At 56.8% G+C, this 57,671-nt stretch carries 59 protein-coding genes and 1 pseudogene (2 of these 60 cut by a window edge); 52 read left to right on the forward strand and 8 right to left on the reverse strand.

The window, feature by feature from the left end; all coding sequences use genetic code 11:
* From GH722_15830 to GH722_15970, 29 genes and pseudogenes are all read left to right on the forward strand, one after another.
* A protein-coding gene (locus GH722_15830) for a succinate dehydrogenase/fumarate reductase iron-sulfur subunit (protein MRG73239.1) crosses the window boundary here: on the forward strand, positions 1-74 show its final stretch. 634 nt of this gene lie to the left of the window's left edge; the window shows 74 of its 708 coding nt (coding positions 635-708); its start codon lies beyond the left edge, outside the window; it ends in the stop codon at positions 72-74.
* Complete coding sequence (locus tag GH722_15835; GenBank protein ID MRG73240.1) at positions 71-403, forward strand: succinate dehydrogenase; 333 nt, start codon at positions 71-73, stop codon at positions 401-403. Before GH722_15830 ends, GH722_15835 begins: the two co-directional genes overlap by 4 nt.
* Entirely contained in the window at positions 400-741 is a 342-nt protein-coding gene (locus GH722_15840; GenBank protein MRG73241.1) for a succinate dehydrogenase, read from the forward strand. The genes GH722_15835 and GH722_15840 overlap by 4 nt, the downstream gene beginning before the upstream one ends.
* 4 nt (positions 742-745) lie before the next feature.
* The gene (locus GH722_15845; GenBank protein ID MRG73242.1) at positions 746-2,515 is read left to right on the forward strand and encodes an FAD-dependent oxidoreductase; all 1,770 of its coding nucleotides are present in this window, start codon (positions 746-748) and stop codon (positions 2,513-2,515) included.
* 20 nt (positions 2,516-2,535) lie between these two features.
* The gene (locus tag GH722_15850) at positions 2,536-3,501 is read left to right on the forward strand and encodes a fumarate hydratase (GenBank protein ID MRG73243.1); all 966 of its coding nucleotides are present in this window, start codon (positions 2,536-2,538) and stop codon (positions 3,499-3,501) included.
* Positions 3,462-4,142 (forward strand): fumarate hydratase, encoded by a 681-nt coding sequence (locus GH722_15855; protein ID MRG73244.1) that lies wholly within the window; start codon positions 3,462-3,464, stop codon positions 4,140-4,142. The genes GH722_15850 and GH722_15855 overlap by 40 nt, the downstream gene beginning before the upstream one ends.
* Positions 4,143-4,332: 190 nt before the next feature.
* Complete coding sequence (locus GH722_15860; protein MRG73245.1) at positions 4,333-4,953, forward strand: glutathione S-transferase; 621 nt, start codon at positions 4,333-4,335, stop codon at positions 4,951-4,953.
* A 327-nt stretch (positions 4,954-5,280) separates the two neighbouring features.
* Entirely contained in the window at positions 5,281-5,646 is a 366-nt protein-coding gene (locus GH722_15865) for an NADH-quinone oxidoreductase subunit A (GenBank protein MRG73246.1), read from the forward strand.
* Positions 5,616-6,191 (forward strand): NADH-quinone oxidoreductase subunit B, encoded by a 576-nt coding sequence (locus GH722_15870; protein ID MRG73247.1) that lies wholly within the window; start codon positions 5,616-5,618, stop codon positions 6,189-6,191. The genes GH722_15865 and GH722_15870 overlap by 31 nt, the downstream gene beginning before the upstream one ends.
* Positions 6,192-6,213: 22 nt before the next feature.
* Positions 6,214-6,837, forward strand: coding sequence for an NADH-quinone oxidoreductase subunit C (locus GH722_15875; GenBank protein ID MRG73248.1), 624 nt, complete (start codon positions 6,214-6,216; stop codon positions 6,835-6,837).
* Positions 6,837-8,024: an NADH-quinone oxidoreductase subunit D gene (locus tag GH722_15880; protein MRG73249.1), complete on the forward strand. Its 1,188-nt coding sequence runs from the start codon at positions 6,837-6,839 to the stop codon at positions 8,022-8,024. Before GH722_15875 ends, GH722_15880 begins: the two co-directional genes overlap by 1 nt.
* Complete coding sequence (gene nuoE, locus GH722_15885; GenBank protein MRG73250.1) at positions 8,021-8,641, forward strand: NADH-quinone oxidoreductase subunit NuoE; 621 nt, start codon at positions 8,021-8,023, stop codon at positions 8,639-8,641. Before GH722_15880 ends, nuoE begins: the two co-directional genes overlap by 4 nt.
* Positions 8,641-9,927 carry an NADH-quinone oxidoreductase subunit NuoF gene (nuoF, locus tag GH722_15890; protein ID MRG73251.1) on the forward strand — a complete coding sequence of 429 codons (1,287 nt, stop codon included), beginning with the start codon at positions 8,641-8,643 and terminating at the stop codon, positions 9,925-9,927. Before nuoE ends, nuoF begins: the two co-directional genes overlap by 1 nt.
* 3 nt (positions 9,928-9,930) lie before the next feature.
* A complete protein-coding gene (locus GH722_15895; protein MRG73252.1) occupies positions 9,931-10,116 on the forward strand; it encodes a hypothetical protein in 186 nt (61 codons plus the stop codon).
* Positions 10,117-10,141: 25 nt separating this feature from the next.
* Positions 10,142-10,327 (forward strand): annotated as a pseudogene (locus tag GH722_15900) (hypothetical protein).
* Between the two features lie 86 nt (positions 10,328-10,413).
* On the forward strand, positions 10,414-12,495 hold the full coding sequence (locus GH722_15905; GenBank protein MRG73253.1) for an NADH-quinone oxidoreductase subunit G: 2,082 nt from the start codon (positions 10,414-10,416) through the stop codon (positions 12,493-12,495).
* Complete coding sequence (nuoH, locus tag GH722_15910) at positions 12,495-13,547, forward strand: NADH-quinone oxidoreductase subunit NuoH (protein MRG73254.1); 1,053 nt, start codon at positions 12,495-12,497, stop codon at positions 13,545-13,547. Before GH722_15905 ends, nuoH begins: the two co-directional genes overlap by 1 nt.
* A gap of 26 nt (positions 13,548-13,573) precedes the next feature.
* A complete protein-coding gene (gene nuoI, locus GH722_15915; GenBank protein ID MRG73255.1) occupies positions 13,574-14,062 on the forward strand; it encodes an NADH-quinone oxidoreductase subunit NuoI in 489 nt (162 codons plus the stop codon).
* Positions 14,063-14,134: 72 nt separating this feature from the next.
* Positions 14,135-14,740 (forward strand): NADH-quinone oxidoreductase subunit J, encoded by a 606-nt coding sequence (locus GH722_15920; protein MRG73256.1) that lies wholly within the window; start codon positions 14,135-14,137, stop codon positions 14,738-14,740.
* A 3-nt stretch (positions 14,741-14,743) separates the two neighbouring features.
* Entirely contained in the window at positions 14,744-15,052 is a 309-nt protein-coding gene (gene nuoK / locus GH722_15925) for an NADH-quinone oxidoreductase subunit NuoK (GenBank protein ID MRG73257.1), read from the forward strand.
* 5 nt (positions 15,053-15,057) lie between these two features.
* The gene (nuoL, locus tag GH722_15930; GenBank protein MRG73258.1) at positions 15,058-17,055 is read left to right on the forward strand and encodes an NADH-quinone oxidoreductase subunit L; all 1,998 of its coding nucleotides are present in this window, start codon (positions 15,058-15,060) and stop codon (positions 17,053-17,055) included.
* Positions 17,056-17,061: 6 nt separating this feature from the next.
* Positions 17,062-18,582, forward strand: a complete 1,521-nt coding sequence (locus GH722_15935) for an NADH-quinone oxidoreductase subunit M (protein ID MRG73259.1) — start codon at positions 17,062-17,064, stop codon at positions 18,580-18,582.
* A 12-nt stretch (positions 18,583-18,594) separates the two neighbouring features.
* Positions 18,595-20,034: an NADH-quinone oxidoreductase subunit NuoN gene (gene nuoN, locus GH722_15940; protein MRG73260.1), complete on the forward strand. Its 1,440-nt coding sequence runs from the start codon at positions 18,595-18,597 to the stop codon at positions 20,032-20,034.
* 12 nt (positions 20,035-20,046) lie between these two features.
* The gene (locus tag GH722_15945) at positions 20,047-20,829 is read left to right on the forward strand and encodes a biotin--[acetyl-CoA-carboxylase] ligase (protein MRG73261.1); all 783 of its coding nucleotides are present in this window, start codon (positions 20,047-20,049) and stop codon (positions 20,827-20,829) included.
* A complete protein-coding gene (locus GH722_15950) occupies positions 20,813-21,592 on the forward strand; it encodes a type III pantothenate kinase (protein ID MRG73262.1) in 780 nt (259 codons plus the stop codon). The genes GH722_15945 and GH722_15950 overlap by 17 nt, the downstream gene beginning before the upstream one ends.
* Positions 21,585-23,237 (forward strand): RNase J family beta-CASP ribonuclease, encoded by a 1,653-nt coding sequence (locus tag GH722_15955; GenBank protein ID MRG73263.1) that lies wholly within the window; start codon positions 21,585-21,587, stop codon positions 23,235-23,237. The genes GH722_15950 and GH722_15955 overlap by 8 nt, the downstream gene beginning before the upstream one ends.
* 46 nt (positions 23,238-23,283) lie before the next feature.
* On the forward strand, positions 23,284-23,688 hold the full coding sequence (gene mce, locus GH722_15960; protein ID MRG73264.1) for a methylmalonyl-CoA epimerase: 405 nt from the start codon (positions 23,284-23,286) through the stop codon (positions 23,686-23,688).
* Positions 23,688-23,924 (forward strand): DUF1467 family protein, encoded by a 237-nt coding sequence (locus GH722_15965; GenBank protein ID MRG73265.1) that lies wholly within the window; start codon positions 23,688-23,690, stop codon positions 23,922-23,924. Before mce ends, GH722_15965 begins: the two co-directional genes overlap by 1 nt.
* 60 nt (positions 23,925-23,984) lie before the next feature.
* Positions 23,985-24,176 carry a hypothetical protein gene (locus tag GH722_15970; GenBank protein MRG73266.1) on the forward strand — a complete coding sequence of 64 codons (192 nt, stop codon included), beginning with the start codon at positions 23,985-23,987 and terminating at the stop codon, positions 24,174-24,176.
* Between the two features lie 243 nt (positions 24,177-24,419).
* Here GH722_15970 and GH722_15975 read toward each other — a convergent pair whose 3' ends face one another.
* Positions 24,420-25,658 carry a hypothetical protein gene (locus GH722_15975; GenBank protein ID MRG73267.1) on the reverse strand — a complete coding sequence of 413 codons (1,239 nt, stop codon included), beginning with the start codon at positions 25,656-25,658 and terminating at the stop codon, positions 24,420-24,422.
* Between the two features lie 156 nt (positions 25,659-25,814).
* On the opposite strand from GH722_15975, the gene GH722_15980 reads away from it, so the two are divergent.
* The 21 genes from GH722_15980 to gloA all read left to right on the forward strand — a co-directional run bounded on the left by GH722_15980 (position 25,815) and on the right by gloA (position 48,124).
* The gene (locus GH722_15980) at positions 25,815-26,240 is read left to right on the forward strand and encodes a hypothetical protein (GenBank protein MRG73268.1); all 426 of its coding nucleotides are present in this window, start codon (positions 25,815-25,817) and stop codon (positions 26,238-26,240) included.
* 80 nt (positions 26,241-26,320) lie between these two features.
* Positions 26,321-27,640 (forward strand): proline--tRNA ligase, encoded by a 1,320-nt coding sequence (locus tag GH722_15985; GenBank protein MRG73269.1) that lies wholly within the window; start codon positions 26,321-26,323, stop codon positions 27,638-27,640.
* 1 nt (position 27,641) lies between these two features.
* Positions 27,642-28,889, forward strand: coding sequence for a lipoprotein-releasing ABC transporter permease subunit (locus tag GH722_15990; GenBank protein ID MRG73270.1), 1,248 nt, complete (start codon positions 27,642-27,644; stop codon positions 28,887-28,889).
* Positions 28,882-29,562: an ATP-binding cassette domain-containing protein gene (locus GH722_15995; GenBank protein ID MRG73271.1), complete on the forward strand. Its 681-nt coding sequence runs from the start codon at positions 28,882-28,884 to the stop codon at positions 29,560-29,562. The genes GH722_15990 and GH722_15995 overlap by 8 nt, the downstream gene beginning before the upstream one ends.
* A gap of 133 nt (positions 29,563-29,695) precedes the next feature.
* Positions 29,696-33,178, forward strand: coding sequence for a DNA polymerase III subunit alpha (dnaE, locus tag GH722_16000; protein MRG73272.1), 3,483 nt, complete (start codon positions 29,696-29,698; stop codon positions 33,176-33,178).
* A gap of 167 nt (positions 33,179-33,345) precedes the next feature.
* Positions 33,346-34,191 (forward strand): 30S ribosomal protein S2, encoded by an 846-nt coding sequence (gene rpsB, locus GH722_16005; GenBank protein ID MRG73273.1) that lies wholly within the window; start codon positions 33,346-33,348, stop codon positions 34,189-34,191.
* A 69-nt stretch (positions 34,192-34,260) separates the two neighbouring features.
* Positions 34,261-35,187 carry an elongation factor Ts gene (locus tag GH722_16010; protein ID MRG73274.1) on the forward strand — a complete coding sequence of 309 codons (927 nt, stop codon included), beginning with the start codon at positions 34,261-34,263 and terminating at the stop codon, positions 35,185-35,187.
* Between the two features lie 139 nt (positions 35,188-35,326).
* On the forward strand, positions 35,327-36,064 hold the full coding sequence (locus GH722_16015; protein MRG73275.1) for a UMP kinase: 738 nt from the start codon (positions 35,327-35,329) through the stop codon (positions 36,062-36,064).
* Positions 36,057-36,620, forward strand: a complete 564-nt coding sequence (locus GH722_16020) for a ribosome recycling factor (GenBank protein ID MRG73276.1) — start codon at positions 36,057-36,059, stop codon at positions 36,618-36,620. Before GH722_16015 ends, GH722_16020 begins: the two co-directional genes overlap by 8 nt.
* A gap of 6 nt (positions 36,621-36,626) precedes the next feature.
* Complete coding sequence (locus GH722_16025) at positions 36,627-37,364, forward strand: isoprenyl transferase (GenBank protein ID MRG73277.1); 738 nt, start codon at positions 36,627-36,629, stop codon at positions 37,362-37,364.
* On the forward strand, positions 37,319-38,203 hold the full coding sequence (locus GH722_16030; protein ID MRG73278.1) for a phosphatidate cytidylyltransferase: 885 nt from the start codon (positions 37,319-37,321) through the stop codon (positions 38,201-38,203). The genes GH722_16025 and GH722_16030 overlap by 46 nt, the downstream gene beginning before the upstream one ends.
* Positions 38,204-38,215: 12 nt before the next feature.
* Positions 38,216-39,409, forward strand: coding sequence for a 1-deoxy-D-xylulose-5-phosphate reductoisomerase (locus GH722_16035; protein MRG73279.1), 1,194 nt, complete (start codon positions 38,216-38,218; stop codon positions 39,407-39,409).
* Between the two features lie 14 nt (positions 39,410-39,423).
* Complete coding sequence (gene rseP / locus GH722_16040; GenBank protein MRG73280.1) at positions 39,424-40,509, forward strand: RIP metalloprotease RseP; 1,086 nt, start codon at positions 39,424-39,426, stop codon at positions 40,507-40,509.
* A gap of 43 nt (positions 40,510-40,552) precedes the next feature.
* On the forward strand, positions 40,553-42,844 hold the full coding sequence (gene bamA / locus GH722_16045; GenBank protein ID MRG73281.1) for an outer membrane protein assembly factor BamA: 2,292 nt from the start codon (positions 40,553-40,555) through the stop codon (positions 42,842-42,844).
* Positions 42,844-43,401 (forward strand): hypothetical protein, encoded by a 558-nt coding sequence (locus tag GH722_16050; protein ID MRG73282.1) that lies wholly within the window; start codon positions 42,844-42,846, stop codon positions 43,399-43,401. Before bamA ends, GH722_16050 begins: the two co-directional genes overlap by 1 nt.
* A gap of 7 nt (positions 43,402-43,408) precedes the next feature.
* Entirely contained in the window at positions 43,409-44,428 is a 1,020-nt protein-coding gene (lpxD, locus tag GH722_16055; protein ID MRG73283.1) for a UDP-3-O-(3-hydroxymyristoyl)glucosamine N-acyltransferase, read from the forward strand.
* Positions 44,392-44,901 (forward strand): 3-hydroxyacyl-ACP dehydratase FabZ, encoded by a 510-nt coding sequence (gene fabZ, locus GH722_16060; GenBank protein ID MRG73284.1) that lies wholly within the window; start codon positions 44,392-44,394, stop codon positions 44,899-44,901. The genes lpxD and fabZ overlap by 37 nt, the downstream gene beginning before the upstream one ends.
* A gap of 1 nt (position 44,902) precedes the next feature.
* Entirely contained in the window at positions 44,903-45,700 is a 798-nt protein-coding gene (gene lpxA / locus GH722_16065; protein ID MRG73285.1) for an acyl-ACP--UDP-N-acetylglucosamine O-acyltransferase, read from the forward strand.
* Entirely contained in the window at positions 45,693-46,508 is an 816-nt protein-coding gene (locus GH722_16070; GenBank protein ID MRG73286.1) for a DUF1009 domain-containing protein, read from the forward strand. Before lpxA ends, GH722_16070 begins: the two co-directional genes overlap by 8 nt.
* A gap of 3 nt (positions 46,509-46,511) precedes the next feature.
* Positions 46,512-47,687: a lipid-A-disaccharide synthase gene (lpxB, locus tag GH722_16075; protein ID MRG73287.1), complete on the forward strand. Its 1,176-nt coding sequence runs from the start codon at positions 46,512-46,514 to the stop codon at positions 47,685-47,687.
* A gap of 20 nt (positions 47,688-47,707) precedes the next feature.
* Positions 47,708-48,124, forward strand: a complete 417-nt coding sequence (gene gloA, locus GH722_16080; GenBank protein ID MRG73288.1) for a lactoylglutathione lyase — start codon at positions 47,708-47,710, stop codon at positions 48,122-48,124.
* A 91-nt stretch (positions 48,125-48,215) separates the two neighbouring features.
* Here the strand turns inward: gloA and gltA are convergent, their stop codons facing one another.
* The gene (gene gltA, locus GH722_16085) at positions 48,216-49,526 is read right to left on the reverse strand and encodes a citrate (Si)-synthase (GenBank protein ID MRG73289.1); all 1,311 of its coding nucleotides are present in this window, start codon (positions 49,524-49,526) and stop codon (positions 48,216-48,218) included.
* 29 nt (positions 49,527-49,555) lie between these two features.
* Positions 49,556-50,971 (reverse strand): glutamate--tRNA ligase, encoded by a 1,416-nt coding sequence (locus GH722_16090; GenBank protein MRG73290.1) that lies wholly within the window; start codon positions 50,969-50,971, stop codon positions 49,556-49,558.
* Between the two features lie 169 nt (positions 50,972-51,140).
* On the opposite strand from GH722_16090, the gene GH722_16095 reads away from it, so the two are divergent.
* On the forward strand, positions 51,141-53,186 hold the full coding sequence (locus tag GH722_16095; protein MRG73291.1) for a hypothetical protein: 2,046 nt from the start codon (positions 51,141-51,143) through the stop codon (positions 53,184-53,186).
* Here the strand turns inward: GH722_16095 and lexA are convergent.
* From lexA to trpD, 5 genes are all read right to left on the reverse strand, one after another.
* Positions 53,180-53,881, reverse strand: coding sequence for a transcriptional repressor LexA (gene lexA, locus GH722_16100; GenBank protein ID MRG73292.1), 702 nt, complete (start codon positions 53,879-53,881; stop codon positions 53,180-53,182). The genes GH722_16095 and lexA overlap by 7 nt on opposite strands.
* Before the next feature lie 152 nt (positions 53,882-54,033).
* Positions 54,034-55,245, reverse strand: coding sequence for a molybdopterin molybdenumtransferase MoeA (locus GH722_16105; protein MRG73293.1), 1,212 nt, complete (start codon positions 55,243-55,245; stop codon positions 54,034-54,036).
* A complete protein-coding gene (gene moaC, locus GH722_16110) occupies positions 55,242-55,718 on the reverse strand; it encodes a cyclic pyranopterin monophosphate synthase MoaC (GenBank protein MRG73294.1) in 477 nt (158 codons plus the stop codon). Before moaC ends, GH722_16105 begins: the two co-directional genes overlap by 4 nt.
* The gene (gene trpC / locus GH722_16115) at positions 55,715-56,527 is read right to left on the reverse strand and encodes an indole-3-glycerol phosphate synthase TrpC (GenBank protein ID MRG73295.1); all 813 of its coding nucleotides are present in this window, start codon (positions 56,525-56,527) and stop codon (positions 55,715-55,717) included. The genes moaC and trpC overlap by 4 nt, the downstream gene beginning before the upstream one ends.
* A 4-nt stretch (positions 56,528-56,531) precedes the next feature.
* Positions 56,532-57,560, reverse strand: a complete 1,029-nt coding sequence (trpD, locus tag GH722_16120) for an anthranilate phosphoribosyltransferase (protein MRG73296.1) — start codon at positions 57,558-57,560, stop codon at positions 56,532-56,534.
* Positions 57,561-57,634: 74 nt separating this feature from the next.
* Between trpD and GH722_16125 the strand changes: the two genes are divergently transcribed.
* Positions 57,635-57,671 carry the 5' portion of a divergent polysaccharide deacetylase family protein gene (locus GH722_16125; GenBank protein MRG73297.1) on the forward strand. It continues 1,166 nt past the right edge of the window, so only the first 37 of its 1,203 coding nucleotides appear in the window; it begins with the start codon at positions 57,635-57,637; its stop codon lies beyond the right edge, outside the window.

The raw sequence follows: 57,671 nt of genomic DNA on the forward strand, positions 1-57,671 counted from the left end.
TGAATCCGTCGCTGTCGATTGCCGGTCTGAAACGGGAATCTGCCAAGGCGCTGCTGCAGGGGAAACTGAAATGACCTCTGCCTGGCTTTACATTCTGCAACGCGCCTCCGCCATGATCATGGCGCCGCTGGTGATCGCGCATCTGCTGCTGATCATCTATGCCATGCGGGGCGGCATCACGGCTGGTGAGATCCTGTCACGCACACAGGGAAGCGTCGGCTGGGCCATATTCTATGGTCTGTTTGTCGTCTCTGCTGCCATTCATGCACCGATCGGCGTCCGCAACGTGCTGGCAGAAATGGCGGGACTTAAAGGCCGGGCCGTTGATCTGCTGATGGCCGGCTTTGCTGTTCTGTTGCTTATCATTGGCCTGCGTGCCGTCTACGGAGTGGTAGCAATATGATTTCCGGCCGACATAAACATCGTTACTGGTGGGCATTTGCCGGGCATCGCATTTCCGGTGTCGCCCTGGCAATCTTCCTGCCGTTCCACTTCCTGCTGCTGGGCACGGCCATTGATGGTGATGTCACCATGGACAGCTATCTCGCGCTGGCGGACAACATGCTGGCAAAAATCGCCGAGATGGGGCTGGTATTTTTCCTCACCATTCATCTGGTATTCGGCCTTCGGGTCCTGCTGATCGAGCTGGTTTCCTGGCGCCCCTGGCAAAAAGACCTGATCGCTTTCGGTGTCGCCATGGCGACCCTGATGGCAGCCGGTTTCATACTGATAGCGAGCTGATCTGATGACCGAGACGATTGAACAATTCGACACAGATATCCTGATCATCGGCTCCGGTGGGGCAGGGCTGTTTGCTGCCCTCCATGCCCAGAAGGCGGCTCCTGATCTTGAAGTTACTCTGGCGGTCAAGGGACTGATCGGCAAATGCGGCTGCACCCGTATGGTGCAGGGTGGCTATAATGTGGCACTGAACCCTGCGGATTCCATTGAACGTCACTTCATGGACACCATCGTCGGCGGCAAATGGCTGCCCGATCAGGATCTCGCCTGGCGGCTGGTGACAACCGCGATTGAACGTATCCATGAGCTTGAAAATGAACTCGGCTGCTTCTTTGACCGCAACCCCGATGGCTCTCTGCATCAGAAAGCCTTCGCCGGGCAGAGCTTTGACCGCACCGTTCATAAAGGCGATCTGACGGGAATCGAGATCATCAACCGGCTGATGGAGCAGGTGATGCGCAATCCGCTGCGCCGGCTGGAAGAATGCCGGGCCATTGCGCTGATCAAAACCCCCGCTGGTGACGCGCTTTCCGGCGTCGTGATGATCGATATGCGGACCGGTAAATTCTTCTTCGTTCGTGCCAAGGCTGTGCTGCTGGCCAGTGGTGGCGGGCCAACCATGTATCTTTATCACACGCCTTCGGGCGACAAGACCTGCGACGGTATGGCCATGGCGCTTGATGCCGGGCTGGAACTGCGCGACATGGAAATGGTCCAGTTCCATCCGACTGGCCTGCTGGCCGGAACCGACACCCGCATGACCGGAACGGTGCTGGAAGAGGGACTGCGCGGGGCCGGCGGTTATCTGCTGAATGGTGATGGCGAGCGTTTCATGCTGGATTACGATCCGGCCGGTGAACGCGCCACCCGCGACGTGGTCTCCCGTGGCATCTATGCTGAAATGCGCAACGGCAAGACAACCCCGAACGGCGGGGTCTATATCGAAATGAAGCATCTCGGCCCGGAAAACGTGGCCAAACGCTTCAAGGGCATGGTCGAACGGTGCGCCGACAGCGGTTTTGATCTTGCCGGTGACCGCGTTGAAGTCGTGCCAACGGCCCATTACATGATGGGGGGCATGGTTTTCCACGGTGACTGTGAAACCAAGATTGATGGCCTGTTCATCGCGGGCGAAGATGCGGGCGGTGTCCACGGGGCTAACCGTCTGGGCGGCAACGGGGTCGCAAACTCCACCGTCTTTGGCGGCATTGCCGGTGATGCAATGGCTGCTTACGTCAAATCAGGCAAAGGTGGCCTGCGTGATCCGGACCGCTCTGCCATTGATGCGGCCATTGCAAAGGCGATCGCGCCTTTTGCCAAGAAGAAAGGCAATATCAATGGATTGCGGGAACGTCTTTACAATGTGATGTGGGATGATGTCGGCATTATCCGTGACCACGAAGGACTGACCCGAGCCACAAGCCAGCTTGATGATATTGCTGCCGAGCTTGCCGAGTCCGGTGTCGACGATACAGACCGCGCCTTCAATCTGACCTGGCATGACCGCCTGAACATGGACAGCCTGGTCGAGATCAGCCGCGCCATCGCCTTTGCCTCGCTGGCACGTGAAGACAGTCGCGGTGCACATTACCGGGCAGATTTTCCAGAAGCCGGCGATCTGAACACGACAGCCTATACCGTTGTGACCAAGGAAGAGGGGGCCTTCAAAGCAACCACCCGACCGGTCGAATTTACCATCGTCCGTCCGGGTGAAAGCCTGATCGGCGACGATATCGGTGCCCCGCCGGCGGCCGCCAGTAACACAGCGCCTTAACCCCAGGGACGGAAACGGACATGATTGATCAGAAGCTTATTCAGTCCACCGGCGAGAAGCTGATGGAAAAAGCCGGGATCGAAATTCCGGATGATTACCTCACCGGCGTGAAGGCCATGGCCAACGCCGAAGATGGCGAACTTTCGGCATTCGTTCTGCGGGCAATGCTGGAGAATTACGAAGCCGCGAAACAGGACCGCCGGGCCATGTGTGCAGATACCGGCGTGCCGCGCTGGTATGTGAAGATCGGCAATGACGCAAAACTGGCAGGTGGTCCAATTGCGATGGAAGCTGCCATTCGCAAGGCAACGGCGACGGCGACACATGATATTCCGTTACGGCCAAACCGGGTGCATCCGCTCTGGCGCACCGATCACAACAACAATGTCGGCCTTAACGCACCGGAAATCGAATACAGTTTTGAACCGGATGCCGACTGGATCGACCTGACCAGCGTTCATAAGGGCGGTCTGTTCGGAACCGATTACCGGATGCTGTTTCCGGGCGACGGAATTGACGGCATCAAGCGTTTCTATCTCGACACGCTGGTGTCATTCGGCAAACGCGGTCTGGCCTGTCAGCCGGCGATCATCGGTGTTGGTCTTGGCGGCTCCAAGGATACAACGATGGTGCTGGGCAAGCAGGCTGCCTGCCTGCGTACCGTTGGTGACCGCAATCCGGATCCGAAGGTTGCCGCGCTGGAGCTCGAACTTCAGGAAATCGGCAATAATATCGGCATGGGAGCCATGGGCTTCGTTGGCAAGTCGATGGTCGTCGATTGTCATATCGAATGTGGCTTCACCCATACCGGCGGTATGCCGATGAGTGTCCATGCCTTCTGTCTGTCGTCACGGCGGGCAACGGCACGTATCTATAATGATGGCCGGGTCGAATATCGCACCGATCCGGAATGGTTCACCCCCTACATGAGACGGGAGACGGTCGAATGGTCACCAAAAGCGGACGGCTTAAAGAAGTCCGGATAAACACACCGGTCTCTGCGGAAGATATCGCAAAGCTGGAACTCGGCGATGTCGTCTATCTGGACGGTATTATCTATACGGCACGTGAAGGCGTGTATGAACGGATTCTCGGGGCAGGGGAAAAGCCGCCAGTCGATATCGCGGCGCTCACCAACGTGAATTTCCACTGTTCGCCTGCTGCCCGGGTGAATGACGATGGCAGCTTTACAATTGGTGCTGTGACAGCAACCGCCAGCTTCAGGTTCTCGAAATGGCTGCCCCAGTGGTTTGAAACCTCCGGCTGCAAGGTCATCATCGGCAAGGGCGGCATGAGCAGCGAAGATTACAAGAATATCTTCGTGCCGAACGGGGCAACATACCTGACCACGGTAGGATACGGAACCGGCGCCCTGCTGGGACGGGGGATTCGGAAAATTCGTGATGCGGTCTGGCTTGATGACCTCGGCATTGCCCAGGCCATGTGGATTCTGGAAGTCGAAAAATTCGGCCCCTTCATCGTTGATTGCGACCGTGAAGGAAACAGCCTGTTCGAGGAACAGAATGCCGCTGTCGCCGGGCAGATCGAAGGCCTGTACGAAGGTCTGAAACGCCCGGCTCTTCATCGCTACGGCGAAACCGATGATCGCAAGGAAGAGCTGATCTGACCCACCTGACAGTGAAGCCTGTTGCTGTCGCACGCCCTGTCATCCGGACCTCGTCAGAGGAAGATTGACCAGACCTGTCAGGTCTCAGTCATCTTCCCGGACGGGTTCCGGATAAAAGGGGGCTGATGGCTTTGACTACGCCTGATTTATTCGCATTAATATGCTGATATAAAACAGGGAAACTCCAAACATGTTGAAAATTCTAGGTCGCGCAAATTCATCGAATGTGCGCAAGGTTCTTTGGGCTGCAACAGAACTCGGACAGGCGTTCGAGCGCAGCGATGTCGGCGGCCCCTTTGGCGGCAATGACACACCTGACTATCTTCGTATGAACCCGACGGGTCTGGTGCCAACGCTGATTGATGGCGATGTCATCGTCTGGGAATCGAATGCGATCATTCGCTATCTCGGCGCGAAATACGGTGCCGGTTCACTCTGGCCGACCGATATTGCGGTACGCGCTGATGCCGACAAATGGATGGACTGGCAGATTTTCACACTCGCCGGGCCAATGACGCACCTGCTTCACAGCCATATGGGGACGCCGGGCCGTGCCGGAACGCCGGAAAGCATCGCCGCCGCCGAGTCGGAACTGGTGAAGCACTGGACGGTTCTGGAAAAAGGCCTGGAAGGTCGTGATTTCATTGCCGGTGACCAGTTGACGATGGGTGATATCCCACCGGGTTTCTTCATTAATCGCTGGCGCCAGCTGGCCAAAAACCAGCCGGAATTCCCGAATATTTCGGCCTGGCATGAGCGGCTGAAGCAGCGGGAAGGCTATAAAAAGCATATCGTCGACGCTGGTATCTGACCTCTGACAGTCTGCTATCCGCAGGCTGTAATTCCGATATGTATGGTCCCGGGTTTGCTCAATTTGAGCAGCCCGGGACTTTTATTTTCCTGTCAAAATTCCGGTTTGTCGGGTTTCTCACGGTCCGCAGATGCCAGATTTCGCGGATTTCGCGGCAAAATCGGCAAGATCACACAATAATTCGCATCTGAAGGAACATTCATTCACAGTGTAAACCGTCCTTTAATCATCGGTGCGAGGGCGTTATACAGTTGCGCACTGCACCAAAGCGTGGCGAACGCTGTTGCTGCGGCCCGGGAAGGGGCCGCCTAGAACGGGAAGAGGCTCATGGACGACCTTTTGATGGAATATTTACCGATCCTGATTTTCCTCGGGATTGCCATCGGTCTTGCGGCGATCATTCTGATTGCTTCCTATGTCGTTGCTCCGCAGCGACCTGACGCAGAAAAACTATCCGCCTATGAGTGCGGATTTGATGCTTTTGACGATGCCCGTAACAAATTCGATGTCCGGTTCTATCTCGTTGCGATCCTGTTCATCATTTTTGATCTGGAAGTTGCCTTCCTGTTTCCCTGGGCAGTATCACTCGGAGACATCGGACTCTTCGGTTTCTGGTCGATGGTTGTCTTCCTCGGCATCCTGACCATCGGCTTTATCTATGAATGGAAAAAAGGTGCTCTGGAATGGGAGTGATCGAAAACCCCGCCCGTTCGGCCGCCCAGCCGCTTGCACCCGGTGCTGAGCAGGACGCGCTTCTCAACACCATCGGTGATGAAATTCAGAACAAGGGCTTTGTCCTGGCCAATGTCGACAAGCTGGTAAACTGGGCACGCTCCGGATCACTCTGGCCGATGACCTTTGGTCTGGCCTGCTGTGCCGTCGAGATGATGCATACCGCCTGTTCACGTTATGACATGGACCGGTTCGGCGTGGTTTTCCGCCCGTCTCCCCGTCAGTCAGATGTCATGATCGTTGCCGGCACCCTGACCAACAAGATGGCTCCCGCTCTCCGCAAGGTCTATGACCAGATGGCTGAGCCCCGCTGGGTCATTTCAATGGGCAGCTGTGCCAATGGTGGCGGCTATTATCATTACAGTTATTCGGTGGTTCGCGGCTGCGACCGGATTGTTCCGGTCGACATTTATGTCCCGGGCTGCCCACCGACAGCCGAAGCGCTGCTGTACGGCATCATGCAGTTGCAGCGCAAAATCAAACGCACTGGCACAATCGCCCGATAATCCGGGCTGGTAGGATCGAGTAATGGCAGACGAAACCCTGACCGACCTCGGCGAGTTTATCTCCGGCGCGCAAGCCAACGATGTCACTGGCTTTGACGTGAAGAACGGAGAACTTACGCTGACGGTTCTTCCCGCCGGTATCAACCGCGTCCTGCGCTTTCTCCGGGATGATACGAACTGCAAGTTCACGACTCTTGTTGATCTGTGTGGCGCTGATTATCCGGATCGCGAGAAACGCTTCGAGGTCGTATATCACCTGCTCAGCATCACCCAGAACCTGCGGGTGCGGCTCAAGGTCTCAACCGACGAAGACACGCCGGTGCTTTCCGTTGTCGAAGTCTTTCCGGCCGCCGGCTGGTTCGAGCGCGAAACGTGGGATCTGTACGGTATCTATTTCTCCGGCAATCCGGACCTTCGCCGCATCATGACCGACTATGGATTTGAAGGTCATCCGCTGCGCAAGGATTTCCCGCTGACCGGATATGTTGAATTGCGTTACGACGATGAACAGAAGCGCGTGGTCTACGAGCCGGTCAAGCTGACCCAGGACTTCCGCAGCTTTGATTTCATGAGTCCCTGGGAAGGGGCCAAGCATATTCTGCCAGGCGACGAAAAAGCCGAAACGAAGCAAGCGGGTGACGACTGATGCCTGAACAGCAGATTGAGAATTTCCAGATCAACTTCGGACCGCAGCACCCTGCGGCCCACGGCGTGTTGCGTCTGGTACTGGAAATGGATGGCGAGGTGGTCGACCGCGCTGATCCGCATATCGGCCTGCTGCATCGCGGCACCGAGAAGCTGATCGAGCACAAGACCTATCTGCAGGCCGTACCTTACTTTGACCGGCTCGACTACGTCGCGCCGATGAATCAGGAGCACGCTTTCGCGCTGGCTGTCGAGAAACTGCTCGGCATCACGCCGCCGCCGCGAGGTCAGGCCATCCGGGTGCTTTATGCCGAGATCGGTCGCATTCTGAACCATTTGCTGAACATCACGACCTTCGCGCTGGATGTCGGGGCCATGACCCCGCTGCTCTATGCCTTCGAAGACCGCGAACTGCTGATGGAATTCTACGAACGCGCTTCCGGTGCCCGTCTGCATGCTGCCTATTTCCGCCCCGGCGGGGTTGCCTTCGACCTGCCGCCGGGCCTGATCGACGATATCCTCAAATTCTGCGATCACTTCCCGGAAACCATGGACACCATGGAAGGGCTGCTGACCGAAAATCGTATCTACAAACAGCGGACCGTCGATATCGGTGTGGTCAGCGCTGAAGATGCACAGGCATGGGGCTTCACCGGCGTTATGCTGCGCGGGTCCGGCGTGCCCTGGGATCTGCGCAAGGCTCAGCCTTATGACGGCTACGAAACCTATGACTTTGATATTCCCGTTGGTGTGCACGGTGATTGCTATGATCGCTATGTCTGCCGCATGGAAGAAATGAAGCAGAGTGTTTCAATCATCCGTCAGGCCTGCGAACGCATTCAGAAACATGCCGGTGAGCCTGTGAAGGTTGAGAACAACAAGATATCTCCGCCGTCACGGGCGAAGATGAAGCAATCGATGGAAGCACTGATCCATCACTTCAAACTGTATACCGAAGGCTATCATGTGCCGGCGGGCGAAACCTATACAGCCGTTGAAGCGCCGAAAGGCGAGTTCGGGGTGTATCTGGTTTCAGATGGCAGCAACAAGCCATACCGCTGCAAGATCCGGGCACCCGGATTTCCACATCTGCAGGGAATCGATTTCCTGTCCAAGGGCCATATGCTGGCCGATGTCGTCGCCATCATCGGTTCACTAGATATCGTGTTCGGGGAGATTGACCGGTGAGCGACTCATTTGAATTTACAGCCGACAATCTGGCGCAGGCAAAGACGATCATTGGCCGCTATCCGGAAGGTTTTCAGGCCAGTGCGGTGATGCCGCTGCTGTTTATGGCGCAACGCCAGAATGCCAATCACCTGACCGTTCCGGCAATTGAATATGTCGCGGAAATGCTGTCGATGCCGGTGATTCGCGTCATGGAAGTCGCGACCTTCTACACGATGTACAATCTCGACCCGGTCGGGACACATATGATTGAGGTCTGCACCACCACGCCATGCTGGCTGCGCGGCTCGTCGAAAATTGTCGATGCCTGCAAGAAAGAACTCGGTATCGGTATCGGTGAGACAACCGATGACGGCAAGTTCACGCTGAAGGAAGCCGAATGCCTGGGGGCCTGCGTCAATGCCCCGATGTGCCAGATTGGCGATCATTATTATGAAGACCTCAGCGAAGAAACGATGGTCGAGATCATCAAGGCGCTGCGTGATGGCAAGGAACCGAAGGCCGGTACGCAGATTGACCGGTATACCTCAGCCCCCGCAGGCGGCCTGACAACGCTGACCGGTGACCAAATCAAGCCGGAACTGCGCAGCGATGGCGCGTTCGATGGAGATGACTGATGCTTGCTGACAAGGACAGAATTTTCCAGAATCTCTACGGAATCCACGACTGGCGCCTTAAAGGTGCCATGGCACGCGGTGACTGGGATAATACCAAGGCCATCCTTGCCAAGGGGCGGGACTGGATCATCGACGAGATGAAGGCATCCGGCCTTCGTGGTCGCGGCGGTGCCGGTTTCCCGACCGGCGTCAAATGGTCCTTCATGCCGAAGGAAGTGGGCGCGCGTCCGCATTACCTCGTGGTCAATGCCGATGAGGGCGAACCCGGTACCTGCAAGGACCGGGACATGATGCGCCATGAACCGCACAAGCTGATCGAAGGCTGTCTGATTGCCTGCTTCGCCATGCAGGCCCATGCTGCCTATATCTATATCCGGGGCGAGTTTATCGAAGAGGCCAATCGCCTCGAACATGCAATTGACGAAGCCCGTGCTGCCGGTCTGATCGGCAAGAATGCCTGCGGGTCCGGCTGGGATTTCGAATGCTACGTCCATCGCGGCTCCGGTGCCTATATCTGTGGTGAGGAAACCGCACTGATCGAAAGCCTTGAAGGCAAGAAGGGTCAGCCACGGCTGAAACCTCCTTTCCCTGCTGGTGCCGGTCTGTATGGCTGCCCGACCACGGTGAATAATGTGGAAAGCATTGCGGTCGCCCCGACCATTCTCCGCCGTGGCCCGGCATGGTTTGCCGGTATTGGCCGCCCGAACAACACAGGCACCAAGGTCTTCTGCATTTCCGGTGCCGTGAACAATCCCTGCAATGTCGAAGAAGCGATGAGCATTCCGCTTAAGGAACTTATCGAGAAACATGCCGGTGGCGTCACCGGTGGCTGGGACAACCTGCTGGCCGTGATTCCCGGCGGATCATCCACACCTATGATTCCGAAATCAGTTTGCGACGATGTTCTGATGGATTTTGATGCCCTGCGTGAAGCCCAGACCGGGCTTGGCACCGCGGCTGTCATCGTCATGGACAAGTCAGTAGATCTGATCAAGGCCATTGCCCGCCTGGCAGAGTTCTACAAGCATGAGAGCTGTGGCCAGTGCACGCCCTGCCGTGAAGGTACGGGCTGGATGTGGCGTGTCATGGAGCGCATGGTCACAGGTGAAGCCGAGCCGGAAGAAATCGACCATCTGCTTGAAGTCACCTATCAGGTTGAAGGTCATACAATCTGCGCCCTTGGGGATGCGGCCGCCTGGCCAATTCAGGGACTGATCCGTCATTTCCGGCCGCTCCTTGAACAGCGTATTGCCAGCTATCACGGCACTGCGGTGGCAGCGGAGTAGGGCATGGAACCGGTCAGTTTCATCATCGTCGCCGCCCTGCAGATCATTCCCTGCTGGAAAGCGCTTGAGAAAGCCGGCATGACGCCGGCCCTGTCCCTGATCGCACTGATACCGGGTCTGGGGCTGCTGATTGTACTGTTCATTCTGGCTTATGGCCGCTGGCCAGCCATCAATGACGGGCGGCGCTGACATGTTCGAAGCGATGTTTGCCATCATTGCCGGTTTCGGCCTTCTGATCAGCGGGTTCTTTCTCGCACTTTACTTCCTGCTGCCGGTCTGGCCCTGCTGGGTCATTGCGAAGCGGGCTGGCTATTCACCGGTATGGGCGTTTCTGATCGTCATCCCGGTTGTAAATATCATCGTCATGTGGTTGTTCGCCTTCTCCCGATGGCCGAACGAGGGAGATGGTCTCGGGGCCATCGACGTCACAGCCTTTGGCACGAATTCGCAGTTGGAAAATCGCCCTGGAAGCGATAGGGGATAGAGATGCCCAAGCTGACCGTAAACGGAATCGAAGTAGAAGTTGCACAGGGAGAAACCGTGCTGCAGGCCTGTGAGGCTGCCGGCGCTGAAATCCCGCGTTTCTGCTATCATGAAAAACTTTCGATCGCCGGTAACTGCCGGATGTGTCTGGTTGAAATGGAAAAAGCACCGAAGCCAGTCGCTTCCTGCGCCATGCCGGCCGGCGAGGGGATGGTTATTCACACCAATACCCCGAAGGTCGAAAAAGCCCGCAAGGGCGTCATGGAATTCCTGCTGATCAACCATCCGCTTGATTGCCCGATTTGCGATCAGGGTGGTGAATGTGACCTGCAGGATCAGGCCATGGGCTATGGCATGGATCACAGCCGCTTCAAGGAGAACAAGCGCGCGGTGAAGGACAAATATATGGGTCCGATCATCAAGACGATCATGACCCGTTGTATTCACTGCACGCGCTGCGTTCGATTCGCCGAAGAAATTGCCGGTGTACCGAGTATCGGGGCTCTCGGTCGTGGTGAAGGGATGGAAATTACGACCTATCTCGAAAGCGCGATGAATTCAGAAATGTCGGGTAATGTCATCGATCTGTGCCCGGTTGGCGCGCTGACATCAAAACCCTACGCTTTCAATGCGCGCCCCTGGGAGCTGCGCAAGACCGAATCAATCGATGTGATGGACGCCGTTGGCTCCAATATCCGGATTGATGCCCGTGGCAATGAAGTGCTGCGCGTTCTTCCGCGGATCAATGAAGAGATCAACGAAGAATGGATCGCCGACAAGACCCGCTACGCCTGTGATGGCCTGCAGCGGCAGCGTCTGGACCGGCCTTATCTTCGCAAGGGCGGTAAATTGCAGCCGGTCAGCTGGCAGGAAGCCTTTGATGCTGTCGCCACAAAGCTGAAGGGCACCAAGGCTGACAAGATTGCCGCGATCGCCGGTGATCAGGCTGATGCGGAAGCGATGACCGCCCTGAAAGATCTGATGGGCGCACTTGGTGTCGCCTCCGTGGATTGCCGTCAGGATGGTTCAACCGCTGATGTGTCGACCCGCGCTGCCTATATCATGAATACGACGATCCTCGGTATCGAGGAAGCTGATGCCTGCCTGCTGATCGGCACGAACCCGCGCTGGGAAGCACCGCTGGTCAATGCACGGCTGCGCAAGCGTCATGCTGCCGGCGGTTTTCAGATCGCCCGTATCGGCACCCCGCACGACCTGACCTTCCCGGTTGAGGAAATCGGGGCCGGTGCCGATACACTGAAAGATATTCTCGACGGCAAACATTCATTCGCAGCTGTGCTGGAGAAGGCAGAGCGTCCGATGCTGATCCTCGGTGCCGGCATTCTTGCCCGACCCGACGGCGATGCCATTCTGGCAACGGCCCGCGCCATTGCCGAGAAGACCGGCATGATTGTCGCAGCCAGTGGCGAAGACGACGGATGGAACGGCTTTAACGTCATGCAACTGGCGGCCTCACGGGTCGGCGGGCTGGATCTCGGACTGGTTCCGGGCGAGGGCGGGCTTGCCACAAACGCCATTCTTGACGGGGCCGCGGCTGGCGATATCGAAGTCGTTTATCTTCTGGCTGCTGATGAGCTCGACATGTCGAAGCTCGACAAGGCATTTGTCATCTATCAGGGCCATCACGGTGATGCCGGTGCGCAGGCTGCTGATGTCATTCTGCCGGGTGCGGCCTACACAGAGAAAGACGGCACCTGGGTCAATGTCGAAGGACGGGTCCAGATTGGTCGCCGCGCTGTTTCGCCACCGGGTGAAGCGCGTGAAGACTGGAAGATTTTCAGGGCCTTGTCGGATGTTCTTGGCAAACAACTTCCATACGACAACATTGACGCCGTTCGGGCACGGATGGCCGATATCAATCCGGTGTTCGCCGTTCCCGACGTTATCCAGCCTGCTGAATGGGGTGCTTTTGGAACGACCGGTGAAACCGGGGCCGATGCCTTCACTTCACCTGTCGTGAACTACTACATGACCGACCCGGTCAGCCGCTGTTCCAAAACAATGGCGGAATGCACTTCACTGTTTGTGAACAAGTCTGCCACAGCAACAGGGACGGAAGGCTGATGGAGCCGTTTCTCACAACCTATGTCTGGCCGACCCTTTTTATCGTCGCGCAGATTCTGGCTATCATTCTGCCGCTGCTGGGTGCCGTGGCCTATCTGACACTTGCCGAACGCAAGGTCATCGCGGGCATGCAGCTTCGCAAGGGACCGAATGTGGTCGGGCCATTTGGGCTGCTACAGCCACTGGCTGACGGTCTGAAGCTGTTGATGAAGGAAACCATCATTCCGGCCAGTTCGAACCCTGCCGTGTTCATTCTGGCACCGATGCTGACCTTCGTTCTGTCGCTGATTGCCTGGGCGGTTATTCCGTTCGGGGAGGGGCTTGTCGTTTCCGATATCAATGTCGGCATTCTGTACCTGTTCGCGATTTCCTCGCTTGGCGTCTATGGCATCGTCATGGCCGGCTGGGCATCGAATTCGATGTACGCTTTCCTCGGCGCGCTTCGCTCTGCCGCGCAGATGGTGTCCTACGAAGTCTCCATCGGCTTTGTCATTATCACGGTGCTGCTCTGCGTCGGATCGCTGAACCTGTCCGATGTCATCATGGCGCAGACAGACAACTGGCTGAAGGTTGGCGTCAACGGCTTCTGGGACTGGTATTTCATTCCGCTGTTCCCGATGTTCATCGTCTTCTTCATCTCGGTGCTGGCTGAAACCAACCGTGCGCCGTTCGATCTGCCGGAAGCTGAAGCTGAACTGGTCTCAGGCTATAACGTCGAATATTCGGCCATGGCCTTCGCACTCTTCTTCCTCGGCGAATATGCCAACATGATCCTGATGAGTGCGATGACCGTCGTGCTGTTTCTGGGTGGCTGGCTGCCGCCGGTTGATATCGCGCCGTTCACCTGGATTCCCGGCCCGGTCTGGTTTGTCGTCAAGATCGCGCTGGTACTGTTCTGCTTCCTTTGGGTGCGCGCCACTTTCCCGCGCTACCGATATGACCAGCTGATGCGCCTTGGCTGGAAAGTCTTTCTGCCGTTCTCGCTGTTCTGGGTTATTCTTGTCGCCGGTTTCCTGGTGGCATTTGACCTGGTTCCCGGCGGACCGGCCTGATTAACGCGAACGAGGACTAACCGGACATGGCCTTTCTTGATCGCACAGCCCGCTCGTTTCTGCTGACGGAGATTGTCTCCGGCATGGCAATTACGCTGCGCTATATGTTCAAGCCGAGCGTGACGCTGAATTACCCCTATGAAAAGGGCCCGCTTAGCCCGCGGTTCCGGGGTGAGCATGCGTTGCGCCGCTATCCGAATGGCGAAGAACGCTGCATCGCCTGCAAACTGTGTGAGGCAATTTGCCCGGCACAGGCGATCACGATTGAAGCCGAGCCGCGTGATGACGGTTCACGCCGTACCACGCGCTATGACATCGATATGACGAAGTGCATCTATTGCGGTTTCTGTCAGGAAGCCTGTCCGGTCGATGCCATCGTCGAGGGACCGAATTTCGAATTCGCGACCGAAAGTCGTGAGGAGCTGATGTATAACAAAGACAAGCTCCTTTCTAATGGTGACCGCTGGGAGGCAGAGCTGTCGGCTCGGCTTGCTGCGGATGCGCCTTATCGCTAATCAACCGCCGCCCTATGGCGGTGACTGGGGACGAGTTGTGACGAACCGAGTTTCAGGGGGACCTGCATAACCATGCTGATCAAGGCGCTCGCATTTTACATGTTCGCCGGGGTCACCGTGGCATCCGGCGTGATGGTTATATCCGCCAGAAACCCGGTGCATTCCGTGCTTTTCCTTATTCTGGCCTTCTTCAATTCGGCCGGTCTTTTCGTGCTGCTCGGGGCCGAGTTCCTGGCGATGATTCTGGTCGTCGTCTATGTCGGTGCCGTTGCCGTGCTGTTCCTGTTCGTCGTGATGATGCTGGACATCAACTTCGTCGAACTCAGGCAGGGCTTTCTGCAATACCTGCCGGTTGGCGCCCTGATCGCCATTGTTCTGCTGGCGGAGCTGATTTTCGTCATCGGCGGATATGTCGCGGCAGATGGCACGGCCTCAGCACTTATGCCTGTTGCAACAGAGCTGACCAATACGGCCGCAATCGGTGGCCAGATTTACACGAAATATGTCTATCTGTTCCAGGCTGCCGGCATGGTGCTGCTGGTTGCCATGGTCGGCGCTATCGTGCTGACGCTTCGCAAGCGGCCTGACGTCAAACGTCAGAGCATCAGCGCACAGCTCGACCGCACGCGGGCACAGGCAGTGCGCATCGAAAAAGTCGAACCGGGCAGGGGAGTCTGATCCATGGAAATTGAACTCGCTCACTACCTGACGGTCGCAGCCATTCTGTTCACGCTCGGCATTTTCGGGATCTTCATGAACCGGAAAAACGTCATCATCATCCTGATGTCCGTTGAACTGATGCTGCTGGCGGTGAACATCAATATGGTCGCCTTCTCCGCGCAGTTACAGAACCTCACCGGGCAGATTTTCGCCATGTTCGTGCTGACCGTCGCAGCGGCGGAAGCCGCCATCGGCCTCGCCATTCTCGTCGTCTATTTCCGCAACCGTGGTTCGATCGCGGTTGAGGACATCAACATGATGAAGGGGTAGGGACGTTGATTTCCGCTATCGTCTTTCTGCCTCTGATCGGGGCGATTATTGCCGGTCTTGTTGCGCTCACCACGGCGTCCAAGCAGGCTTCTCATTATGATCCGGAAAATGATCATCCCCATGGTCTGCCCTGGGCAGATCGTGTCAGTCAGGTCGTCACCTGCGGCATGATGCTGCTGACCCTGCTGCTGTCGATCTTTGTCTTCATCGATGTTGCCATCGAAGGCAATGCGACTGTTGTTCAGCTGTTCACCTGGGTTTCATCCGGTGACCTGCAGTTCGACTGGGCATTGCGTGTTGATACCCTGACGGCTGTCATGCTGATCGTGGTGACCGGTGTCTCCACGATGGTTCACATCTATTCCATCGGTTACATGGGCCACGATCCGGATGCGCCGCGCTTCATGGCCTATCTCAGCCTGTTCACCTTCTTCATGCTGATGCTGGTGACCGCCGACAATCTGGTTCAGATGTTCTTCGGCTGGGAAGGCGTTGGCCTGGCTTCCTATCTGCTGATCGGTTTCTGGTACAAGAAGCCCACCGCAAACGCCGCTGCCATCAAGGCTTTTGTCGTCAACCGCGTTGGTGATTTCGGCTTTGCTCTCGGCATCTTCGGCGTCTTCATGCTGTTCGGCTCGATCTCCTTTGAAGACATCTTTGCCGGTGCCGCTGGCAAGGCAGATGCAACCCTGTATCTGTTCGGTGGCGAGTTCCATGCCCTGACCGTCCTGTCATTGCTGCTGTTCGTCGGTGCCATGGGCAAGTCGGCACAGCTCGGACTGCACACCTGGCTGCCGGACGCCATGGAAGGCCCGACACCTGTTTCGGCCCTCATTCATGCCGCAACCATGGTCACCGCCGGTGTGTTCATGGTCGCACGCCTGTCACCGATCATTGAATATTCGGATACTGCACTGGCCGTCATTACCCTCGTCGGGGCAGCAACTGCCTTCTTCGCCGCAACCATCGGCTGCGTGCAGAACGACATCAAACGGGTAATTGCCTATTCGACCTGCTCACAGCTGGGCTACATGTTCTTTGCCTGCGGTGTGTCTGCCTATTCAGCTGGTGTGTTCCATCTGATGACCCATGGTTTCTTCAAGGCGCTGCTGTTCCTTGGTGCCGGTTCCGTCATCCATGCCATGTCTGACGAACAGGACATGCGCAAGATGGGTGGTATCTGGCACAAGATCAAAATCACTTACATCCTGATGTGGATCGGCAATCTGGCACTGGCCGGTGTACCGTTCTTTGCTGGGTTCTATTCCAAGGATGCCATACTGGAATCCGCCTTTGCCGCACATACCACGGTGGGGACGATTGCCTTCTGGCTCGGTATTGCCGCAGCCCTGATGACGGCGTTCTATTCCTGGCGTCTGCTGTTCATGACCTTCCATGGCGAGCCGCGGGCTGATGACCATACCATGGCGCATGTTCATGAATCACCGCCGGTGATGCTGCTTCCGCTGATTCCGCTGGCGCTTGGCGCACTTCTGGCCGGCTGGGTTGCACATGGCTGGTTCATGGATCCGGAACAGATGGATGCCTTCTGGAACGGCGCGATCTTCGTCCTCAAGGATGTGCATCCCGCAGTTTATGAAGCGCATCACGTCCCGACCTGGGTCAAGGTGCTGCCGGTCCTCTGCGGTGCAACCGGTATTTCGCTGGCCTGGCTGCTCTATATTAAGTTCCCCGATATCCCCGGCCGGATTGCCGGTCGTTTCCAGGGCATCTATCAGTTCCTGCTGAACAAATGGTACTGGGATGAACTTTATGACTACATTCTCGTGAAGCCCTGCTTCTATCTCGGTCGTGTCCTCTGGAAGGGCGGAGATGGCATCATCATTGATGGTGGCGGGCCGAACGGTATGGCCTTCCTGACGCGGATGGCTTCAAAGGGTGCCGCCCGGATACAGAGCGGATTTGTCTATCATTATGCCTTTGCGATGCTGATCGGCGTCGTGCTGCTGGTCAGCTGGTATCTGCTGGTGAAGGTGGGATAACGCGACATGCAGATCGATTACCTTCTTTCCCTCGTTACCTTCCTGCCGATTTTCGGGGCGGTCCTCATTCTGGTCCTCGCCCGCGGCGAGCAGGAGGCATCTTATCGTAATGCCCGCTGGATGGCGCTCTGGACGTCACTGATCACGTTCATGCTGTCGCTGTTCATCTGGGGGGGCTTCGACAATCAGCAGGCCGGTTTCCAGTTTGTCGAAAAAACCGAATGGCTGCCGTCGGTCGGTATTTCCTATCATATGGGTGTCGATGGCATCTCCATGTGGTTCGTGATGCTGTCCACCTTCCTGACGCCGATCTGTATCCTGGCGAGCTGGAAAGCCATTACCGTCCGCGCCAAGGAATACATGATCGCCTTCCTCATCCTTGAGACCATGATGGTCGGGATGTTCTGTGCGCTCGATTTCGTCGGCTTCTACATGTTCTTCGAAGCTGTCCTGATCCCGATGTTCCTGATCATCGGCGTCTGGGGTGGCCAGCGCCGCGTCTATGCCGCGTTCAAGTTCTTCCTCTATACGCTGCTCGGGTCGGTCCTGATGTTGCTGGCGATCATCGCCATCTACTTCCACACCGGCACCACAGATATCGCGGTTCTGGTACAGGGCGCGGATATTCCGGTGGAATGGCAGTATTATCTCTGGCTGGCCTTCTTTGCCTCCTTTGCGGTCAAAGTGCCGATGTGGCCGGTCCACACATGGTTGCCGGATGCCCATGTCGAAGCGCCGACAGCGGGTTCGGTCATTCTGGCCGGGGTTCTGCTGAAGATGGGTGCCTATGGCTTCATCCGCTTCTCCATACCGATCCTGCCGGAAGCGTCTGAATTCTTCACCCCGATGATGTATGTGCTGTCAGTCATTGCGGTGATCTACACCTCGCTGGTTGCCCTGGCACAGGAAGACATGAAGAAGCTGATCGCTTATTCTTCTGTCGCACATATGGGTTTCGTTACCATCGGTATTTTCTCTGCGACGACGCAGGGGATGGAAGGCGCCCTGATCCAGATGCTGGCTCATGGTATTGTCTCCGGAGCATTGTTCCTGTGTGTCGGCGTGATCTATGACCGCATTCATACCCGTGAGATTTCCCGCTATGGCGGTCTGGTTCACCGGATGCCGGCCTATGCGCTGGTCTTCCTGCTGTTCACGCTGGCGTCTGTTGGTCTGCCGGGAACGGCCGGGTTTGTCGGTGAATTCCTGATCCTGCTCGGTGTCTTTCAGGTGAACTCGATGGTTGCCCTGTTTGCCGCTCTCGGCGTGATCCTTGGCGCAGCTTACATGCTGTACCTGTTCCGCCGTGTGGTCTTCGGGAAACTTACCAAGGATGACCTGAAATCGATCCTTGATCTCACCCCGCGGGAAATAGCCATTTTTGCCCCGCTGGTTATCCTGACGATCTGGATGGGTGTCTATCCGTCAACCTTCCTTGATCCGATGCATGCCAGCGTCGACAACCTGCTGAACAATTACTCTGCTGCACTGGACGCAGCGGCGAACACCGTCGCAGCGACCAAATAGAGAGGCGCACCCATGACTTTCTCTCAGGATCTCGCCCTCATTTATCCGGAAGCCTTTCTGGCGGTAGCCGCCATGGGCCTGCTGATGCTGGGTGTCTTCTCACCGGCTGCCAGCGCCCTTAACCGGGTTGCCGTGGCCTCCGTGATCGTAATCGCCATTACGGCCGTTCTGGTCATCACCGGTGGCAGCGGAGCAGCCTTCGACGGGCTGTTCCTGTCCGACGGTTTCAGCCGGTTCGCCAAGGTTCTGATCCTGCTGGCAACCGCCCTCGCCATTGTCATGTCGATGGGTTATCTGCGCGCCAACAAGATCGAACGCTTTGAATTTCCGGTTCTGATCGTCATCGCCGCTCTCGGTATGATGATGATGGTCTCGGCCAATGACCTGATGTCGCTCTATCTCGGTCTCGAACTGCAAAGCCTGTCGCTTTATGTTCTCGCGGCTTTCAATCGCGACAGCATCCGTTCAAGCGAAGCCGGCCTGAAATATTTCGTCCTCGGCGCACTGGCCTCCGGCATGCTGCTTTACGGTGCCTCGCTGGTCTATGGCTATACCGGGACAACCGAATTCTCAGTCATTGCCGACAAGTTTACCGGTGGTAATGAAGCCGGTCTCGGCATGATTGTCGGCATCGTCTTCGTGATTTGCGGTCTGGCCTTCAAGGTATCCGCGGTTCCGTTCCATATGTGGACACCAGATGTATATGAGGGCGCACCGACACCGGTAACGGCCCTGTTTGCCGTTGCGCCGAAGATTGCCGCCATTGCTCTTTTCCTGCGGGTGATGACAGGCCCGTTCGGTGAACTTGCCGCCCAGTGGCAGGATATCATTATCTTCATCTCCATCGCGTCGATGGCGCTCGGGGCTGTTGCAGCCATCGCCCAGAACGATATCAAACGTCTGATGGCCTATTCCTCCATCGGCCATATCGGCTATGCGCTGATCGGTCTCGCCGTCGGCAATGAAGTAGGTGTGCGTGGCACCCTGTTCTACATGGCGATCTATCTGTTCATGAATGTCGGTGCCTTTGCCTGCATTCTGTCGATGCGCCGGGACGGACGCGAGGTCACAAAAATTTCAGAGCTGGCCGGTCTGTCGAAAAACAATCCGATGATGGCCGCTGTTTTTGCCCTCTTCATGTTTTCGATGGCGGGCATTCCGCCGGCAGCCGGATTCCTTGGCAAGTTCTTCGTCTTCATGGCTGCGGTTGAAGCAGAGCTGTATACGCTCGCCGTCATTGGCGTCGTCAGCAGCGTGATCGGTGCTTTCTATTATCTCCGCATCATCAAGATCATGTATTTCGATGAAGCAGCTGAGCCGTTTGAGAGAACCGAACCGGTGATGAAACTTGTGCTGATCGGCACAGGTCTGTTCACCCTGCTGTTCTTTGTCTTCCCCCAGCCGCTGCTTTCCAGCGCGCAGGCAGCAGCCAGCGCCCTTTTTGCCGGCTGACCGGACCGCGCGATGACGCGCGAAACTGACCTTCCGCCCGGATTCCGTCTGATCATCCTGGATGAGACGGAAAGCACCAGTGACGAAGTCAAACGTCATGCCCGTGACGGGGCAGAGGAGGGGCTTGTCATCATGGCCCGCAGTCAGACATCTGGTCGCGGCCGTCGTGGCCGGCAATGGTCGTCACCACCGGGTAACCTGTATTTCTCACTGTTGCTGCGCCCGGAATGTCCGGTGACAGAGGCTTCACAACTCAGTTTCGTTGCAGCGGTCGCCCTTCTGGAAGCCAGTGCCGCTTTATTACCGCCCCATTCACAACTGGATCTGAAATGGCCGAACGATCTGCTGCTGTTTGATGCCAAGGTTGCCGGTCTTCTGCTTGAGGCGGAAGGCAGTGGCGCGGAGCATCCCGATTTCGTTGTCCTTGGTATCGGCGTCAATCTGGTTTCGCATCCGGAAGACACACCTTATCCGACAACGGATTTTGCAGCCTCAGCCGCTGCCGGTATCACGCCGGAGGACATGTTGCAGTCATTCTGCCGTTATTTCCTGCGTCAGGTCAGTCTCTGGGTTGATGAAGGGTTTGAGCCGGTTCGCCGGAACTGGCTTACCCATGCCCGCGGCAAAGGTAATGACATCACCGTCAGGGTGGGTAACAAACAGATAACAGGTGAATTTGTCGATCTCGACCGGGATGGCGCATTGCTGCTGATGACGCCCGACGGCGACCGCCAGCGAATTACCGCTGGCGATGTCTTCTTTGGATCGGAGAACACTGATGCTGCTGGTCATTGATTCAGGAAACACCAATGTTGTTTTCGCCCTCTATGACGGTGAAACACTGGCTGGTGAATGGCGAACCGCGACAAATTCCAACCGAACGGCAGATGAATATGCCGTCTGGCTGACCCAGTTGATGGCGCTGTCCAATCTGGAGCGTTCTGTCATCCGGGATGTGATCATCGCCAATGTCGTCCCGATCGCCCAATACAATCTGGAAACACTTTGCCGGAAGTATTTCAATATTACGCCGCTTGTTGTCGGCGCACCCGGTGTTGAACTGGGCCTCAAGGTAAAGGTCCCCCGGCAGGAGGAGGTTGGCGCAGACCGGCTGGTCAATGCGGTAGGTGCCAATGTGCTGTTTGAAGGGGCAAAAATTGTCATCGATATCGGTACGGCGACAACATTTGATGCGGTTGATGATGATGGGGCACTGATCGGCTGTGCGATTGCGCCAGGCCCACACCTTTCGCTACAGGCATTGCATATGGCAGCAGCCAAACTGCCGAACGTCGCCATTCAGCGTCCCAAATCCGCAATCGGCGATTCAACGGTTACGGCCATGCTCTCCGGTATCTACTGGGGCTATGTCGGTCTGATCGAGGGTATCGTCTCACGGATCAAGCTTGATTACGGGAAACCGATGACTGTCATTGGCACCGGCGGCACCTTGCCCGTGTTTTATGAAGCAACAGATGTTATTGAACATGCGGCGGCTGACCTGACCCTGCGCGGGTTACGCGCTATCTATCTTTTGAACAGGAAAACCGATGACTAGTCCGGCTTTGCATTTCCTCCCTCTGGGGGGCGCCGGTGAGATCGGCATGAATCTCAATCTCTACGAATATAACGGCAAATGGCTGATGGTGGACCTCGGCGTCTCCTTTGGCGAAGACGATGTGCCGGGGATTGATGTCGTCATGCCAGATCCTGCCTTCATCATTGAACGCAAGAATGATCTGGCCGGCATCGTGCTGACGCATGCCCATGAAGACCATCTGGGTGCTGTTGCCTGGCTCTGGCCGTTCCTGCGCTGTCCGGTCTATGCGACCCCTTTTGCCGCGCATATTCTGATGGGGAAGCTGAAAGAAGCAGGTCTGGACGGGGAAGTTCCCGTCGAAGTGCGCCAGCTTGGCGCGCGTTTTGATGTCGGTCCGTTCAATATCGAACTGATTACCCTGACTCACAGCATCCCCGAGCCGAACGCGCTGGCCATCCGCACTCCCGCCGGCTGTGTGCTGCATACCGGCGACTGGAAATTTGACCCCAATCCGGTGATTGGCGAAACTACGGATACGGACCGCCTGAGAGAACTTGGCGATGAAGGTATTCTCGCCATGGTCTGTGACTCCACCAACGTGTTCAATCCGGGAGAAGCCGGGTCTGAAGGCGACGTGCAGGACAGTCTGGTTGATCTGATCGCCGGTCTGAAAAACCGCGTTGCCGTCGCCTGTTTTGCCAGCAACGTGGCCCGCCTGAGTTCCATCGCAAAAGCTGCACGGGACTGCGGTCGTGAAGTCGCCCTTGTTGGCCGTTCAATGCACAAGATGGCAGAAGCCGCGCGGGCAACCGGGCATCTGGACCCGGATATCAAGTTCGTTTCAGATACGGAAATTGGCTATCTGCCCCGCGAGAAGGCCTTGCTGATCTGCACCGGAAGTCAGGGAGAACCGCGCGCGGCACTGGCCAAGATTGCCACGGACAATCATCCCCATGTCGTCCTCGACAAAGATGATTCCGTTGTCTTTTCCTCGCGCATGATTCCCGGAAACGAAAAATCCATTGCTCGGCTCCAGAACCTGCTGGCTGAGCGGGGGATCAATGTCATTACGGCAAAAGATCACTTCATCCACGTTTCCGGCCATCCCGGTCGCGACGAACTGGCAGAAATGTACCGGATCGCGCGCCCCCGGATTGCCATTCCTGTCCACGGCGAACGCCGGCATATGGAAGAGCACGCGAAACTGGCACTGGAATGCCAGGTCTCTCAGAGCATTGTTGCCCCGAATGGCAGCATGATCCGTCTGGCCGATGGCAAGGCGACACAGGTCGATGAGGTTTTCCACGGCAGGCTGGCTGTCGATGGCATGCGTCTGCTACCGATCACCAGCCCGGTCTTCAAGGAGCGTAAACGTCTGCTGTTTCAGGGGGCCGTCTTTGCCTCGCTGGTCTTCGATGCCGCAGATATGCTGGCGACGGAACCCGAGATTACGATCCTCGGTCTGCTGGATGACGAAGAATATGATGACATCATTGATGAGATGATCGAGGAAATTGAAAAGACCGTCCGCAAGATGCGGGCCCGCGACAGGGGGAATGATGATTCCGTTGAGACCGTTGTCCGGCAGGCCATTCGCCGCGTCATCCGGGAAGCCACCGGCAAGAAGCCACAATCCGAAATTCATATCGCCCGGTTGCAGTGATCAGGGCTTCGCACCACATCGATGAAAGACTTCAGGAGTTGAGAAGATGATCGGCCGACTGAACCATGTCGCAATTGTTGTCCCCGATCTGGAGGCCGCATCGGCAATCTATCGGGGTGCACTGGGTGCCACCGTTTCCGCACCGAAGGATGAGCCCGATCACGGGGTGACCACCGTCTTTGTCGAACTCCCGAACACCAAGATCGAATTGCTCCACCCGCTTGGAGACGGATCCCCGATTGCTGCCTTTCTGGAAAAGAACCCGTCCGGTGGCATGCATCATGTCTGCTACGAAGTGGATGATATTCTGGCCGCCCGTGACCGGCTGAAGGAGCAGGGTGCCCGTGTTCTGGGGAGCGGGGAGCCGAAAACCGGCGCCCATGGCAAGCCGGTCCTGTTCCTCCACCCGAAAGACTTCTGCGGCACCCTGGTCGAGCTGGAGCAGGCCTGATGAGCTTTCTTTCCGGCTTTGCCATCTACTTCATCATCTGGTGGCTGACATTGTTCACCACGCTGCCTTTCGGTGTGAAGACGCAAGAAGACGTCCAGCCCGGAAATGACCCCGGCGCACCGGTACAACCCATGATCGTCCGGAAGCTGATTGCGACTTCGGTCATCTCGGGCATCATCTTTGCTGGCGTCTACTGGGCCGTCGACAGCGGCCTGATCGATTTCTACAATGTCTGATCTGGAACCGGACCGCTGATCCTGCGTTAATATTACAGATCAAACGGAAAGGAACAGATCATGGGTATAGAAGTTGGCGGCATAGTTGGACTGCTCATCCTGATTGCTGATGTATGGGCAATCATCAACGTCATCGGCAGCAGCGCCAGTACTGGCGGTAAAGTTTTCTGGACCATTCTGATCCTGATTCTGCCGGTCCTCGGACTGATTATCTGGTTGTTTGCCGGCCCGCGAAAAGCAGGCGCTCTCTGACCACCGGGCTTTGATCCGGAAACTTCAAAGGCCTCGCTGCAATGCGAGGCCTTTGCTATTCTGGCGCTCCCACTTTTCAGTGCGCGCCGGTCTCTCCCTAAACTCGGGCTATTCTGTTAAACAGCGCCCCTTTTTTTCCGCCTTCAGTTCATCGCATCTGCGTGCGACGTATTATGATATCTGAAGGTGCTCCTTTGTAATATTTGTTCCGGCATTGGTCAAGAAATAGGCGACAGTGCCGAATTAATAGGCGAGATAGGCTCCGCCAGCCAAAGCGGTGACAATCAGACCGGGTGTCAGTTTCGGTAAATCCAGTGATAACAGCCGGATAGCCAGAAGCAACAAGGCGCTGACGGCAAACCCGGCGGCAAACGAGCCGGTTAGCGGTGGCAACAGAACTGCAACAAATGCCGCAGAAACAGCTCCCGGATCACTGAAATCAATTTCCCGGATTCCCGTGCAGAGTACCAGACCGGCAACAATCACTGCCGGTGCCGTCGCATAATCCTGCAACTGTCCGACCACTGGCAGCGAGAAGGCGCAGAGGCCAAACAAAACCGCGGCAACAACGGCAGCAATCCGTTCATCACCTCCCAGCAACCAGCCTGCACTGCTGTGCGGCAGGGCAACAGCACCCGGAGCACCAATCAGAGGTGCTATCGTCATGATCAGCGAGTCCGCGACAGGCGCTTTACCCCCACCAGCATCATCAGACAGGCGGCGGGCCGTTATCACGGCGCCGGATTCAAACGAGAGAAACAGAAAAATGGCACCGGATGCCATCAGCCCCGGCACTGTCGTCAGCACCGTGAAATCCAGTATCAGCAGTAACGGCTCCAGAGAAGGCGGGACCGCCAGAAATGTGTGACCGGTCAAAACCAGATTGGTGAAGCCAAGCGTCAGCCCCGCAATCAGTGTCAGAACGACAACCGGCAGAACCGCCATCCGCAGTCCCCGGACCATCAGCCCCAGCATCAGCAATACAGCGGCTGCCGAAAGCCAGAGCCTGGGCTCATCCAGCGGGCCGACGGACCAGGGAGATCCCCCGCGTGTCAGAAAACCGATCCGCTCCAACCCGTTTGCGACCAGCAGAAGTCCGACGCCCGCCGTGACACCGGCTTTCAGCTCGTCCGGCAGACCGCTCATCACCTTGCCCCTCAGACCCGAGAGAGACAGCAACAGCAGGACGGCACCGGCAAGGGCGGCGGAAGCCAGTGTCTGTCCAAAACTGAGCCCGAACACCCCGACCGGGACCGCCAGAACAAACCCGATGAGGGTCAGGGAAGGACCAACCACAATTGCACGGCGGGCAACCAGACCCATGACCAGTGTACCCACACCGATGGTTGTCACGGTCATCGTAAAGGCTGCCGCCTGATTAACGCCCGCCTGTACCAGCAAGCCGGGGATGGCGAACAGCAGATATGCAGAGGCCGCAAACATGATGAAACCGGCAGCAATGCCACGCAGGGTGCTATTCATGACGTTCACCTGATGTCTGATTGATCCGGAATTCCATGCTTTTGTTCCTCCCCCCCCCGAGTCCCGCTAACAGTCTGAATCTATCGGTTTGCTTGCGTACCAAATAAAGAAAGCAAACAATCTCTGTTCACCGCACAGAAACCTAACGGGTGTGACATGCGTAAAACAGTCCTGATCTCGCTTCTCCTGAGCATTTTCACGTTACCCGCTGCCCAGGCAATTGAAGATGTCATGCCGGTAAGCGTGTCAAAAGCGGAATGCCGCCGGATCGTCCGGCATGTTGCGGCTGACGATGTGAAATACAAACCCGGTGTTGATGTCCGGGGTAACAAGGTCGTCGGCGCCAGTACCAAAGGCGACAATCATTTTCGCTTCAAGACGCCCGATGTGATCGAATTTGACCTGTCGATAAAGCCTGTCGGGGCAGGGGTTGCCGGTGGCCGGCTGGATGAAACCACAGCATCTGTCGGCAAGGTGAAATATGATATCAACAAGCGGCGGATCACCGTCAATGGTCAGCCGCTTGGTGATGAGGAAGCTTCTGAGCTCGCAGAACGCTGCAAGGCAGCCGGATTCCGCTGATAGCGGTCTCGCTGTCATTGCGTTCGGCGGCTGCTTTTCATACTGTCGCGCCAGTTCATCCGCAATTGAGGTCAAGTCCCATGCGCCTGTCGCGCTATTTCATGCCTACACTCAAGGAAACGCCGAAAGAAGCAGAGATCGCATCGCACCGCCTGATGCTGCGTGCCGGTATGGTCCGCCAGTCCAGCGCCGGAATTTATTCCTGGCTGCCGCTTGGTTTCCGCGTTCTGAAGAATATCGAACGGATTGTCCGCGAAGAGCAGGATGCCGCCGGCGCACAGGAAGTCCTGATGCCGACCATTCAGCCGGCCGACATCTGGAAAGAGAGCGGGCGATACGAGGATTATGGCCGCGAAATGCTGCGCATTACCGACCGGCATGACCGTGAAATGCTGTATGGCCCGACCAATGAAGAACAGATCACGGAAATTTTCCGTGGTGATGTCCGCTCTTATCGTGACCTGCCGCGCATCGTCTATCATATCCAGTGGAAGTTCCGGGACGAAGTCCGCCCCCGCTTTGGCGTCATGCGCGGGCGCGAATTCCTGATGAAAGACGGCTACAGCTTCGATCTGGATTACGAAAGCGCGAAGCATGCCTATAACAAGATGTTCGTCTCCTATCTGAAAACCTATGACCGCATGGGCCTGAAGGCGATCCCGATGGCCGCCGATACCGGCCCGATCGGTGGTAAACTGAGCCATGAATTCATCATTCTGGCTGATACCGGCGAATCCGCTGTCTATTACGACCGCAAGTTCGAGGACATGAGCGTCGATAGCCTTGCGAATATCGATTACGAGACCGCAGACCTGCAAAACATTGTCGATCAGTGGACAGCTCCCTATGCCGCGACCGACGATATGCATGATGCAGCGAACTGCGGCGTGGCCGAAGGTGATCTGCTCAGCAAACGCGGGATCGAAGTTGGCCATATTTTCCACTTCGGACGCAAATATACCGAGCCTCTGGGTGTCCGGGTCATTGGCCCTGATGGACAAGAGGTCATTCCGGAATGCGGCTCCTACGGAATCGGCGTTTCCCGCCTGGTTGGCGGCATCATCGAGGCCTCCCATGACGACAAGGGGATCATCTGGCCGGAAAGCGTTGCCCCCTTCAAGGTGGGCATCCTGAATCTCCGGTTTGGCGATGAGGCCTGCACATCTGCCTGCGACAGCCTTTATGCACAATGCCGCAATGCCGGTGTCGAAGTGCTCTATGATGACCGTGATGAACGGGCAGGGGCCAAGTTCGCCGATATGGACCTGATTGGTTTGCCCTGGCAGATCCTCGTCGGCCCCCGTGGCGTGAAAAACGGCATGGTGGAACTGAAGAACCGGGCAACCGGCGTTGTCGAGGAAACACCGATTGATACCGTGATCTCACGGCTGGCAGGCTAAGCTGATGTTCTCAGCCTTCGAGCGTATGGTCGCCATGCGTTATCTCCGGGCCCGCCGTCAGGAAGGGTTCATTTCGGTCATTGCCGGGTTTTCCCTGCTCGGGATTGCACTTGGCGTTGCCACACTGATCATCGTGCTTTCGGTTATGAATGGTTTTCGGGAAGAACTGTTGTCCCGGATTCTGGGTCTGAACGGACATCTCAACATCTACAGCGTCTCCGAACCGCTGACAGATTATGAAAATGTTGCGGCTCAGATCCGCGATACGAAGGGCGTCATAGCCGTTACCCCGACAGTCGAAGGCCAGATTCTTGCTGCCGGTCCACGGGGATCGACAGGGGCCCTGGTCCGGTCGATATCCCCGGAGAACCTGAAGGCGCGCAAGATCATCTCCGGTTCTGTTCCTCAATCCAGTCTTGATGCTTTCAAGGGGGATGATGCAATCCTCATCGGTGATCGCATGGCGCAGAAACTCGGGGTCTTTCCGGGCGACAAACTCAAGCTGATCTCCCCGAAGGGCAAGGCATCACCTTTCGGTACAGTCCCCCGGGTCCGGGCCTATACGGTGGTCGGTCTGTTCAGCGTCGGCATGTACGAATATGACTCGTCCTACATTTTCATGCCGCTCGAAGCTGGCCAGATATTCTTTCAGTATCCCGGTTCCGTTACCCATATCGAAGTGTTTGTCGAGAACCCTGACAAGATATTCCCGATTCAGGTCGATATCGGCGCGAAGACCGGCAGCAAGTATCAGACCCGTACCTGGCAGCAAAACAATTCCAGTTTTTTCAATGCATTACAGGTCGAACGTAATGTAATGTTCCTGATCCTGACGCTGATCATTCTGGTCGCTGCCTTCAATATCATCTCCAGCCTCATCATGCTGGTGAAGGACAAGGGCAGGGACATCGCCATTCTGCGTACCATGGGGGCAACCCGGGGCATGATCATGCGGATCTTCCTGCTGTCCGGTGCCTCAATCGGCGTGACCGGCACAATTGCCGGCTTTGGTCTGGGCATGTTGTTCTGCCTCAACATCGACACCATCAAGCAATGGGTCGAAAAACTGAGCGGGGCGACCGTCTTCGACGCTGAAATCTATTTCCTGTCCCGGCTTCCGGCGAAGATAGACAGCAACGAGGTGATCATGGTGGTTGGCATGGCCCTCGCGCTGTCCTTCCTGGCGACCGTTTATCCGGCCTGGCGGGCGGCCCGCCTCGATCCGGTTGAGGCACTGCGTTATGAGTAAGGTTGCAGCCCTCCGGCTGGCAGATGTGCGCCGTACCTTTGAACAGGGCGGCGAACAGATCGAGGTATTGCGGGGCGTCAATCTTGCCGTGCAATCCGGCGAGGTTGCAGCCCTGGTTGGCCCTTCCGGATCCGGCAAATCGACCCTGTTGCAGATAGCCGGTCTGCTGGAGCACCCGACATCCGGTGATGTCAATCTGTTCGGCGAGAACTGTAATGGTCTTGGCGACAACGCACGTACCGCCATCCGCCGCGCCCGGATTGGTTTTGTCTATCAGTATCACCACCTGCTGCCCGAGTTCACGGCGCTGGAGAATGTCATCATTCCGCAGATGATCGCCGGTGTTTCGCGCAAGAATGCGAAAGTCAGAGCAACAGAACTGCTGGAAATGATGGGGCTGTCGCATCGGATGGAACACCGTCCGGCACGGCTTTCCGGAGGGGAGCAGCAACGTGTCGCGATCTCCCGCGCACTGGCAAACAAGCCCGCCGTTCTGCTGGCTGACGAGCCGACAGGCAACCTTGACCCGGAAACGGCCGACAAGGTTTTTGCCGAACTTATGCGCCTCGTCCGGCATGAGAATGTCGGCGCCCTGATTGCCACCCATAACCCGGAACTTGCCAGCCGTATGGATCGCACGCTGATCCTGTCGGAAGGCCGCCTCGGCAACTGACAGCGATTATCTGTGGATAACTGACCTATCCACAGGCCACAGTGCTGACAGATAAAAGCCAGTATGAGACTGTCCGGATATCGGAACCCACCCCGGGACGCGGGGTGGGTGGAGAGCATCGGGACCCGGTTTTATGACAGACGCATCCTTCATCCATCTTCGGCTTCACAGCGCCTATTCCCTGTCGGAAGGGGCGATCAGAATTGATCAGCCGAAGAAGGGGGATGCGGAAATCGTTGAGCTTTGCCGTCAGCATAATATGCCGGCGGTGGGCCTGACCGACACCAACAACCTGTTCGGCTCCCTCGCATTCTCACAGGTCTGCTCCGGGGCTGGCATCCAGCCTGTAATGGGGTGTCAGCTCAACATCACGCCACCGGCTGACCGGGCCAGCGGACGGGCTAATCACCGGCTTGACCCGGATCAGGTTGTCCTGCTGGTTCAGAACGAGAATGGCTGGGAAAATTTGCTGAAACTGGTCAGTCATGCCCATCTTGAATCAGAGGGCATGTCCTCGCCGCAGGTCAGCATGGCGGAACTGCTGAAATATAATGAAGGGCTTTTGCTGTTCACCGGCGGGCCGCAGGGACCGGTTGGCCGCTATCTGCTCGACAACCGGATCGACCCGGCACGGGCAATGATGCAACAGCTTCACGACGTGTACAGTGACCGGCTGTATGTCGAACTGATGCGCCACGGGCTGGATGACGAGAACCGGATAGAGCAGGGGCTGGTTGATCTGGCCTACGATATGAATATCCCGCTGATCGCCACAAACGACTGCTATTTCGGCCCGGAAGATATGTACGAGGCGCATGACGCGCTGCTCTGCATCGCCAATTCAACCTATGTTGATGAGCAGAAGCGCCGCAGGGTAACTGCAAACCACAGGTTCCGCTCGGCAGAGGAAATGACGGCGGTGTTTGAGGATCTGCCGGAAGCCGTCATGAATACCGTCACGGTCGCCCGCCGCTGCGCCTTCATGGTCGAGAAACGGGCGCCTATCCTGCCCAGCTTTCCGACCGTCGCAGGCCGTACAGAGGCTGAGGAACTGCGGGCAAGAGCGCATGACGGCCTCGACCGCAGGCTTGAGCGCCAGGTCCTGACGCCCGAAATGTCGGACGAAGAAAAATCAGTAAAAACAAAAGAGTACAAAGACAGGCTCGACTTCGAGCTGAACGTTATCATCCAGATGGATTTCCCCGGCTACTTCCTCATCGTTGCCGAATTCATCCAGTGGGCAAAGGATCACGGCATTCCCGTTGGTCCCGGTCGTGGTTCCGGTGCCGGCTCTGTTGTCGCCTGGTCGCTGACTATTACCGATCTGGATCCTCTGGAATTCGGTCTGCTGTTCGAGCGGTTCCTTAATCCGGAACGTGTGTCCATGCCTGATTTTGATATCGATTTCTGTCAGGACCACCGTGACAAGGTCATCACCCATGTACAGGAACTGTACGGACGTGACCGTGTTGCGCAGATCATCACCTTCGGAAAGCTGCAGGCACGCGCCGTCCTGCGTGATGTCGGGCGCGTGTTGCAGATGCCTTATGGTCAGGTCGACAAGCTCTGCAAGATGGTGCCGAACAACCCGGCCAAGCCAACTCCGCTTTCTGTTGCCGTCAAGGAAGAGGCCGGACTGCGGCATGCCCGTGAAGACGACGAACGAGTAGGGCGGCTGATCGATATCGCCCTGAAGCTGGAAGGGCTTTACCGTCATGCTTCAACCCATGCCGCCGGTGTGGTGATCGGCGACCGGCCGCTCGATGAACTGGTCCCGCTTTATCGCGATCCGCGTTCGGATATGCCGGTAACCCAGTATTCCATGAAACATGTCGAATCCGTCGGGCTGGTGAAATTCGACTTCCTTGGCCTGAAAACCCTGACCGTTGTGGAAACCGCCCGCAAACTGACTGCACAAAGCGGTACCGATATCGATCTTGAAACTCTGGCACTGGATGACAGGGCCAGTTTCGAGATGCTCGGCAAAGCCGACTCGACCGGCGTCTTCCAGCTTGAAAGCTCGGGCATGCGGGATGTTCTGCGGAAGATGAAACCCGACAGCGTGGAAGACCTGATCGCGCTTGTTGCCCTCTATCGTCCCGGCCCGATGGAAAACATTCCCCGGTATATCGAATGCAAGCACGGGCGCGAGCAGCCCGAATATCTGCATGAGCTGCTGAAACCGATTCTGGAAGAGACCTTCGGCGTCGTCATCTATCAGGAACAGGTGATGGAAATCGCCAAGTCTCTGGCAGGCTATACCCTCGGTGGTGCTGATTTGCTGCGTCGGGCAATGGGTAAGAAGATCGCCGAGGAAATGGCGCAGCAACGCCAGATTTTTGTTGAGGGAGCCGCAAAGAACGGCCTTTCGGCAGACCTCGCAAACCAGATCTTCGATTATGTCGACAAGTTTGCCGGCTATGGGTTCAACAAAAGCCATGCGGCCTGCTATGCGCTGATCGCCTACCAGACCGCCTATCTGAAGGCTAATCACCCGGTTGAATTTTTCGCCGCCTCCATGACCCTTGATATGGGGAATACCGAGAAACTTTCCTCCTTCCGGCAGGAGTTGCAGAAATCCGGTCTGGGCCTGTTACCACCCGATATCAACCATTCGGAAGCCGACTTCTCTGTTGATAACGGCGCGGTTCGCTATGCTCTGGCGGCGATCCGTAATGTCGGGCATGTCGCGGTCGAAGGGATTGTCCGTGAGCGCAAGGCGAATGGCCCGTTCCGGTCGCTGGCCGACTTCGCCGGACGGATTGACAGCAAGTCGATCAACAAACGGATGATGGAAAATCTGGTCCGGGCAGGGGCCTTTGACGGGCTTGAACCAAACCGGGCGCGCCTGCTGTCCGGCCTTGATATGGTGATGGCCTACGCAAACCGGGCCGCCTCCGAGCGGGACAGCGGTCAGGTCAGCCTGTTTGGCGGCGGTGACGTGTCGGAAGAACCCCTGATGCTGCCCGATGCAGGTGACTGGTCGCCCATGGAACGGCTGAACGAAGAATTCTCGGCCATCGGTTTTTACCTGTCCGCACATCCGCTCGATATGTATGGCCCGACATTGCAGCGCCTCAAGGTCAAAACCATCGCTGAAGTTCCGGCCTATATCCGCACCTCCACATCCGGGACCCGTATCAATCTGGCCGGTGTCGTTTCCGGGCGTCAGGAGCGAACATCTGCCAAAGGGAACCGTTTTGCTTTCATCCAGATGTCAGATGCAACCGGTGTGTTTGAACTGACCGCCTTTTCGGAAGTTCTGGCAGGTGCCCGTGAGCATCTGGACAGTGGCCGCCCGCTGATGGTCACGGCAGATGCCCAGCTTGAAGGGGATGGCGTGCGGCTGACTGCCCAGCATTTCCAGATTCTTGACGAGGCGGCCAAGAATGTATCGGTTGGCCTGACCATTTATCTTGATGATCCGGGACCGGTGGAAGATGTGAAATCCCTGCTGGAACGGGTTGGCAGGGGCAGTGGCGAAGTCACGGTAATTTCCAGAATAGCCATGGACCGTGAAGTCTCGATCCGGCTGTCAAACCGTTACAAGCTGAACATGGAAGCTGCGAGTGCCGTCAAGTCGCTGCCCGGCGTTGTGGATGCTCAGGTCATTTAATCGGTTCCTGATTACACATTATCCCTTGCACTCCGCCGGTTCAGCCCGTATTAGCCGCTCATAAATTCACACGCAGGCATAGGGAACGTCGTGTTGGCGCGCCCTGTCCGGTCCGATCACAAGTCGGCGACAGTCTGCGGAGGACAAACCGGAGAGAGGATAAGACGATGGCGCTTCCCGCGTTCACGATGCGTCAGCTTTTGGAAGCTGGTGTTCACTTTGGTCACAGCACACGCCGCTGGAACCCGAAAATGGCCCCCTACCTGTTCGGGGACCGCAACAACATTCACATCATCGATCTGCAGCAGACCGTACCGATGCTTTATCGTGCGATGCAGGCAGTTCGCGACATCGTGTCCCGCAATGGCCGCGTGCTGTTCGTCGGCACGAAGCGCCAGGCAGCCGGCCTTGTCGCCGAGACCGCAGGCAAATGCGGCCAGTACTACGTCAATCACCGCTGGCTTGGCGGCATGATGACCAACTGGAAGACAATTTCGAATTCCATCCGCCGCCTTAAAGAACTGGAAGAGCAGCTTGGAGACGGAGGTAGTGAAGTCACCGGCCTGACCAAGAAAGAACTGCTGGTTCTGACCCGCGAGAAGGAAAAGCTGGATCGCGCACTTGGCGGTATTAAGGACATGGGAGGTCTGCCGGATATTCTGGTCATCATCGATACCAACAAGGAAGACATCGCCGTCATGGAAGCCCGCAAGCTGGGTATTCCGGTCGTGGCCGTTGTCGACAGCAACAGCAACCCGGAAGGTATCGATTTCCCGATCCCGGGTAACGACGATGCACTCCGTGCCATCGCGCTGTATTGCGACCTTATTGCCGGTTCCGTCCTCGACGGTCTGACCACTGAACTCGCTGCCTCTGGCGTCGATGTCGGTGCGTCGGAAGAAGCTCCGGTTGAGATCATTCCGGAAGTGCTGGAAGAAGCAGCCGCCGCTGAAGCTGCTCCTGCAGCACCGGAAGCTGAAGCCGCTCCTGCTGAAGAGAAGCCGGCAAGCTGAGATTGAGTGTCATGGCGGCGTAACAGCCGCCATGTATCCCGACAAAGATACAGAGAACGGAGACTTATTATGGCTGCTGTGACCGCACAGCTTGTAAAGCAACTGCGCGAATCAACCGGCGCAGGGATGATGGACTGCAAAAAGGCCCTGAACGAAACCGATGGTGATTTTGAAGCTGCCGTTGACTGGCTTCGCACCAAGGGTCTTGCTGCTGCTGCCAAAAAGGCTGGCCGCGTTGCATCTGAAGGCCTGGTCGCAGTGGCGACGGAAGGTAACAAGGGCGCTGTTGTCGAAATCAACTCTGAAACCGACTTCGTGGCCCGTAATGCAGACTTCCAGAAGTTTGCTGCCAATGTTGCTGACGTTGCCCTGAATGCCGGCGAAGGCCTTGATGATGTTGCTGCTGCTGACTATCCCGGTTCGGGCAAGTCGGTTGCCGGTACGCTGACCGACCTGATTGCCGTGATTGGCGAAAACATGACCTTCCGCCGTACGGCCTCAATCTCGGTTGAGAACGGCGTTGTTGCGAATTACGTCCATGGTGCAGTGGCACCGGGCCTCGGCAAAATCGGTGTTCTGGTTGCTCTTGAATCAACCGGCGACGCTGACAAGCTGCAGGAACTTGGCAAACAGCTGGCAATGCATATTGCTGCTGCCAAGCCGGAATCGGTCAGCCGTGACGACCTCGACCCGGCACTTCTGACGCGTGAGCGTGAAGTACTGTCCGAACAGGCCCGTGAAAGCGGCAAGCCTGCTGAAATCATCGACAAGATGGTCGAAGGCCGTATTCGCAAATATTACGAAGAAGTCTGCCTTCTGGACCAGACCTTCGTCATCGACGGCGAAACCAAGGTAAGCAACGCTGTTGAAGCTGCTGCCAAGGATGCTGGCGGCGCAATCAAGGTTGCCGGCTTCATCCGATTCGCCCTTGGCGAAGGCGTTGAGAAAAAAGAAGAGGACTTTGCAGCTGAAGTGGCTGCAACCCTTAAAGGCTAATCACCTGAATTCCGCCATTTTTTGCGGTTCTTTATGAACGGCAAGGCGGCATGTGACCAAAGGCGGCGGTTGGTGTATCATCCGCCGCCTTTTCTATGGGCAAATGATCTAACCAGAAAATCGCGGGCAACAGCGCATCATGACAGCAGAAAAACCAGCCTATAAACGTGTTCTCCTGAAGCTCTCCGGTGAAGGCCTCATGGGGTCCCGGGAATATGGTCTGGACCCGCAGACCGTCGGCCGCATTGCCGATGAAATCAAGGCCGTCACCGAGAGTGGCACCGAAGTTTGTGTCGTCATTGGCGGCGGCAATATCTTCCGTGGCGTCTCCGGTGCTGCGGCAGGAATGGAACGTGCCTCGGCCGACTATATGGGCATGCTGGCAACCATCATCAACGCACTCGCCATGCAGAACGCGCTTGAACAGCGCGATGTCCAGACCCGCGTGCAGTCTGCCATTCCGATGGCCACGGTCAGCGAGCCCTATATCCGTCGCCGGGCGATCCGGCATATGGAAAAGGGACGGGTTGTTATTTTCGGCGCCGGTACCGGCAATCCGTTTTTCACAACAGACTCTGCCGCTGCTCTGCGCGCTGCTGAAATGAACTGCAATGCGCTGCTAAAAGGAACACAGGTTGATGGTGTCTATGACTCCGACCCGAAAACCAACCCGGCTGCCAAACGCTTCGACTCTCTGACCTATCGGGATGTTCTGGCGCAGGACCTTAAAGTTATGGACGCCTCAGCAATTTCACTGGCGCGAGAGAACCGTATCCCCATACTTGTCTTCTCAATTCACGAAACTGGCTCTTTCTCCCGTGTGTTAAGGGGTGAAGGCAAGTTCACGATCATTACGGAGGAAAACGACCTTGGCTGATATTGGTAGTATCAAGAAAGACCTCGAACGCCGGATGAAGGGCGCTGTTGAGGTTTTGCAACAGGAATTCGGCGGACTGCGAACCGGTCGTGCCTCGACCAGTCTGCTGGAACCGGTCCAGGTCATGGCCTATGGCTCCCCTATGCCGCTCAATCAGGTCGGCTCCATCAGCGTGCCGGAACCGCGGATGTTGTCGGTTCAGGTATGGGACAAATCCATGGTCGGAGCTGTTGAGAAGGCGATCCGGGATGCGGGCCTTGGCCTCAACCCTGCCAGTGATGGCACCCTTGTGCGTATTCCGATCCCGGCCCTCAATGAAGAACGGCGCCAGGAACTGAGCAAAATTGCCGGAAAATATGCCGAAGAAGCGCGGATTTCAGTCCGTAATGTCCGTCGCAGCGGCATGGACAATCTGAAGGCACTGGAAAAAGACGGTGAAATTTCGCAGGACGAGCAGCGCGGCTGGGAAAAAACAGTCCAGGACCTGACGGATGTCTACATCAAGGAAATTGATGAGACGCTCGATGCCAAAGAAGCGGAGATCATGCAGGTCTGAGCAATGCTGGAGCCATCCCTACAGACAGCCGGCCCGGCCCAGCCGCCCCAGCATGTTGCCATCATCATGGATGGCAACGGTCGCTGGGCCAAGCAGCGCGGGCTACCACGAACTGCCGGCCACCGTCAGGGGGCTGAGGCTGTTCGCAAAGTCTTGCGGGCTGCTGTCGATGCCGGAATTTCCTATCTGACGCTCTACAGCTTTTCGAGCGAGAACTGGTCACGTCCGCTCGAAGAGGTTCGTGACCTCATGGGGCTGCTGAAGCTTTATCTGCGTTCGGAAATATCCGAACTCAATGCCAATGGCATCCGCATCAGGGTCATCGGGCAGCGCGAGCGCCTGTCACGCGACATCAACGACCTCATTGATCAGGCCGAGCGTACCACAGCCGGCAATGTCAGGATGACCCTTGTTCTTGCCCTCAGCTATGGCGGACGACAGGAAATAACCGAAGCCACACGCAAAATTGCCAAGTCTGTTCAGGCCGGGGAGCTAAAGCCCGAAGACATCACGCCGGAAATGATCGCCGGGCATCTGGACAGCCATGATATTCCGGACCCCGACCTGGTGATCCGAACGAGCGGGGAACAGCGTCTCAGCAACTTCCTGCCCTGGCAGACCGCTTATTCAGAACTGGTATTCACGGATCGTCTGTGGCCCGACTTTTCACGCGAAGACCTTGAGGCTGCGGTTATGGAATACTCAAAACGCGAGCGACGTTTTGGAACGACAGGTCCGGTGTGACTGTCAAACGCAGCGAACTTCTGACCCGGACGCTGTCCGCTGCTGTTCTTATCCCGGCGGTCATCGCGCTCGACTGGCTTGGGGGCGTCTGGTTCAACCTGTTCGTCACCCTGCTTGCCGTTCTTCTGGCCGTTGAATGGGACAAACTGATTGATACTGGTGCTGGTGGAGACCGCGGCGTTCGGCGCATCGGGTTTGGTCTCGCCGCCGTCTGCGCTTTCTCAACCGCCTATGTTGGCCTCAGCTATGATCGCACCGGCGGCCCACCTGATCTGGTGCTACTTGCCAGTCTGATCGTCGCCGGGGCTGCGCTGGTCTGGATTGAACAGAAAATACGCCGCCGTGCCAGACCGCTGCTGCGGGCGGCAGGTGTCTTCTATATCTGCATTCCGTCTGCCGCCTTCATCGCCATTCGCAGTGCGGGCGAGGGAGAATTCTGGATACTGTGGCTGTTCGTCGTCATCTGGTCGACCGATATCGGCGCATATGCAGCCGGGCGCACCCTTGGCGGACCGAAACTTGCCCCCGCCATCAGCCCGAACAAGACCTGGTCCGGCGCCATTGGCGGCGTACTTGCCGCAATCATTCTGTCTGCACCACTTTCCATCTTCCTGAAAGACCTCGACCTGAATGTCGCCATCTTTCTGGCGTTAGGCTTGTCTGTGGTGTCACAAATCGGCGATCTGGTGGAATCCGGATTGAAAAGGCGGCTTGGTGTGAAGGATTCAGGATCAATCATTCCCGGACATGGCGGTCTGTTTGACCGTCTTGACGGATTACTCTTTGCCGCACCGGTTGCCCTGTGTGCGCAACTCATTATTTTTTCCATGACTGTCTGACTGAATACCGCCATGACCGATCAAAGAAAGTCCACTCACACGCAGCCCAAAAGCCTGTCCATCCTCGGCTCGACCGGGTCTGTCGGTTGCAGCACACTCGACCTTGTCGGACGGCAGCCGGAACAGTTCACGATCCGGGCGCTGACAGCCAATTCGAATGTGGAACAGCTCGCTGCACAGGCAAAGGCACATTCAGCGGAACTGGCTGTTGTTGCCGATGACAGCAGCTACGACGCTCTGAAAGCTGCGCTTTCCGGAACCGGCATCCGCGCAGCAGCAGGCGTTGAAGGGCTTGCCGAAGCGGCGGCGCTTCAATCCGACATGGTGATGGCCGCCATTGTCGGCGCAGCCGGGCTGACACCAACCCTTATTGCCGCAGAACGCGGTGCTGACGTGGCACTTGCAAACAAGGAATGCCTGGTTTGCTCCGGAGATATTCTTCTCGACGCCATGAAGCGGGGAGGCGGCGCTCTGCTGCCCGTCGATTCTGAACATAACGCTATTTTTCAGGTATTTGATTTCGAGAAGCCGGAAGGCATCGAGAAGATCATCCTGACCGCTTCCGGAGGGCCTTTCCGTGCGGCATCGCTGGCGGAAATGAAACAGATGACGCCGAAGCAGGCGGTCGCACATCCAAACTGGAGCATGGGCGCCAAGATATCCGTTGATTCTGCAACCATGATGAACAAAGGGCTGGAACTGATTGAAGCATTTCATCTTTTCCCGGTTACCGGCGACCAGATAGAAATTGTGGTTCATCCGCAATCTGTCATCCACAGCATGGTCGGCTATGTTGACGGCTCGGTTCTCGCACAGCTCGGATCGCCCGACATGCGTACTCCGATTGCCTATGCGCTGGCCTGGCCGGAACGCATGAACGCCCCGGTTCCCCGGCTGGATTTTTCCGTCGTTACAAGTCTGACCTTTGAACAGCCGGACACCGTCCGGTTTCCGGCATTGCGTCTGGCCCGCGAGGCACTGAATGCCGGCGGCGGGGTGCCGACGGTGCTGAATGCTGCCAATGAAGTCGGCGTGGCGCATTTCCTCAAATCAAAGATCGGGTTTCTGGATATCTCGGCAATTGTCGAGGAATGCATGCAGCGTATCGGCGAAACGAAAGTCGACAGTATCGAGGCCATCAAGGAACTCGATGCTACTGCGCGCCGCGTCGCAGAAACACTTGCTGCCGAATGCGTTGCAGCCTGAAACGGAGTTAGAAGATGGACGTACTGACCGGCACCATTCTGCCCTTCCTGGTATTGCTGACGATCCTCGTCTTCGTGCACGAACTGGGGCATTACTATGTCGCACGCCGCTGTGGCGTGCGGGTGCAGGCCTTTTCCATCGGCTTCGGACCGGAACTGATCGGCTGGCATGACCGGGCAGGGACACGCTGGAAGATCAGTGCCATACCGCTTGGCGGATATGTGAAAATGTTCGGTGACTCCGATGCAACAAGCTCCAGAGCAGATAACTCGACATCGATGACACCAGAGGAAGTTGCAGTTTCCTTCCATCATAAGTCTCTGCGTCAACGGTCTGCCATTGTTGCTGCAGGACCAATCGCCAACTTCATCTTTGCGATATTCCTGCTCGCCGTTTTGTACGCCTTTGTCGGAACACCGACCTATCACACAGACTCTCAGGTGGGGGAGGTCATTGAAGGCTCCGCAGCGGATGCCGCCGGTCTGCAACAGGGCGATCTTATCCGGGAAATCGACAGACAATCCGTCAGCAGCTTTCAGGACCTCCGGGATATTGTTTCGGTCAATCCCGGGGTTGAACTGACTGTCACCGTGGAACGGGATGGTTTGCAGATACGCCTGCCGGTCACACCGAAACCCTTCGTCACCGAGAGCGGTACAGAAATCGGTCAGATCGGCATCAGGCCACCGGTCACTTATGAAACCCGTGGTTTGTTCGAATCCGCCTGGCTTGGCGTCGAAAGCACCTATCGCCTGACAGAGCAGACCTTGCTGTTCCTCGGACGTATCATCGTCGGCAAGGAATCCTCGGACAATATCGGCGGGCCGATCGGAATTGCCATGGTTTCCGGTGAAATGGCGAAGCGGGGCGTCGGTGATTACATCTTCTTTGCGGCTCTCCTTTCAATCAATCTCGGCCTTATTAACCTTTTCCCTGTACCTATGCTGGATGGTGGGCACTTGGCTTTTTATGCTGCGGAAGCGATAAGAGGGCGTCCGCTGGGTGAAAGAGCACAGGAATATGGTTTTAGATTTGGTCTTGTTTTGATATTGCTGTTATTCGGATTTGCGACTTGGAACGACGTCGGCAGAATCTTCTGACAATTATGACGATTATAGAATCAGTTGGAGCGGACAAGTAGTCATGGGTGGGAAACTTAACACGGTCAGCGCATTGCTGCTGGGTCTCGCATCATGTGCGGCACTTGCGTTTTCGGCTGCGCCCGGTTTCGCGCAATCCCGTCTGATCGACGAGGTCGTCATTGAAGGCGCGCAGCGCGTCGAACCGGAAACCGTCAAATCCTACATGACTGTACAGCCCGGTGATGACGTACAGAGCCGCCGTGTGGATGATTCACTCAAGGCATTGTTTGCGACCGGTCTGTTTGCCGATGTCTCCTTCCGGCTTGATGGCAACCGGCTGGTTGTCACTGTCGTTGAAAACCCGATCATCAACCGGATTGCCTTTGAAGGTAACAAGCGCGTCAAAGATGATGTGCTAGAAACCGAGGTTCAGCTTCGCCCCCGTGTCGTCTACAGCCGCACCAAGGTGCAGAGTGACGTTGAACGGCTGCTTGAAATCTACCGCCGCAGCGGTCGTTTCGCAGCAACTGTCGACCCCAAGGTCATCACACTGGATCAGAACCGTGTCGATGTGGCATTCGAAATTGATGAAGGCCCGCTGACCACGGTCAGCAGCATTCGCTTTGTCGGCAACAAGACATTCGACGATTCCGACCTGCGGGAACTTGTCGCCACCAAGGAAGAAGCCTGGTACCGGTTTCTCACCACATCTGACACCTATGATCCTGACCGGCTGACCTTTGACCGGGAATTGCTGCGCCGGTTCTACATGTCTGAAGGCTTTGCCGATTTTCGGGTACTGTCCGCAATCGCCGAACTGACGCCGGACCGCCGCAGCTTTTTCATCACCATTACGGTGGATGAGGGACCACGCTATAAATTCGGCACCATTGATATCGTTGCCGATCTTCCGAAGTTCGATAAGTCGATGATCGACCCGGACCTTCTGGCCCCCAGCGACGACTGGTACAATGCGGATATTGTCGAGAAGACAATTGAAAAGCTTACCGACGCTGTCGGAACGCTGGGATATGCTTTCGTTGAAATTCAGCCTCGTATCCGTCGCAACAAGGACGAACTGAAGATCGATATCACCTATGAAATTCAGGAAGGCCCCAAGGTCTTCGTTGAACGGGTGAATATCACCGGTAACTTCCGGACACAGGACAAGGTTATCCGGCGAGAGGTTCAGCTTGTGGAAGGAGATGCCTTCTCCTCGGCAAAGCTTCGCCGCTCCCGCCAGAGAATTCGGAATCTCGGTTTCTTTGAGAAGGTTGATGTCCAGCACACACCCGGCTCGAACGAAGGTCAGACCGTCATTGACGTTGAAGTCGCGGAACAGTCTACCGGTGAACTGTCACTGGGTGCCGGTTTCTCGACCCTTGATGGTCCGCTGGTCGATATTGGTATTCGTGAGCGTAACCTGCTCGGTCGCGGTCAGGATCTGAAGGCATCCGTCACCATTGCTGCCGAGCGCAGCCAGGTAGACCTCGGTTTTACAGAGCCTTACTTCCTGGATCGTGAGCTTGCTGCCGGCTTTGATCTGTTCCGGATTGTCCGTGACCGGCAAACCGCCAGTTCCTTCGACGAAAAGAACACAGGTGGTCGTCTGCGCGCCGGCTACGTTCTCGCAGATGATCTCACTCACAGCGTCAACTACACGTTTGAAGCCAAGGAAATCAGTGATCTGGCATCGGATGTTTCGCAGTTCATCGCACGGGATGCCGGCACCAGTTATGTTTCCTCTGTCGGCCACCGGCTGACTTATGACAAACGCGACAACCGCATCAAGCCGAAGGATGGCTATGTCACCCGTCTAAGCAATGATCTTGCCGGTCTCGGCGGATCCGTCCGTTATCTCCGGAGCGTCATTGAAGGACAGCGTTACTTCAACCTGAACGACGATGATGTCATTCTGGAAACCAGCCTGAAGGGTGGTTACATCTTCGGTATCGGTGATGATGTTCAGGTTCTCGACCGCTTCTTTGTCGGCGGAACCGACCTTCGCGGATTTGCAGATTCCGGTATTTCACCGCGGGATATTGCAACGGATGACGCTCTTGGCGCCAAGTGGATGTATGCCGGTACGGTTCAGCTGACCTTCCCGCTTGGTCTGCCTTCTGAGCTCGGTATCACGGCGCGCGTCTTCTCTGATTTCGGCAGCAACGGCGGTACGGACGACTCTCCGGCCAGCCTGATCAACGACGAGGCTTCTTTCCGTCTCGCCATGGGTGCCGGGATCGGGTGGGAATCTCCGCTGGGTCCGATTAATGTCGACGTTGCTGTTCCTGTTCTTGATGAATCATACGACAAGGACGAGCTTATTCGTCTCAGTTTTGGAACGAGGTTCTAATGTCACTTAAGTCACTCGCCATCGCCGTTGTTCTCGCCGCTCTTGCCTTCACGCCGGTCAAGACGGCTTTCGCACAGGCCGATGGCCCGAAAGCCGTTACCATTGCCCTGATCGACTATCAGCGCCTGCTGCGTGAATCCAAGGGCATGCAGGATGCTGCCAAGCAGATCAATGCCAAGGGCAAGGAACTCGAAACTGTTATCAAGAACCGGCAGAAAGAACTGCAGGCTGCTGAAACTGAACTGAAGCGCCAGCGTACCGTCCTGTCCCCGGAAGCCTTTCAGAAACGCCGGGCTGATTTCGAGAAAGACGTTGCAGAATTCAATCGCCTGCAGAAACGCAGTGCAGATCAGATTACGGCCGCCAATCAGCAATCTCTGAAGGCCGCAGATCAGCAGATTTTCATCTCAGCCCAGGAAATCGCAAAAGCCAACAACATCACACTGATCCTGCGGCGTTCAAACGTCTATATGGCTGCAGAAGCCATGGATATTACGGACAATGTACTGGCCGAACTGGACAAGAAGATGCCAACCCTGAAACTGAATTTCAAATAGCACCGGGATGGCAGACCCACGGTTTTTTGAAAAAGCAGGACCGTTCGCGGCATCAAAACTTGCAGAACTGATCGGGGGAGAGGTCGTCGGCGGCTCGCCGGACGCGCTGTTCGATGATGTTGCGGCCTTGAAGCTTGCTGGTCCCGGCACAGTCTCCTTTCTGGACAATCCAAAATATGTTGATGACTTCCGGTCTACAAAAGCCGGAGCCTGCATCATACATCCGGATCGCACAGGAGATGCCCCGGCAGGCTGTATCTTACTGACCTGCAGTGATCCATACCGGGCCTATGCGAAAGTTGCCGCAGCCTTTTATCCGGAGAGCATCGGAGATCCGGAGATATCGGCCTCGGCAATTGTCCATGCGAGCGCACGGGTGGGTGAGGGATGCGTCATACATCCGGGTGCGGTGATTGGTTCCGGGGCGGTGATTGGCCCTCACTGCTCAATCGGTGCGAACACTGTCATTGAAAGCGGTGTCGAAATCGGTGCGGGATGCCAGATTGCGGCGAACGTCACGATCTCTCATGCCATTATCGGTAACCGTGTACGACTGCTGCCCGGTGTCCGGATCGGGCAGGACGGCTTCGGCTATGCGATGGGCCCTGCCGGTCATCTCCGTGTCCCGCAGCTTGGGCGGGTCCTGATTGAAGATGGCGTTGAAATTGGCTCGAACACTTGCGTCGACCGTGGTGCCGGGCCGGATACGGTGATCGGCGCGGGCACCATCATCGATAACCTTGTCCAGATCGCCCATAATGTGGTGATCGGGCAGGGCTGCGTTATCGTATCGCATGTCGGCATTTCGGGCAGCACTGAACTCGGACGAGGCGTGGTCCTGGCCGGGCAGGTTGGAATTGCCGGACATCTGAAGATTGGCGACGGCGCGAGAGTGGCCGCGCAATCCGGGGTCATGCATGATATACCGGCTGGCGAGGAATGGTTTGGCTCGCCCGCTCAGCCGAAGAAAGAAGCCATTCGGCAACTCATATGGGTCAAACGAAACAGCGGCAGGGGAAAGTCGTGAAAGACGAAACAATTCAGGAAACGGGCAACCTGCTCACCAGCGTTGACATCAACCGCATCATGGAAATGATCCCGCACCGGTATCCTTTCCTGCTGATCGACCGGGTTGAGGATATCGATCCCGGCGAGAGTGCCGTTGGCGTTAAGAACGTCACCATCAATGAGCAGATTTTTGCCGGACATTTTCCATCCCGGCCGATCTTTCCCGGCGTACTTATCATCGAAGCCATGGCACAGACTGCTGCTGTCATGGTGGTACATACACTTGGCGCCGATGCCGAAGGCAAACTGGTTTATTTCATGTCGATTGACGGCGCAAAATTCCGCAAACCGGTGGAACCCGGTGACCAGTTGCATATTCATGTTCGTAAAGACCGCGCCCGCGGGGCGGTATGGCGGTTTGACTGTGAAGCCAGAGTGATGGGAAAGCTGGTCGCCGAAGCAAAGGTCGCAGCCATGATTGTCGACAGCTGATATGAGCAACATTCATTCCACGGCTGTCATCGAAAAAGGCGCTGTCATTGATGACAACGCGAAGGTCGGGCCATTTTGTGTTATTGGCCCTGACGTGACCATTGGTGCCGGAACCGTGCTGCACAGCCATGTTGCTGTCGCCGGGCGGACAACCATCGGCAAAGACAACAATATCTTTCCTTTTGCCTCCATCGGTCATGCCCCGCAGGACCTCAAATACCGGGGCGAGCCATCGGAAGTCATTATTGGCGACCGCAATGTGATTCGTGAGCAGGTAACAATCAATCCGGGCACAGAAGGCGGTGGCATGAAAACCAGCGTCGGCAATGACTGCCTGATCATGGTTGCAGCCCACGTCGCCCATGATTGCCAGGTTTCCAACAACGCCATTCTGGTCAACAACGCCACACTGGCCGGACATGTCAGTATCGGTGAATTTGCCATCATCGGCGGATTGTCAGCGGTGCATCAGTTCGTCCGCATCGGCAAACATGCAATGATCGGCGGATGCAGCGGCGTCGAAAATGATGTCATCCCCTATGGTTCTGTCCTTGGAAACCGCGCACATCTTGCCGGGCTTAATCTTGTCGGCCTGAAACGTCGTGGTTTTTCCCGCGATGTCATTCACGATCTTCGCAATGCCTACCGGCTGCTTTTTGCACCGGAAGGAACTCTCGGCGAACGGCTGGTTGATGTGGCCGAACTGTTTGGTGAGAACGAACCGGTCATGGACATTGTCAATTTCATTGGCGAGCAGTCGTCCCGGGCGATTTGCCAGCCTTTGAACGAGAATGCGTAAGATTGGACTGATTGCCGGCGGCGGCACGCTGCCGGTCAGAATCATTGAAGCCTGCAAGGCTGCCGGTCATCAGATCACCACGGTGGCACTGAGCAATCATGCGGATGATGTGCTGCCTTTTGCCGATGCCGTCTTGAGAATGGGTGCGGCCGGCGACATCATTTCCCATTTTCGGGCTGCCGGTGTCACTGAACTGGTGATGGCCGGTCCTGTAAGACGCCCGTCGCTGAGCGAAATTCGTCCGGATGCCTGGGGTGCGAAATTCCTGTTCCGGTCCGGTGCCGGCCTGCTGGGTGATGACGGGCTGCTGACCGCCATTGCCAAAGCCCTGGAAAAGGAAGGCTTTCAGGTTATTGGCGCCGGTGACCTCCTGTCAGATATTCTGGCCGGTGACGGACAACTGGCCGGTCCCTTGCCCGATGCGGAAGCAGAGGCCGACATCAGACGCGGCATCGACGTTCTGGCGGCTCTGGCCCCCGTTGATGTCGGTCAGGCGGTTGTCATTCAGGCCGGGCTTGTGCTCGGTGTCGAGGCGGTTGAAGGGACAGACGCCCTGATCCGGCGCTGCGGCCTCCTGAAACGGGAAGGGTCCGGACCCGTTCTGATAAAAGCCCCGAAACAACAACAGGATCGTCGTGTCGACCTGCCGACTGTCGGTCTATCAACCGTTCAGGCGATGATCGAGAACGGTTTTGCCGGTCTCGCCGTCGAAGCCGGTGGAACCATGATCATGGAGCGCGAGGCCGTCATCGAAACGGCTGACAAGGCCGGTTTCTTCCTGTTCGGGTTTTCACCAGAGGCAGACTAGACAATGCCGGTGGTTTATCTGATAGCCGGTGAAACCTCAGGCGATGTTCTGGGGGGACGGCTGATGAAGGCCCTGCAGGCACATGCAGGGGACGCTGACCTGAAATTCTGCGGGGTAGGGGGCGAGACCATGGCTGCTGCCGGTCTCGACAGCCTGTTTCCAATGTCGGAACTCAGCCTGATGGGTATCGCCGAAATTCTGCCCCATATACCGCGATTGCTGAAACGCATCCGACAGACCGCAGCAGATATCCGGGAAGTAAAACCGGATATCGTGATCACCATAGATGCACCGGATTTCTGCTTTCGTGTCCTGAAACAGCTTGGCGATACAGACTTCCCGCTGGTTCACTATGTCGCACCGACGGTCTGGGCCTGGAAACCCGGCCGGGCAAAGAAAATTGCAAAATTTCTCGACCATATTCTGACATTACTGCCATTCGAGCCGCCCTATTTTGAAGCTGTGGGTCTTCCCGCAACCTATGTCGGCCACTCCGCTGTTGAAGATAATCCGATGGGAGCCGACGGTAATGCCTGGCGCAGGGCGCATGACATTGATCCGGATGAGCGTCTGCTTTGTCTGCTGCCCGGTAGCCGCCACGCGGAAGTGAGCCGCCTTGGGGCGCCGTTTCTTGATGTCGCCGGAACGCTCTGGCGTGAGGGACAGATCGACAGGGTTGTCATTCCCGTTGCCCCGTCCGTCCGCGATGCCGTGTCAAAGCTCGCCCAAAGTCAGGACTGCCCGATATACCTGTCCGAATGCCCCCAGGACCGCTATCAGGTGTTTGCCGCCTGTAAGGCCGCTCTGGCGGCTTCAGGCACTGTTTCGCTTGAGCTGGCAATGACCGGAACCCCGATGGTGATCGGCTACAAGGTTGCCCCGCTTACCGCCTGGATCGTCCGCCAGATGATCCTGACGGACACAGCCGTTCTGCCAAACCTGATCGTCGGCGACAAATTTGTGCCTGAGTTCATTCAGGATGACTGCACAGCAGAAAACCTGCTCAGCGCGCTGCGTCCACTCATGACGGACAGCCCTGAACGCCAGAAGCAGATTGATGGTTTCCGGCGTTTCTCAGCAATGATGCATCTTGAGGGTGCCGCCCCCTCAGAACGAGCGGCAGGGGTCGTGCTTGACCTGTTGGCCCGGCATGGGAATGTTGGGGCAACACCAACCTAAAGACCAGAGGAGAGCAGATAATGGACGGCAGCAATACCGCCACCTCCAGCTATCGATTGCTACACACCATGCTTCGGGTGAAAGACCTTGAGAAATCGATCGATTTCTACACCCGCTTTCTCGGCATGAACCTGATGCGACGGAAGGACTATCCGTCCGGCGAATTCACCCTCGCATTCATCGGCTATGGCGAGGAAGAGAACAGCACCGTCATCGAACTGACTCATAACTGGGGCCAGACGGAAGATTACGACCTCGGAACGGGATTCGGTCATCTTGCGATCGGCGTGCCCGATATCTATGCGACCTGCGACGCACTGGCCAAAGAAGGTGTGAAGATTCCGCGCGCACCGGGCCCGATGAAACATGGCGGTAGCGTCATTGCCTTCATTGAAGACCCGGATGGCTACAAGATCGAGCTGATTGAACGAAAATAAACTCAGCTCTGCCATCAGGCGGACAAACAAAAACGGCGCTTCGATGATCGAAGCGCCGTTTTCTGTATCCGGTCAAACCTGACCGAAAGACTTATTCCGGGCGGCCACTGACCGGGACAAAGTCCCGCAGTACTTCACCGGTATAAAGCTGACGCGGACGACCGATCCGCTGCAGCGGATCTTCGATCATCTCGTTCCACTGTGCGACCCAGCCAACCGTGCGGGCAACGGCGAACAGCACTGTGAACATATCCGTCGGGATACCGAGAGCCTTGAAGATGATGCCCGAATAGAAATCGACATTCGGGAACAGTTTCTTCTCGGCGAAATACGGATCTTCAACAGCAATCCGCTCCAGTTCCATGGCAAGTTTCAGCAGCGGCTCGTCCTTGACGTCGAGAGCTTCCAGAACTTCATGGCAGCTCTTCTGCATGACCTTCGCACGGGGGTCATAGTTCTTGTAGACCCGGTGCCCAAAGCCCATCAGGCGGAACGGATCGTCCTTGTCTTTCGCCTTCTTGATGTACTCGGGGATACGGTCAACCGTACCGATTTCATTCAGCATCTTGAGAACGGCTTCGTTGGCACCGCCATGTGCAGGGCCCCAGAGCGAAGCAATACCTGCAGCGATACAGGCAAACGGGTTTGCCCCGGAGGAACCGGCAAGCCGGACCGTCGAGGTTGAAGCATTCTGCTCATGATCCGCATGCAGGATCAGGATGCGATCCATGGCACGGGCGATAACCGGATTGACCACATATTCTTCAGCCGGAACCGAGAACATCATATGCAGGAAGTTTTCCGCATAGGTGAGGTCGTTACGCGGATATACGAAAGGCTGACCCAGCGAATATTTATAGGCCATCGCTGCCATCGTCGGAATTTTGGCAATCAGGCGATAGCTGGCCACCGTGCGCTGCCAGGGATCATTGATGTCGGTCGAATCATGATAGAAGGCCGACAATGCACCGGTGACGCCACACATGATCGCCATCGGATGCGCATCACGGCGGAAACCGCGATAGAAGTTCATCAGCTGCTCATGAACCATCGTGTGCAGCGTGATATCACGATCAAATTTGCTCTTCTGGGATTTCGACGGCAATTCGCCATTCAGCAGCAGGTAGCAAACATCCATGAAGTCGGAATTTTCAGCCAGCTGTTCAATCGGATAACCGCGGTGCCGCAGCACGCCTTCCTCACCATCGATGTAGGTGATCTTCGACTCGCAGGAAGCGGTCGAGGTAAAACCCGGGTCATAGGTGAAAAGCCCTGACGCGCCGTACAGTTTGCGGATGTCGATGACACGCGGGCCGACCGATCCATCCATGCCTGGAAAATCGTAGCTGTTCCCTGTCGATTTATCGGTCAGGGTAAATCCTGTGTGGTTTGTATCAGACATGAGTATTTCCTTTCGTTGCTGTGCTGCGCTCAGTCCGTATTGACTTCGGCAGCGGCGCGAAGCCGCGCGAGTGTTTCGGAAGCGCCAAGCGCCTCCATGACGTCATAAATGGCCGGAGACACCGTCGATCCTGTCAGCGCTGCACGCAGCGGAGGGGCAACGGCTCCCAGCTTCAGTGATCGGGCTTCCATGAAGCCTTTCACTGCTGTCTCGAGCGCTTCGCTTTCCCAGGGCTGGACGTCGGACAATAGATCCAGAAGTTCTTTCAACAGACTTCTGGCTTCCGGCGTCAGCAGTTTTGCCGCCTTGCCGGTAAGAGGAAGTGGTATTTCGCGAGCAAGATACTCTGCTTGCTCGGCAAGTTCGATAAGTGTTTTTGAGCGTTCGCGAAGGCTCGGAATACCGGCAGTCAGGCGGCTGCGCTGTGCATCCGTCAGGCCGGAATATTCCAGCCGGGAGCACAGGAAAGGCTCAACCAGAGGGGCGAGGGAAGCACCGTCCATTTCGCGAATGTAATGCGCATTGATCGAAGCCAGCTTGTCCGTATCAAAACGGGCCGCCGATTTCCCGATGCCATCGACATCAAACCATTCTATCGCCTTCTCGGTCGGGATGATCTCGTCATCACCGTGACCCCAGCCAAGGCGCAGCAGGTAATTCTTCATGGCTTCCGGCAGAAAACCCATATCACGCCAGGCATCGACTCCGAGCGCGCCATGCCGTTTCGACAGCTTTGCGCCATCCGAACCGTGGATCAGCGGAATATGTGCGAACTCCGGCACATCCCAGCCAAAGGCCCGGTAAATTTGCGTCTGCCTGAAGGCATTGGTCAGATGATCGTCACCACGGATGACATGGGTGATACCCATATCATGGTCATCCACCACAACCGACAGCATGTAGGTCGGGGTGCCATCGGCACGCAGCAGGATCAGATCGTCCATCTGTTCGTTCGAAACCGTCACATCGCCCTGAACCAGATCGGCGATGGTCGTCTCACCCTCCAGCGGGGCTTTCAGCCTGACAACCGGGGCAACCCCATCGGGTGCTTCAGATGCATCCCGGTCCCGCCAGCGTCCGTCATACATGCGCTTGCGGCCTTCTGCTTTCGCCGCTTCCCGCATTTCCGCCAGTTCTTCAGGAGAACAATAGCAATGATATGCCTTGCCCTGTTCAAGAAGCAGACGGGCCGCCTCCGCATGGCGCTCAAGTCGGTCAGACTGAAGCACAGCCGGTTCGTCTGACTGCAAACCGAGCCAGCCAAGACCATCATAGATCGCATCAACGGCTTCCTGAGTGGACCGTTTCCGGTCTGTGTCCTCAATACGAAGCAAATACCGGCCACCATGATGCTGGGCAAACAGCCAGTTAAACAGGGCCGTACGGGCACCTCCGATATGGAGATAGCCGGTAGGGGACGGGGCAAAACGTGTAACGACAGGCATCCTGGAATTACGTCTCGGTTATGTTTCTGGTTGGCCTCACGAACGGAGGCGAATGCGTTTTAGCATATAGGTCTCGCAAGTGCAGCATTCATCTCACACTTATGACATTTCTCGTATTTCGACGGTTTACCGGGCCATCCGGCGTTGCGTTGCAACAGTCATTGAGCAGATGCTGAATGATCGGGATCAATGGTTTCTCTGGACGCCGGTTTTCATGGCTTTGGGCACTGGTACGTTCTTCCTGCTGCCGTCCGACCCGACCTTACCGGAAATGCTGGTCCCCCTGATGACATTCTGTGCCGGTATTGCCGTCACACCCCGGCACTCGGTGCGGGGTATCATCCTGATTGCCGGATTATGTCTTTCTCTCGGATTTGCGGCAGCCGGTCTGTCCAGCCGTATCAGCGGGACATCACCGATTGAAAGGGATCTGCTGCTCATCAATGCAACCGGTCTCATCAACCGGATACAACCCGGTCAGAAAACAACCCGCGTCCGGCTGAGCAATATCCGCAACGACAGACAGCAGATCGTTGCCGCCGGAGATGTGGATCTGATTGTCTCAAACAAATTTATCGATTCCGCGATCCGGTACAGGCATGTGATGTTCAGTGCCCGTATCAAACCACCTGATCCGCCAGAAATTCCCGGTGGCTATGACCCGCAACGCCGGGCCTGGTTTGACGGCATATCAGCAACCGGTTTCGCCTGGCGGTTTGACGCTATCGATGACGGACCCGCCCCCCTGATCGACATCGACCGGGTCCGGCTTCGTATCGCCGGGGCATTCCGTTCCGCCATGCCCGAACGCACCGCTGAAATTGCCGTCGCCCTGACGGTCGGGGAGCGACGCGGTATCCGGCAGGAGGATATCCATACCCTGCGGGACTCCGGACTGGCCCATCTGCTGGCAATCTCCGGCCTACATATCGGGCTGGTGGCCGGAATGACATTCTTTGTTCTGCGCGCCCTTCTGGCCCTGTGGCCTGCCATTGCCCTGCGATATCCGATCAAGAAGCTGGCTGCATCCGCGGCCTTGCCGGTGGCATTCCTCTATATGCTGCTGGCAGGCGGAACGATTCCGACGCAACGCGCCTTCATCATGACGGCCATTGTCCTGCTGGCGGTCCTCGCGGATCGCCGGGCCATCTCGCTCAGACTCGTTGCAATTTCGGCGATTGCCATCCTGCTGACCACGCCTTACGCCCTGACCGGTCCCAGTTTTCAGATGTCGTTTGCCGCCGTCACCGTCATCGTTGCCGTATATGAACAGGCGGGGGACAAGATCCGGCTACAGTTTTACCCGGAAGGCGATCCATCCGTTCTTCAGCGAACCGGGCGCTGGCTGATACTGACCCTTTGCACAACACTGGTGTCAACGCTGGCTGCCGGAATTGCGACAGCCCCTTTCGCTGCCCACCATTTCGGCCAGTTTGCTCTCTACGGACTGCTGGCCAATATTCTCGCCGTACCAGTGGCTGCCTATATCGTCATGCCGGCGCTGCTGCTGTTTGTCCTGCTGCTGCCGTTCGGGACCATCAGTGTCATCGCCAGTCTGGCCGACTGGGGTATTGAACACATCCTTGGCTGGGCCGAATTCGTCACCGGGCTACCCAACGCTTCACTTGATGGTCTGTCTTTGCCCCTGACATCAGTGATCGCCATTTCACTCGGCAGTTTATGGCTGCTGATCTGGCGCCAACCCATCCGTTTTGCCGGATTGTTACCGGTCGGTTTGGCCATAGCCCTGACGATCACCAGCAAACAGCCGGACCTGATCATCGAACGGACCGGCAAGTGGATTGCCCTCCGTTCCGCCGATGAATCCGTTGGAAATATCGGTGAGGGGTATGTCAGCAATTTCATGCGGCATAAACTCGATATCGGACTTGGCCACCAGCCGGTGGTTTCCAACATGCGTTGTGATGTTCTGGGATGCCGTTTTCAGGCCGGATCGCATGACATTGCCTATGCAATCAGGGGGCCCGCTTTGTCAGAAGACTGCCGCCAGAGAGGTATCCTGATCAGCCGGGAACCGGTCCCCCGGAATTGTCCGGGGCCGGATATCATTATCGACCGGTTTGACCTCTGGCGTTACGGGGCCCATGCCATCACACTTTCCGGAGACAGCGTGAACCTGACGACCGTTCATGATTATCAGGGCTGCCGGGCCTGGAGCCGACATCCCGCCTGTCGATCACCGGATAATCAGTAAAGTCTCAGCAACCCGATCAGCCGGCCCTGAATGGCAACCTGATCCGGGCCGAAAATCCGCGTCTTGTAGGCTGCATTTGCCGGCTCCAGCGCCACTGATTCACCACGACGGCGCAGACGTTTCAGCGTCGCCTCATAATCATCAATAAGGGCCACAACAATATCGCCGTTATCGGCTGTGTCGCAGCGTCGCAGGATGACCGTATCGCCATCCAGAATACCCGCTTCGATCATCGAATCGCCTTCAACTTCGAGCGCGTAATGTTCACCGCCGCCCAGCATTGTGATCGGCACATCGACTGTGCGGCCAGGATTCTGCAAAGCCTCGATAGGTGTACCAGCGGCAATCCGCCCGTGAACGGGCAGGGTCATTGTTGCACCAGCCGGACCATCCTGTTCCTTGCCACGCAATTTGCTGGCCCGGAAATTCCCTTCAATGACATTCGGCGAGAAATTATCCCGTGATTGCGGGCGATGGGCGTCACCCGGCAATTTCAGAACTTCAATGGCCCGCGCACGATGTGGCAGACGACGAATAAATCCACGTTCTTCCAGACCCGTGATCAGCCGGTGAATACCCGATTTAGACTTGAGACCCAGCGCATCCTTCATCTCGTCATAGGAAGGAGGGACCCCGCTGGAACTCAGACGGGTGTCTATCAGCATGAGGAGATCGTGTTGTTTGCGGGTCAGCATCGGGGCGTCGGCCTTTTTTCCATGATATATTTGCCCTGCTTTCACATCTGTCAGATCGGGCGACAAGATATGGAACAAAAAGCAAACATGCGCCACATGTTCTAGTTTGGTTCTTTTTCCGGATCAAGTCTTTTTGACTTTCAGGCGGTTATTCAGATGCGAAATGCGCTCGCCTGAAGATGGATCACCCGGACCGACTCGCCAGCTTCTGCGGCCTTCGCATGGGGCGCCCGGACAATCAGCATATCGGCCTGTGCCAGACGGGACAGCATGGAGCTGTCCTGTTTTTCAAAGGCCCGGACAACCGACTCGCCATCTGCGTTCTTTTCAACTCTGGCCCGGAGATAATCCTGTCGCTGGTCATTCTCCGGCAAAGCCGCCGCCAGGGGCAGGGTGCTCTCGCCAATATCTTCCGCAGCCCCCAGCATCTTCATCAGCGCCGGACGCAGGAAGATGGTGGCACAGACCAGCGCCGAGACGGGATTACCCGGCAGCCCCAGCATTGGCGTTGCGCCGACATGCCCAAACATCAGCGGCTTACCCGGCCGCATGGCAATCTTGTAGAAACCGATCTCAAGGCCATGCCGCGCGAGGCCGGACTGTACCAGATCATAATCCCCGACCGAGGCACCACCAATCGTCACCAGCATATCAGCCGATTTCGCAGCCTGTGCCGCCTTGTCCAGTGCACCCTCGGTATCACCGGCAATTCCGACATTCACCGGCTCGCCGCCCAGACACCGCACCAGCGCGGCAAGGGCCACACCATTTGAACTGACAATCTGGTTTGGTCCGGGTTGCTCACCCGGATTAACCAGTTCATCCCCGGTGGACAGAATCGCGACACGGGGTTTCACCCGCACGGTCAGCGACGGCTGATTCATCGCCGCGCAAAGACCAATATCCCGGGCCGTCAGAATTCGCCCGGCAGAAATCAGCTCATCACCGGCGCTGAAGTCCAGACCCTCGGGACGGATATATCGCCCTGAGAGCGAGCTTTCCCTGATTGTGATCTGTTCACCATCAACATCGGTATCTTCCTGTATGACAATGGCATCCGCACCTTCCGGCACCGGACCACCCGTGAAAATCCGGACACATTCTCCGGGCTTTACCGGATGCGGGTAACTGCCACCTGCCGGCGCCTCTCCGATACGGCGAAGCACTACGGGGACGGTCGCCACATCTGCTGCACGCACCGCATAACCATCCATCGACGAGACAGCCATCGGCGGTTGTGTAAGACGGGAAATTGCCGGTTCAGCCAGCACCCTGCCATGCGCGACATCAAGCCCGACCTGCTCAACGCCCAGCGGGGTCACACCTGCCAGAATACGTTCCAGAGCTTCAGCAACAGATATCATCCGTTCCAGACGCCCGATTTACCGCCTGATTTGTGCAGCAGGCGGATATTGGTGATCTGCATGCCACGATCGACGGCCTTGCACATGTCATAGACAGTCAGAGCCGCAACCGAAGCCGCCGTCAGGGCCTCCATCTCGACACCCGTCTGGCCGGAAACCCGGCAGCGGGCGGAGATTTCCACAGCATTGCGTTCAGGGTTGCAAACCAGGTCAACCTTTACCGACGTAAGACCGAGCGGGTGACAGAGCGGGATCAGGTCTGGCGTCCGCTTGGCCCCCATGATCCCAGCAAGCTGGGCAACAGTCAGCACGTCACCCTTTTTCATGCCGCGTTCCATGATGGTCTTCAGCGTTTCCGGCATCATGATGACATCTGCACCGGCAACAGCGACCCGTTCCGTGACCTCCTTGGCCGAAACATCGACCATCACGGCATTGCCGTCGCCATCGAAATGAGTGAGACCGTCACTCATGCGCTGACCCGGGCAGGTGCGGGATCAGCAAGAATCGCCTGCACAGCCGCTGCGACATCATCCTGACGCATGAAGCTCTCACCGATCAGAAAACAGCGCGCACCGACTTCCGCCATCCGGGCCAGATCAGCAGCACTATACAGACCACTTTCGCAGATCAGCATACGGTCGGCCGGCACGGCACTGGCCAGCGCCTCAGTGGTCGCCAGATCAACGGTCAGCGTTTTCAGATTCCGGTTATTAACGCCCAGCATCGGGCTTTTCAGCTTCAGTGCCCGGTCCAGTTCCTCTCGATTATGCACCTCGACCAGCACATCCATACCGTACTGAACAGCAGCGACCTCCAGTTCAGCAGCCTGCGCATCTGACAGCGCAGCCATGATCAGCAGGATACAATCAGCACCGAGCGCCCGGGCCTCTGCCACCTGATAGGCATCGAGCATGAAATCTTTCCGCAGAACCGGCAGATCAACGGCATTGCGGGCAGCAACGAGATAACTGTCTTCGCCCTGAAAATAGGGTGTATCCGTCAGCACCGACAAACAGGTTGCCCCACCGGCCTGGTAACTCCGGGCGAGGGACGGGGGATCGAAATCGGGGCGAATCAGACCTTTTGACGGCGATGCCTTCTTGATTTCAGCAATCAGACCATAGCCCGCCCGGGAAGCTGATTTCAGAGCGGCATAGAAACCGCGGGGTGCTGCCGCGGCAGTGGCCGCAGTTTCGATTTGCGATAACGGTCTGGCGGTCTTGCATTCTGCAATATGCGCCAGCTTGTCATCACAGATACGCTTCAGGACATCAGCCAAGACATCAGTCTCCGTTGGTGATGGCAATCAGCAGGTCCAGCTTCTCGCTGGCGGCACCACTGTCGATCGCTTCAGCAGCGTAGCTGGCGCCATCGGTCAGGTTATCGGCTTTGCCAGCAACAACGAGGGCAGCAGCCGTGCTCATCAGAACGGCATCGCGATAAGCCCCCGGTTCACTGCGGAACAGCGCCCGCATGGCTTCGGCATTCACGGTTGCCTCGCCACCTTTCAGCGCCTCGATGGTATGTGTCTCCAGCCCCGCATCAGACGGATGTGCCCGGAAACAGGTCACCTTCCCATCCTTCAGTTCGGCGACAGTGGAACCACCGGTCACTGACAATTCATCGGTTCCGTCATCACCATTGAACACCCAGGCTTTTTCCACACCCAGACGGTTCAGAACATGAGCCACAGGTTCAACCCAGTTTGCCGCGAAGACGCCAACTGCAAGACGGGAGACCATCGACGGATTGGACAGCGGACCCAGCAGGTTAAAAATAGTCCGGGTGCCAAGTTCCACCCGTGTCGGGCCAACATGACGCATGGCGCTGTGATGACGGGGCGCCATCAGGAAGCAGATCCCGGCTTCCCACAAAGCCCGCTTCACCAGCGGCATCTCGGCATCCACATTTACACCGAGTTCCCGCAGCACATCAGCCGCCCCGGATTTTGACGACAAAGCCCGGTTGCCATGCTTGGCGACAGGCACACCAGCAGCCGCTGCGACAATCGCCGATGCCGTCGAAATGTTATAAGTGCCGCGTCCGTCACCGCCGGTTCCCACAATATCAATGGCACCTTCAGGTGCATCGATCTTGAGAACCTTCGAGCGCATCACCCGCGCCGCACCGGTGATTTCCTCGACGGTTTCACCGCGAACCCGCAGTGCCATCAGAAAGGCACCGATCTGCGACGGTGTCGCATCTCCGGACATCAGAATATCAAAGGCTGTTTCAGCCTGCTTCTCGTCAAGACACTCGCCATTGGCGACCAGCGCCAGAAGTGCCTTCATATCGCGCATGTCGCTGCTCATCGCGTCACGCTCTCCCTTGTATTTGGCTCCGACTCAGACGGGGCCTTCGGACTGCCCGCAAAAGTGTGCGGAGAATGCGCGCCACCTTCGGCAGCGTCAAGCAAGCGGAGG

The organism is Alphaproteobacteria bacterium HT1-32, assembly GCA_009649675.1.
In the GTDB taxonomy this organism is placed as follows: domain Bacteria; phylum Pseudomonadota; class Alphaproteobacteria; order Rhodospirillales; family HT1-32; genus HT1-32.

What these genes read in the sequence shown, in the direction of transcription:
- GH722_15855 (MRG73244.1), top strand. Translation starts at nt 3,462, where the DNA reads ATGGTCACCAAAAGCGGACGGCTTAAAGAAGTCCGGATAAACACACCG.
- GH722_16090 (MRG73290.1), bottom strand. Translation starts at nt 50,971, where the DNA reads ATGCCTGTCGTTACACGTTTTGCCCCGTCCCCTACCGGCTATCTCCAT.
- GH722_15845 (MRG73242.1), top strand. Translation starts at nt 746, where the DNA reads ATGACCGAGACGATTGAACAATTCGACACAGATATCCTGATCATCGGC.
- GH722_15860 (MRG73245.1), top strand. Translation starts at nt 4,333, where the DNA reads ATGTTGAAAATTCTAGGTCGCGCAAATTCATCGAATGTGCGCAAGGTT.
- GH722_16070 (MRG73286.1), top strand. Translation starts at nt 45,693, where the DNA reads ATGCGTAAGATTGGACTGATTGCCGGCGGCGGCACGCTGCCGGTCAGA.
- rseP (MRG73280.1), top strand. Translation starts at nt 39,424, where the DNA reads ATGGACGTACTGACCGGCACCATTCTGCCCTTCCTGGTATTGCTGACG.
- GH722_15950 (MRG73262.1), top strand. Translation starts at nt 20,813, where the DNA reads ATGCTGCTGGTCATTGATTCAGGAAACACCAATGTTGTTTTCGCCCTC.
- GH722_16095 (MRG73291.1), top strand. Translation starts at nt 51,141, where the DNA reads ATGCTGAATGATCGGGATCAATGGTTTCTCTGGACGCCGGTTTTCATG.
- GH722_15865 (MRG73246.1), top strand. Translation starts at nt 5,281, where the DNA reads ATGGACGACCTTTTGATGGAATATTTACCGATCCTGATTTTCCTCGGG.
- dnaE (MRG73272.1), top strand. Translation starts at nt 29,696, where the DNA reads ATGACAGACGCATCCTTCATCCATCTTCGGCTTCACAGCGCCTATTCC.
- nuoN (MRG73260.1), top strand. Translation starts at nt 18,595, where the DNA reads ATGACTTTCTCTCAGGATCTCGCCCTCATTTATCCGGAAGCCTTTCTG.
- GH722_15965 (MRG73265.1), top strand. Translation starts at nt 23,688, where the DNA reads ATGAGCTTTCTTTCCGGCTTTGCCATCTACTTCATCATCTGGTGGCTG.
- GH722_16010 (MRG73274.1), top strand. Translation starts at nt 34,261, where the DNA reads ATGGCTGCTGTGACCGCACAGCTTGTAAAGCAACTGCGCGAATCAACC.
- lpxD (MRG73283.1), top strand. Translation starts at nt 43,409, where the DNA reads ATGGCAGACCCACGGTTTTTTGAAAAAGCAGGACCGTTCGCGGCATCA.
- fabZ (MRG73284.1), top strand. Translation starts at nt 44,392, where the DNA reads ATGGGTCAAACGAAACAGCGGCAGGGGAAAGTCGTGAAAGACGAAACA.
- GH722_15875 (MRG73248.1), top strand. Translation starts at nt 6,214, where the DNA reads ATGGCAGACGAAACCCTGACCGACCTCGGCGAGTTTATCTCCGGCGCG.
- moaC (MRG73294.1), bottom strand. Translation starts at nt 55,718, where the DNA reads ATGAGTGACGGTCTCACTCATTTCGATGGCGACGGCAATGCCGTGATG.
- GH722_15835 (MRG73240.1), top strand. Translation starts at nt 71, where the DNA reads ATGACCTCTGCCTGGCTTTACATTCTGCAACGCGCCTCCGCCATGATC.
- mce (MRG73264.1), top strand. Translation starts at nt 23,284, where the DNA reads ATGATCGGCCGACTGAACCATGTCGCAATTGTTGTCCCCGATCTGGAG.
- lpxB (MRG73287.1), top strand. Translation starts at nt 46,512, where the DNA reads ATGCCGGTGGTTTATCTGATAGCCGGTGAAACCTCAGGCGATGTTCTG.
- gloA (MRG73288.1), top strand. Translation starts at nt 47,708, where the DNA reads ATGGACGGCAGCAATACCGCCACCTCCAGCTATCGATTGCTACACACC.
- nuoK (MRG73257.1), top strand. Translation starts at nt 14,744, where the DNA reads ATGGAAATTGAACTCGCTCACTACCTGACGGTCGCAGCCATTCTGTTC.
- GH722_16105 (MRG73293.1), bottom strand. Translation starts at nt 55,245, where the DNA reads ATGATATCTGTTGCTGAAGCTCTGGAACGTATTCTGGCAGGTGTGACC.
- gltA (MRG73289.1), bottom strand. Translation starts at nt 49,526, where the DNA reads ATGTCTGATACAAACCACACAGGATTTACCCTGACCGATAAATCGACA.
- GH722_15955 (MRG73263.1), top strand. Translation starts at nt 21,585, where the DNA reads ATGACTAGTCCGGCTTTGCATTTCCTCCCTCTGGGGGGCGCCGGTGAG.
- GH722_15920 (MRG73256.1), top strand. Translation starts at nt 14,135, where the DNA reads ATGCTGATCAAGGCGCTCGCATTTTACATGTTCGCCGGGGTCACCGTG.
- GH722_15970 (MRG73266.1), top strand. Translation starts at nt 23,985, where the DNA reads ATGGGTATAGAAGTTGGCGGCATAGTTGGACTGCTCATCCTGATTGCT.
- GH722_15935 (MRG73259.1), top strand. Translation starts at nt 17,062, where the DNA reads ATGCAGATCGATTACCTTCTTTCCCTCGTTACCTTCCTGCCGATTTTC.
- GH722_15905 (MRG73253.1), top strand. Translation starts at nt 10,414, where the DNA reads ATGCCCAAGCTGACCGTAAACGGAATCGAAGTAGAAGTTGCACAGGGA.
- GH722_15945 (MRG73261.1), top strand. Translation starts at nt 20,047, where the DNA reads ATGACGCGCGAAACTGACCTTCCGCCCGGATTCCGTCTGATCATCCTG.
- nuoI (MRG73255.1), top strand. Translation starts at nt 13,574, where the DNA reads ATGGCCTTTCTTGATCGCACAGCCCGCTCGTTTCTGCTGACGGAGATT.
- GH722_15980 (MRG73268.1), top strand. Translation starts at nt 25,815, where the DNA reads ATGCGTAAAACAGTCCTGATCTCGCTTCTCCTGAGCATTTTCACGTTA.
- GH722_15975 (MRG73267.1), bottom strand. Translation starts at nt 25,658, where the DNA reads ATGAATAGCACCCTGCGTGGCATTGCTGCCGGTTTCATCATGTTTGCG.
- GH722_16050 (MRG73282.1), top strand. Translation starts at nt 42,844, where the DNA reads ATGTCACTTAAGTCACTCGCCATCGCCGTTGTTCTCGCCGCTCTTGCC.
- GH722_15995 (MRG73271.1), top strand. Translation starts at nt 28,882, where the DNA reads ATGAGTAAGGTTGCAGCCCTCCGGCTGGCAGATGTGCGCCGTACCTTT.
- GH722_15985 (MRG73269.1), top strand. Translation starts at nt 26,321, where the DNA reads ATGCGCCTGTCGCGCTATTTCATGCCTACACTCAAGGAAACGCCGAAA.
- lpxA (MRG73285.1), top strand. Translation starts at nt 44,903, where the DNA reads ATGAGCAACATTCATTCCACGGCTGTCATCGAAAAAGGCGCTGTCATT.
- GH722_16035 (MRG73279.1), top strand. Translation starts at nt 38,216, where the DNA reads ATGACCGATCAAAGAAAGTCCACTCACACGCAGCCCAAAAGCCTGTCC.
- nuoF (MRG73251.1), top strand. Translation starts at nt 8,641, where the DNA reads ATGCTTGCTGACAAGGACAGAATTTTCCAGAATCTCTACGGAATCCAC.
- GH722_15880 (MRG73249.1), top strand. Translation starts at nt 6,837, where the DNA reads ATGCCTGAACAGCAGATTGAGAATTTCCAGATCAACTTCGGACCGCAG.
- GH722_16015 (MRG73275.1), top strand. Translation starts at nt 35,327, where the DNA reads ATGACAGCAGAAAAACCAGCCTATAAACGTGTTCTCCTGAAGCTCTCC.
- lexA (MRG73292.1), bottom strand. Translation starts at nt 53,881, where the DNA reads ATGCTGACCCGCAAACAACACGATCTCCTCATGCTGATAGACACCCGT.
- GH722_15870 (MRG73247.1), top strand. Translation starts at nt 5,616, where the DNA reads ATGGAAAAAAGGTGCTCTGGAATGGGAGTGATCGAAAACCCCGCCCGT.
- nuoH (MRG73254.1), top strand. Translation starts at nt 12,495, where the DNA reads ATGGAGCCGTTTCTCACAACCTATGTCTGGCCGACCCTTTTTATCGTC.
- trpD (MRG73296.1), bottom strand. Translation starts at nt 57,560, where the DNA reads ATGAGCAGCGACATGCGCGATATGAAGGCACTTCTGGCGCTGGTCGCC.
- GH722_15840 (MRG73241.1), top strand. Translation starts at nt 400, where the DNA reads ATGATTTCCGGCCGACATAAACATCGTTACTGGTGGGCATTTGCCGGG.
- GH722_15850 (MRG73243.1), top strand. Translation starts at nt 2,536, where the DNA reads ATGATTGATCAGAAGCTTATTCAGTCCACCGGCGAGAAGCTGATGGAA.
- bamA (MRG73281.1), top strand. Translation starts at nt 40,553, where the DNA reads ATGGGTGGGAAACTTAACACGGTCAGCGCATTGCTGCTGGGTCTCGCA.
- rpsB (MRG73273.1), top strand. Translation starts at nt 33,346, where the DNA reads ATGGCGCTTCCCGCGTTCACGATGCGTCAGCTTTTGGAAGCTGGTGTT.
- GH722_15895 (MRG73252.1), top strand. Translation starts at nt 9,931, where the DNA reads ATGGAACCGGTCAGTTTCATCATCGTCGCCGCCCTGCAGATCATTCCC.